Origin of the sequence: Legionella nautarum (genome assembly GCF_001467895.1) — a bacterium.
Lineage (GTDB): Bacteria > Pseudomonadota > Gammaproteobacteria > Legionellales > Legionellaceae > Tatlockia > Tatlockia nautarum.
This window is the reverse complement of record NZ_LNYO01000004.1, coordinates 57672-115342: the sequence shown is the minus strand read 5'-3', so window position 1 is coordinate 115342 and position 57671 is coordinate 57672. Positions and strand designations below refer to the sequence as shown.

Genomic DNA, 57671 nt, shown 5'->3' with positions numbered 1-57671 from the left:
GGCGGAACACCGAAGTATACAATTTAACACCTGGTGGAAGCGAGGCTTTGATGTCTTCTAAAGCTTCTTGAACTTTGGATGTTGTTGCTAAAGTGTCTGCACCGTAGGTTTTAGAAATGGTACCAATCACTGCATGATCCAGATTATAAGCAGCATCTCCTCGTTTGATTTCTCCTCCGAAAGTAACCGTGGCGACATTGTCGATAGTAATAGGAATGCCTTTTCGCGTGGTGATCAGTGTGGTTCTGATGTCGTCTAAATTTCTAACTCGACCGACGGTACCGATAATCAGCTCAGTGCCTGATTTTTGTAAAAAAGCGCCGGGAACATTTCGATTTGAATTTTGTAAAGCTTGAGTGACTTCTTCGACACTAATTCGATAAGCTAGCATGCGGGAGGGATCTAAAAGCACCTGATATTGTTTCACCTCACCACCAAGCGAGACAACCGAGGCTACACCCCCTAGGGCAAGTAGGCGCGGGCGAATAACCCAATCGGAGATGGTGCGTAATTCTTCCGGCGATGCGGTTTTGCTAACCAGAGCATATTTGACCAACCAGCCGACGACAGAGATTACGGGTAACATCACTGGGTTTGAACCGGGTGGTAATTGCCCTAGCACCTGTTGGATACGTTCATTAATTAATTGTCTATCTCGATAGATGTCGGTTTTGTCACCGAAAACCACTGTGATTGTGGAAAGCCCGACTGCAGTTTTTGAGCGAACACGAGTGACACCTGGCGTCCCATTGATGGCGCTTTCTAGAGGATAAGTGATTAAAGCCTCTACTTCTTGTGGAGCTAGTCCGGGAGCCTGCGTTTGGACAATCACCTGCGGGGGAGCAAATTCGGGAAAAACATCGATTGGCATGTGCCGTAGGTTGTAAATACCAAAGAGGCAGATGCCCAGGGTGATGGCTAGGATTAGGATGCGATTTTTTAAAGACCAGCTAATTAGATATTGAAACATCTGAGCTGAGTTCTCCCTGTCAGTACCAATAGTGGTTGTTTTTTTAGGTGAGGCCAAGACCCACTGCCGTTAAGTTAAGGGCCTAAATACTTTCGTCTACGTCTCCGCGGGCAAGCCGCGGGACGTAGAGCTAAGGGGCTATTCCTTAGCTTAATGACCCACCTACAATTCAATCATTCTGCTTGTCCGTTGGTTGAGGTTTACCGCCTGTTAACCAGTAAGTATAAAGTTGACGATTACCCTGGGTCACTATTTCATCGCCAGCAACTAAACCACTTAGAATTTCCGTGTAATCATTATCGCTGATGCCGGTTTTTACTATAACATGTTCGTAGACATTTCCTTGTTTTTTAAAAACAAATTTCTCATTGTTTGCCTCGATAATGGCAGAATTGGGAATAACCAAGGCGGATTTGTTTTCTGCCAAGATGATATTGGCGCGTATGAACATGCCTGGTTTTAATAAATCTTTTGGGTTATCGAGAAGAATTTGAACATTGACCGTGCGAGTGAGCGGATCAAGATTAGGTTCGATAAGTGTGACTTTGCCCGTGAAGGTTTGTTGTGGGTAACTTAGCACATGTATTTCGGCGGTTTGTCCAACTTTGATTTTACCAAGGTCTTCTTCATAAACTTTCGCGACAGCAATCAGTTTTGAACGATCAGAAATATGAAAGAGCACTGTGTTGGGTGCCACAGCTTGACCTAGATTAACGTTCCGTGCGTCAATGATGCCTGCCATAGGCGCATTCATCACTACGCTCGGTGGCGGATCGCCAATGAGCAAGGATTGAACTTTTAACAATGGTTGAGCGGCTTTTATTTTGTCGCCCAAATTGGCATAGAGTTCGGTCACATTTCCCGAGATTCTCACACTGACGTCTGCTTGGGCATTGGGTAGTAATTGTAGTTCGCCGTTTAATCGGAGTGACTGCTCAAGTGGCTTGGTTATCGCCCGAGCTATTTTTAGATCAATGAATTGGGTTTGCTCAGGATCGAGTGTGAAAGTACTTTTGGGTTTTCCTAAAATTTCGAAATGCTCGCCATGGGCAAAAAGAAGCGCGCTAGCCAACATCATCGTTAAAATAGCAGCTAGAGATCTCAGCATAAGCCATCGATTATTTTGTGAAATCATTGAAATTCCTTTTATCAGTCGAATAGGGACATAAGGAAGGATTGCCACTATTACCAAGAGCTGTACAAAATTTAACCAAAGCTTGTAAATATTTTTCTAACATATTGAGATAAGCGACTTGCAAATCATTCTGCTGACGTTGAATTTGTAATACCTCAAGCAGAGATACTTGACCGTTTCTATAGGCGTCTCTTGCCAATTTAACATTACGCAAGGTCAGTTTTACAGTCCGCAAGCGCGATAGTTTTAGTGCTGCTTCTAAGGCTTGTAATTGCGCATAATTGCTGGCCACCTCCGTTTCAATCACTAATTTCAGCGCCTGCATCTTACTCAGAGCTTGTGTACCTAAAGCACTTGCCTCCATGACTTTTCCTTGATTTCCATTTAATAAAGGAACAGGAATATTCACGTTCAAACTTAGGGCGCGATTAGGCTTTTGTGGATCGCCGCCATCGACGAATATTTTACTTTGTTGAAAAGCAACGCCCACAGTCCAGTCCGCCCATCGTTCAGTGCAAGCAAGTTTTTTTGAGGCTTCCGCACGATTTAAATTAAGCTGAAGTATCCGCATGTCAGGGCGTTGTCTAAGTGCTAGCGCTTTGGCATCCGCAAAGCTCATCGTTAATTGCCCTTCTTTTGGCAAGGATTTATCGAGTTCTAGAGCGGAGGTCGCGTCACGGCCAAGTAGTTGGTTCAATAGCGCGGCTTGACTTAAGCGTAGGCTTTCTAAAATTTGTTTTTCTTGGAGTATGCGTTGATATTCTAAACTCGCGGTATTGGTATCCAGTTCAGAGACTTCCGCAGCGTGAAAACGATTTTGGGTGACACGTACCAGTTTTTTATTGATAGCCAAAAGATCTCTGAGTTGTTTTAAACGGTAATCGGTAACCAGTAAGGAGTAATAACTGTCAGCGACGGAGCCTTTCAACTTGCGCTTTGCATCTCTAATTTCTTGGATGGCGATTGCTACATCAACACGAGCCACCGATTTTTGGCGCCCGATTCGCCCTGAGATTGGAAAATTTTGAATAAACCCCGCACTGCGAGTGTATTCGCCTTCATTGGTCATGAGGCGATCATCCGTATTACTCAAATTTAAACTGGGATTGGGCCATAACCCCGCTTGTTTTAACCGAGCTTCGGCGACTGCAATATTATAGCGCGCTGCTTTTAAGTCATTATTATTTTGAATCGCTATTTGAGCTAATTGATTAATGGTCAAAACTGGTGATGCCATAGTAATTGATGTTTTAGCGATAAGGCTAAAAATAAAAACCCAAACCGTAGCGCTAAACTCCAATTTTCTCATAAGTTCGTCCATCGTAAGCGAAGCGCATTCAGAATGACAGAAACAGAACTTAGCGACATCGCTGCTGCTGAAATCATTGGGTTTAAAAGCAGCCCTGTAAAAGGATAAAGTATGCCTGCGGCAATAGGGACGCCTATTAGATTATAAATAAACGCAAAAAAGAGATTTTGCCGTATATTTTTCATGGTCACTTCAGATAGGTGGCGAGCTTTAACGATGCCATGTAAATCGCCATGTAGCAAGGTAATGCCGGCACTTTCTATGGCAACATCAGTTCCCGTACCCATCGCAATTCCGATATCTGCTTTTGCAAGCGCCGGTGCGTCATTGACACCGTCACCGGCCATAGCAACAATGCAGTTTTTCTGTTGCAATTCAGCCACTATACGGCTCTTATCTGTGGGTAAAACTTCCGCAATGACGGTCTTAATACCTAGTTTGCTTGCCACTGCTTCAGCTGTTTTTTTATTATCGCCTGTGAGCATGACGATTTTGATGCCTTTGCTTTGCAGAGTTCTAATTGCTTCGCGCGTCGTTGATTTGATGGGGTCTTCAATGGCTAAAATAGCAGCAATTTGCCGATCAATAGCCATAAACATCACCGAGGCACCCTCGCTTCTGAGTTCATCTGCTTGGGTGGAAATGATTTTGACATCACTTTCTAATTCTTGCATTAATGCTGCCGTACCAATTGCGATAAGCCGATTATTAATAGTGCCACGTACTCCTTTGCCGGTTAGGGCTTCAAAATCTTTTACTGCAGCCAGAGCTAAATTTTTCTCCAGCGCTGCACTGACAATCGCATGGGCGAGCGGATGTTCGCTATGATTTTCTAGACTGGCGGCAAGAGTTAGGATTTCTTCTTCGGTAAATTCTTGCAGTGGAATGAGTCGCGTTAATTTGGGATGACCTTCAGTCAAAGTTCCTGTTTTATCGACGACTAAGGTATCGACTTTTTCTAGCTGTTCCAAGGACTCAGCATTTTTAATCAGTACTCCATTACCGGCACCTTTGCCGATACCCACCATAATGGACATGGGTGTCGCAAGTCCCAAAGCACAAGGGCAGGCAATAATTAGAACAGAAACAGCAGCGATAAGCCCATAACTAACAGAGGGAGGAGGACCAAAAATTAACCACAAAAAGAAGGCCAAAAGAGCAACTAAAATAACAATCGGTACAAACCAACCAGACACCGCGTCGGCAAGACGTTGAATAGGGGCCCGGCTGCGTTGTGCATCACTGACCATTTGCACAATTCGTGAAAGCATCGTATCACTGCCGACATGCTCTGCTTTCATGACAAAGCTCCCGGTTAAATTGATCGTAGCGCCAATTAATTTATCGCCGACTTTTTTGGTGACGGCTAAAGGTTCACCAGTCACCATGGATTCGTCGACATTTGATTGACCTTCTGTCAATTCGCCATCAACGGGGATTTTTTCTCCGGGGCGCACGCGCAGGCGATCACCGGCTAAAACTTGTTCAAGTCCTATTTCGGTTTCTTGATCATTGTCTTGGAGACGATGTGCTGTTTCAGGGGCTAGTTTTAATAAGGCTCGGATTGCTCCTCCTGTTTTCTCTCTCGCTTTTAACTCGAGCATTTGCCCCAGTAAAACTAAAGTCGTGATGACTGCAGCGGCTTCAAAATAAACATCGACCATTCCATCCCTATTACGAAAACTGAGAGGAAATAGATTGGGAAACAGGGTAGCTACGACACTATAGCCCCAAGCGACGACGGTACCCATGGCGATGAGGGTAAACATATTCAAGTGACGGGATTTTAATGATTGCCAACCCCGTTGGAAAAAGGGCCAACCGCACCACAGCACAACGGGCGTTGCTAAAATCAATTGAATCCAAATAGATAAAGGAATCGGAAGCCATTGCGCAAAAACATGTTCGCCCATCGCTAAAATAAATACGGGTAGGCTGAGGATTAACGCAATCCAAAACCGTCGTCGCATGTCCAGGTATTCTGGGTTGCTAGTTTCTTCGGCGCTGATTGCCTCAGGTTCTAATCCCATACCACAGAGAGGGCAAGTACCGGGTTTCTCTTGACGAATTTCTGGATGCATGGGGCAGGTATACACAACCGGTCCGTTGATAGGGGCAGCAGTTTGCGATTTACTCTTCGAATGGCAGCAACTGTGATTCTCAGCCTGATGTTTGTTTTGATTGTGCTCCATAGCCCACCATTACAATTAATTATCCATAGCTACAGTCTAGCAACGACAGAGGGACAACACTATTATATTTTATTAATCAACTATTTCATTGTTGAGATTTGTGTTGTCTTTCATTCTGTTCTAAATTTAGCTATATAGCCGTTTAAAACTAATCTTTTGTTTTTATTCAAATTTATATGAAAGGAATCTACTATGATTTTAAATACCTACGATATTCCCGATGTTAATCATGTTATTACTCCCGATGAAAACTATGAAATCACTTTGGATTCACCTGCTCTGGATATTTTTACAGATTTTAAGAAAACGCCACCTTTGGTGATTGAGCAATGCTTAGATATCGTGACCGCTGAAGATTTAATGAAAAGAACGCATGTAAGACTAAAATTAGTTCTCGATCACGGCGAATTTGTCGGTACTCTTGCCTATGAGGATTTAATTAGTGAAAAGGTAATGTCCCGCGCCAATCACGTCCATCGAGCCGATATTATGGTCTCAGAGGTTATGACACCAAAATCTTGTTTGAAAGCAATTAAATTCACTGATATAAAACGAGCAAGAATTGGCGATATTGTCGAAACACTCAAAAATCAAGGTAAACAACATTTTCTTGTCATTGACGGCGCTGATCATCATATTCGCGGCATTTTTTCCGCCTCAGATATTGCTCGACGCTTACATGTGCCGATCAATATCGATAGATTGTCTACTTTTATTGATATTTATAAGGCGATAACACGGTGATTTGTTGGGCCAAGGCCCAAGCTTATTAATGTTTAAAATGTCTATATCCGGTAAATACCATGATAATGCCGGCGGCATCTGCTGCAGCGATGACTTCCTCATCACGTATTGAGCCGCCAGGTTGAATAATGGCGCTAATGCCTGCTTTGGCTGCTAATTCAATGTTATCTGCAAAAGGGATAAAGGCATCTGAGGCCATCACTGCCCCTTTGGTGGTAAAGTTGACTTGTTCTGCTTGCCATAAGCCTATACGAGTACTCATAACTCGGCTGGTTTGACCTGCGCCAATGCCAATGGTTGCACTATTTTTTGCAAAGACAATAGCGTTGGATTTTACATGTTTGACGGCTGTCCAAGCAAAGAGTAAATCTTGCATTTGCTGTTTGGATGGTTTTTTTGTGGTAACCGTTTTAAATTCTTCACTACTTACCAGAAAATCATCATGTTCTTGGACAAGCAATCCTCCGTCAACATGCCGCATATCCAATTTAAACTCAGAGTTAGTTTGCCATTCTCCCGTACTGAGCACACGGATATTGGGTTTTGTTGCCAGAATTTCCTGGGCTTCTTTGCTGATGGCTGGGGCGATAATCACTTCAGCAAATTGAGTGTCGAGAATCGTTTTAGCTGTTTCTGCTTTGAGCGGCTGATTGAATGCTAAAATGCCACCGAAACTGGACGTGGGGTCAGTTTGGAAAGCGCGCAAATAGGCATTGACTTGACTATTTGCTAGTGCGATCCCGCAAGGGTTGCCATGTTTGACGATCACACAGGTTGGTGTTTCAAGCGGAAAGGATTTGACACAATCAAAAGCAGCATCCGCATCGAGTAGGTTATTGTAAGAAAGTTGTTTACCTTGAATGGATTGTGCCGTAGCCAATGAACCTGCAGGTGGATTTTTATCGGCATAAAAAACGGCTTGTTGATGAGGATTCTCACCATAGCGTAATTCATATTTCTTGTTAAATTGGCAGGTGAGCGTCGAGGGAAACCCAGAAGGGGAACGGTTCTCGTCTAAAGTGCCTAAATAATTGGAAATGGCAGCATCATAGGCTGCGGTATGCGCAAAGGCTTTTTTAGCTAATTCAAATCCCCAATTGGCGGGGACCTTTTTTGCACGTACATATTTAGCTAATAAGCCATAATCATCTGGTGTGACGACCACAAAGACGCGATTATGGTTTTTAGCGGCAGAGCGAACCATGGCTGGTCCACCGATATCAATATTTTCAATCGCCTTTTGGAAATCACAATCATGATGGCTAATGACTTGTTCGAAAGGGTATAAATTGACGATCAACAAATCGATACGCTTAATCTGATGTGCCGCTAAAACTTCGTCATCTTCGGCAAGGTCGCGTGCTAACAACCCAGCATGAATTGCTGGATGAAGGGTTTTAACTCGTCCGCCTAACATTTCAGGATATTGGGTGCATTCGCTTACATCGATAACAGGGAGCTGATGTTGGGTTAAAAGGGCTGCTGTGTTGCCAGTAGCAACCAATTCTATCCCTCCTTCATGCAGCGTTTTCGCTAATTCAACTAAACCGTGTTTATCAGAAACACTTAATAACGCCCTTTTGGGGGTAAAGGGAGAAGAGGCTCGGTTATTCATATTATTTGCTCTTATTAAATGATTAACGACAGGTAAATGTAAGTAGTGACCAACCTTCCAAATTCATTGATGAATGATGTCTAAAATCCGCTTTATAGGCAGAAATTAATGGTAAAGCTTGCTCATCAAGAATGCCTGATACGACTAAAACACCCGTATCTTTAAGTAACTCTCTAAATTTAGAGCCTAAATCCAGTAAGGGAGCTAATAAAATGTTGGCAATAAGAACATCAACTGGCTTTTCTAAGTTTTGAGGAAAGCCAATACTTAATTGCTGTGAATTAACTGCATTATTCAGTGCATTATTTTGCGTTGCTTGCAAAGCTTGTTCATCAATATCGACGGCTTGGACTTTAGCTGCGCCTAATTTTAAGGCTGCTAAAGCAAGGATGCCTGAACCACAGCCATAATCGATGGCCGTTTTATCTGTTAAATCAGCTTGATCAAGCCAACTTAAGCAAAGAGAAGTAGTTGGATGAGTGCCGGTGCCAAAAGCCAATCCAGGATCAAGAATTAAATTCACTGCATTCGGCTCAGGAGGTTCAAGCCAGGATGGACAAATCCATAATCGTTGCCCGAAACGCTGAGGTTTGAAATCATCCATCCAGACACGCTCCCAATCTTGATCAGCTAACTCGTGGATAGAATAGGATAAATGTTGGTATTGACTGCTTAATGAGGATCTTGCCAGCCCTGCATCCTGGCAATTCGCATACAGGGCATTAATAATAATCTCTGGCCAAAGCGGGGTTGTACCCGGTGCGGGTTCAAGAACGGGATCATCGTTTTTATCAGTTAAAGTGATTGATAAAGCACCGAGTTCTTCCAGTTCTTCGCTAATTATATCCACCTCATCGCGAGGACAGTGTTCAATTTGTAACTGATACCACACAGGTTATTCCTTAAGCATTTTTTCCAGATAGTGGATGTTTGTTCCACCTTCTATAAAGGCTTTATCTCTTAGAATACGTTGATGCAATTCGATATTCGTTTTAATCCCGTCAATAATTATCTCGTCCAAGGCATTGCGCATTCTTGCAAAAGCTTCTGCACGGGTTTCCCCGTAACTAATCAATTTGCCTATCATGGAATCATAATTGGGTGGCACAGTATAACTGCTGTAGATATGAGAATCAAAGCGAATACCCGGCCCACCTGGTTGGTGTAGCAGACGTATAGTTCCTGGAGAAGGCATAAACGTTTTCGCATCTTCTGCGTTAATACGACATTCAAGAGCATGACCTTTTATCTGAATATCCTCTTGTTTGAGGCTAAAAGGAATATCGCTGGCTATTTTGATTTGTTCTTTAATCAAGTCGACACCGGTAATCATTTCGGTCACAGGATGTTCAACCTGAATCCGCGTATTCATCTCGATAAAATAAAAACAACCATCTTGATATAAGAATTCGAACGTGCCAGCACCACGGTATTTTAGTTCACGACAAGCATTGACGACCGTTTCACCAATTTTCTGGCGTAATTCCGGCGTAATGCCTGGTGCCGGTGCTTCTTCCAGTACTTTTTGATGCCGCCGCTGCATAGAGCAATCGCGTTCGCCTAAATGAATTGCATTTCCTTTTCCATCACCCAAGACTTGAAATTCTACATGACGAGGATTTTCTAAGAATTTTTCCATGTAAACGATGGGATTATTAAAGGCTGCTTTTGCTTCACTTCGTGTCAATGCAATGGCATTGAGCAAGTTTGCCTCGTTATGGACAACTCGCATACCACGTCCGCCGCCTCCGCCCGCTGCTTTGATAATGACAGGAAAACCAATACGTTGAGCTAATTCGATGTTGTGGTTATCATCATCAAGTAAGGGGCCATCAGAGCCTGGAACGCAAGGTACGCCAGCCTTTTTCATAGCAGCAATAGCAGAGACTTTATCGCCCATTAAACGGATAGTATCGCCTCTTGGGCCGATAAAACGAAAACCGCTTTGCTCGACAATATCAGCAAAATCAGCATTTTCTGCTAAGAATCCGTAGCCGGGATGAATAGCGACTGCGTCAGTGATTTCTGCAGCGGAAATAATGGCTGGAATGTTTAAATAACTTTTTTGCGAGTTTGCAGGACCGATGCAAACGGTTTCGTCGGCAAGTCGGACGTGTAATAAATCTTTATCTACATCCGAATGCACGGCAACGGTTTGAATGCCTAATTCTTTACAAGCGCGCAAGATACGAAGTGCAATTTCGCCACGATTGGCGATAACAATTTTATTGAGCATCAATATACCCTCTATTCTTCGATAATAAATAGGGGTTGATCATATTCAATCGGATCACCATTAGCGACTAATATATCCACCACTTTACCAGCACGATCCGCTTCAATTTCGTTAAACATCTTCATGGCTTCAACAATACACAAGGTATCACCTACTTTGACAGTTTGACCTATGGTGACAAAAGGTGCAGCGTCAGGTGAGGGTGAAGTATACATCGTTCCTACCATCGGTGAGCGTACTTTATGGCCGTTTTTGCTTGTTCCATGTTTAGGTTCTGAACTTTCTACGGGAGTGGCAACCTGAGCAACTGCCGGTTGTGACGCAGGCAGAGGCGGTGGTGCTGCATAACGCATTTGAGCAGGCGCTTCCACCGCGTAACTGTGGCGGCTTAAACGAACTGACTCTTCGCCTTCTTTGATTTCAATTTCAGAAATCCCCGTTTCTTCAAGTAATTCGATCAATTTTTTAATTTTACGAATATCCATCGATAATAGCTCTCTATTAATTAAATTCTTCTATGATTGCTTGTAATGCTAAGGAATAACCCTTAACACCAAGCCCACAAATCACCCCTCGGGCAATATCAGAAAAGTAAGAATGGTGACGAAACGCTTCGCGCGCATAAATATTGCTGATGTGAACCTCAATAAAAGGAAGGGCTACAGCAGTTAAAGCATCACGAATAGCAATGCTAGTATGGGTAAAGGCTGCGGGATTGATAATAAAATAATCTATTTTATTATCAGGGGCTTGGTGAATAAGCTCAATCAGTTCTGCTTCGGAGTTGCTTTGCTTAGCACTCAGCTCAAAACCTGCCTTTTTAGCTTCTTTCCGCAGGGTTGCATTGACTTCTTCGAGGGTGGTTGAGCCATAGACTGAAGGCTCGCGCATTCCAAGACGATTCAAATTTGGTCCATGCAGAACAAGTATTTTTTTCATCATATGCTGGTTTACCCAAAATTCCTCGGATTCTGCCTGAACTTTGCAATAATGTCTAGATGTACGATGATATCGGCATGATCTCGGCATGATAGCCGGAAGTTTCATAGATCGTCTAAATTAATTGTTTAGCAGAAAAAACGCAGAGTATGCTATCTTTTCATAAAGAGCTGGGATTAAGGATTATGACCACTACCTATATAACGGACGTTACCCTGCGCGATGCGCATCAATGTTTGATTGCCACGCGTTTGCGGACAGAAGATATGTTGCCTATCTGCCAAAAGATGGATCAGGTAGGATTCTGGGCGATGGAAGTGTGGGGTGGAGCTACTTTTGATGCCTGTTTACGTTTTTTAAAAGAAGATCCCTGGGAAAGATTACGTAAATTACGATTTGCACTTCCTAATACCCAATTATCCATGCTGCTGCGCGGCCAAAATTTATTAGGCTATCGACATTATGCTGATGATGTCGTTCGTGCTTTTATTGCTTTGGCAGCAAATAATGGCGTTGACGTATTTCGAGTTTTCGATGCTTTAAATGATGTGCGCAATTTACGGACTTCTATCGCAGCGATTAATCGCCATAAAAAGCATGCCCAAGGAGCTATTTGCTACACGACTAGCCCGGTGCATACTCTGGCAAGTTTTGTTGATACTGGAAAAGCGCTGGCTGATCTAGGTTGTGCTAGCCTTGCCATTAAAGATATGGCTGGATTGCTGACACCCAGTGCAACAGTTGAGTTATATAGAGCCTTAGCTAAAGCAACAAAACTACCCATTCATTTGCATAGTCATGCCACTTCCGGGCTTGCGGCCATTTGCCATTATCAAGCAGTTTTGGCGGGTTGTGATCATGTTGATACAGCAATTTCGTCTTTTTCTGGAGGGGCTTCTCATCCGGCAACGGAGCCTTTAGTCGCTGCGCTCATTGGAAGTGAATTCGATACTGGGATTGATTTAAATTTATTATTGGAAATAGGGGATTATTTCCATAAGGTACGCCAAAAATATGCTCAATTTGAAACAGAAGCTCGTGATATTGACCCGAGAGTGCAGCTTTATCAAGTACCGGGTGGAATGATTTCTAACCTCTATTCTCAACTGAAAGAGCAGCAGGCTTTAGATAAACTGGATGCAGTTCATAAAGAAATCCCTAGAGTACGAAAAGACTTAGGCTACCCTCCGCTGGTTACCCCGACGTCGCAATTGGTTGGTAGCCAAGCGGTGATGAATGTCTTGACCGGGGGGCGTTATACAACAATCACCAATGAAGTCAAACTCTATTGTGAAGGAAAATATGGCGCAGCACCTGGCAAGATAAACCCGAGTTTAAGAAAAAAAGCCATTGGTCATACGGAGGTGATTGATGTTAGGCCAGCCGACTTACTTCCTAATGAGTTGCGTCGATTACGCAAAGAAATTGCTGAATTGGCGACCTGCGATGAAGATGTGCTTTCTTATGCGATGTTTCCAGAAGTAGGCAAGCAATTTTTAGAGCAGAGAAAAAATAGAAGCTTGATTCCAGAGCCTTTAATTCCTCCTTCCAAACAGAGCCAGAGCGATTTATCGTCTGAATTTGAGATTGGTTTACATGGAGAAAGTTATCGTATTAAAGTGGCCGGGTACGGCCCGCGTGAGCAGGGTCAACAAGCCTGTTTTCTGTGGGTGGATGGAATGCCCGAAGAAGTTGTTATTCATTATGAAGACAGCAAAGAACAGCCCGTTGCCACTTTAGCTAAACAACCTTCCGGCCCAGGTGATATTACAGTGGCTATGCCGGGGGCCTTAGTCAGTGTCAATGTGGCTGTTGGTGATAAAGTCACTGAAGGGCAAACCTTATTAGTGCTTGAAGCAATGAAAATGGAAACAGAGATTCAAGCGCCTTTTAATGGGACAGTAGCTGAGGTGTTTTGTCAGAAGGGGGATAGAGTGACGCCTGCGCAACTGTTGCTTCGTATAGAGAGGGCTTAGCGATACCCAGCTTTTAAAATCCGCTCCCTAACTCCCAGCCATTGCTCTGCCTCTGGCGGTAACTCAATTGCAATGAGCTTAGCTTTTGACTGATCAGCTTGTCGAAGTTGATAGTAGAGTTCAAATGCGACTTCCTCAGGTGAATCGGGTAGCTGATAATACAGGTTGCTGGCGATCTCTGGCATCTTAGAAAAAGAAATCACATAAACAGGTCCTGTTGTTTGCTGGCAAAATTGTTTTATTGCGGCGCTATCAGAAAAACAATAGAGAGGTTTTTCCGGTTGATAGTGGCTGGCTAAGCGACCAGGTACTCTTAGCTCGCTTGTGTTTTTTAATTGTTTTGCAGACAAAACCGCGTTGATTTGCAACTCATCGATAGAACCCTGGCGTAGAATTTCATACCCCTCGGATTGAATCGCAGCAACAATCGTCGATTCAATGCCTACTTGGCTGCGTCCACCGTCAAGAATTAACAGTTCTTCTTGTTTAAAACTGTGTTGAACATGCTCAGCAGTTGTGGGGCTAATTTTTCCAAAAGGATTAGCTGACGGAGCGACTAAGGGGAAGCCTAGTTTTTGTAAAAGCGTTTGTGCAAGGGGGTGTTTAGGGCAACGCAAAGCAATAGTATCTTGACCTCCAGTGATTAGTGGGCAAAAACTACCCGCCTTAGCTTGCATCACTAAGGTTAGAGGGCCGGGCCAGAAATGTTTCATTAAAATCTGGGCATAATCAGGAATATTGGCTACCCATTGAGATAAGTCCCAACCTTCAGCAATATGCATGATCAAAGGATGATTCAAAGGTCTGTTTTTCATTGCATAAATTTTTCGGATAGCTTGTTCATCTTCAGCATTTCCTGCAAGGCCATAAACGGTTTCGGTGGGTATAGCAACAATGTTGCCTTGTCTTAAATGAGAAATGGCTAATCCAATATCAGTTGTGATTGTACTCATAGTGCCCCAATATCGTGCTTAAAACGAAAAAATATGCATAAAAATTAAATAGTTAAGCCCTTTATTTGCCAAAAAGATTAAACTGCAAGTTCAAATAAAAGAAAAACTATGCTAGTTTGTAAAATACCTGTTAGGATTGTATTGCGAATTTTAGGTAAGGCCAACCTCAGGATAATTGCTTGCCCTGAAATTCGGGAATTCAAGCTCAACGGGTAAGTTCCAATCATGTTGTTACCAGGCTTTACATAACTTTGGATGTAGTGGGCTGGTTGTCAATCCAACAAGAATAGTCCCATTTGTTTGATTTTAATAGTGCAAATACGCGTAGATTATCTCCTAAGGTTAACACGCGGCAATTTTTTGCGCTAAAAATCGACATGGATCTATTGTTGTATTGCTACTGGTTTAGCCAAGCAGGTGTTAACAATAGGCCACGCTCCCGGAAGAGTTTGCCACATGCATATTAAGGAGAAAGTTTAATGCAATCAAATTTCTATTTATCGACTTTAGCGGCTAGTCTAGCCTTCGCTATGGTTACAACTGCGCAGGCAGCTGAACCAGTACCCTTGCAGCAACAATCGTTTAAAGCGATTCAACTGCAATTTCAACTCGTTTTGCCGGGGATGATGCAAACTTCTGTAGTGTCTCCAGATACTTTGCAATTTATCCAACAGCGGACGGATAACAACCATATAACCCATATTCGTATGCAACAGCAGTATTTGGGATTTGAGGTCTTTGGCGGCTATGCCATCATGCATAGCGAAAAAACCGCAAATCATTTGTTGGCTGCGCAAGATAAGGTATGGATGAATGGTACTTTATACCGCGGTTTACAAACTGATTTAGGTCAGCCAACACCTGATTTTGTTAAAAATGCCCCCCTCGCATTGGAACAATTTAAAACACAGTATCAAGGTAAAGACCTAAGCGAAGAGCAAGTGACTCCAATGATTTATATCGATGAGCAGCATCAGGCTCATTGGGCTTATCGAGTGAGTGTTTATATCCGTCATGATCATCAGATACCTGAAAAGCCTACTGCAATCCTTGACGCGAAAACTTACAAACCGTTTACACAGTGGAATGAGATTAAAACAGCGGAGCCCAATCAGCTCAAACCACTGCGTATTCCAGTGAAAGGTATGGGGTATGGAGGAAATAACAAAACTGGACAATATCTTTTTGGTAAGAATTATCCTCTATTAGACGTCACCTATGATCGCTTGTTGAAAAACTGCTACATGGAAAATGAAGCCGTGAAAGTCGTTGATATGGATCATAACTACTTTTCTTTGAATGGGGCTATGAAATTTAAATGCAGAAAATCGGAAGATAATAATCCACTTACCTTTTGGACGGGTTATAACAACGATGGTTATGACAAAGAGAATGGCGCATTTTCTCCTACTAATGACGCCTTATACTCGGGCTATGTCATTAAACATCTGTACCATGATTGGTATGGTGTTGAAGTGTTATCCAAAAAAGGGAAGCCAATGAAGCTAGTGATGCGCGTTCATTATGGCGAAGGCTACGAAAATGCCTATTGGGATGGCAAACAAATGACTTTTGGTGATGGGGATTCCAGTTTGTATCCTTTGGTTTCTTTAGGGATTGGGGCCCATGAGGTGAGCCATGGATTTACAGAGCAACATTCAAATCTTGTCTACAAATCGTATTCCGGTGCTTTGAATGAATCGTTTTCCGATATGGCTGCTCAAGCCGCTGAATTTTACTCGACAGGTAAAAACACTTGGTTAATTGGTCAAGAAATTGTGAAGATTGATGAGCCTTTGCGTTACATGGATCAACCCAGTCGAGATGGGCTCTCGATTGACAGAGCGGATCAGTATAATGACGGATTGGATGTGCATTTTTCCAGCGGTGTTTTTAATCGCTTATTTTTTCTCATGTCAACGACGCCGAATTGGGATACCCGCAAGGCCTTCGATGTTATGGTAAAAGCAAACATGGATTATTGGGTGCCTAATACAACCTTTGATGAAGCAGGTTGCGGAGTATTGCAGGCGACACATGATCTAGGTTTTTCAGTTGATGATGTGAAAAAAGCGCTAGATACGGTGATGGTGGCCTATAGTTCTTGTCAGGAAAATATTAGCTAGGATCTTTGATAAAATTCTTCCAGGCACTGCGCGACAGTGTCTGGATGTTCCATATGAATGTGATGCCCCCCTTCAAGATGATAGATTGCTAGGTTTTTTACTGCTGCTTCGCGCCGTTTTATGCTTTCTTGATTGAAATCAAAACCGGTTTTAGCCCAGATTAAACAGCTTTTTGTGCGGATATTATTTAAACAGGATAACACTTGATTTTCAGTCAGGCGTAATGGAGTTGACTTTAGCAAACGTCGGTCGTGTCGCCAGTAAAAACTATTGTTTTTTCTTTGAAGTCCACGCTGGGCAAGAATGGAGACATAGTTCTCTGCTAAATACCCGCGTTTAGCACGAGCCTGTACGGCTAACTCCATTGAAGGATAAGGTTTGGTTTCTTGCTCAAATGTTCCATAGCTTTGGCGCGCGTATTTAGCCAATTGCTCACAGCATTCTTCTTCAGGATTGGTGAAGGGGCCCAGTGCCTCTATTAAAGCCATGGATAGAATTTGTTCGGGCACAACGCCTGCAATGAGACTTGCCAAGCAGGCCCCCATAGAATGACCCAGTAAATGATACTGCTCGAAACCTAAGGCTTTGGTAATTTGCAGAATATTAAAAATACCGTCGGTAAAATGATAATAACAGCCTGCAGGCAAATGAGATGACAGACCGTGTCCGGGTAAATCAATGGCTACTACATGAAACTGTTTGGCTAAGTGAGGCGCTAACAAACTGAAGGAGTTGGCATTATCAAGCCAACCATGTAGCGCGATAAGAGGCGGTAAATTAGGCTCTCCCCAAGTTCGATAGGCTATGATAAATCCTGGGATAGCGATAGTTGATGCATTCATTATAATTGGCGGAATAGGCTATTATTTATAAATGATAACTCATGTTGATGCGCTTTGTCCTTGGGAGTGGTGCAGGGATGTTAAAAACTAACTTGATATCCTTTACTCTAGAGCTAAATATTCAACAGGACAGGCGTGAATAAAAAATGATATGCTAGGGTAAGTAACTATTAATTAATAACGATATGCAGCAATCGCGACGCAGCCTATCTCTGATCACTTATAATATCCACAAGGGATTCGGCCTTGGCAAGGTTCGCTTTTTATTACCAGAGATGCGAGAGGCTTTATCTAGTCTAAATCCTGATTTTGTTTTTCTCCAAGAAGTGCAAGGAGAGCACCGTCGCCGAGAAAAACGGATCGATGCTTGGCCTGATTTGCCGCAATTTGAATATATTGCAGAAAAAATTTGGCCTCATTTCCTTTATGCGAAAAATGCGATTTATCAATCAGGTCATCATGGAAATGCCATTTTAAGTAAATTTGCTTTTGATCGCTTTGAGAATATTAATTTATCTTCCATGAATCGTGCTTCACGCTCTATTTTGCATGGCCAAATAAAAGTTGAGGAAGCAGCGCCTATCACCGTACATTTATTGTGTGTACATCTTGGTTTATTCAAAGCGGAGCGAATTTCGCAATGTCGCGCCCTAATGCAGCGAATCGCTGAAGCGGTGCCTGAACATGAACCTTTATTAATGGCCGGTGATTTTAATGATTGGCGCCATCATTTGTCGTCAATTTTGGCAGATGAATTAGGTATTAAAGAAGCCTTTTTTAGCTTAAAAGGACGTCATGCTCGTTCATTCCCAGCAATCAAACCAGCGCTTTGCGTGGATCGTATTTATTATCGGGGAATGGAGGTTGCTGATGTTCAGTGTCTACAGGGAAAACCCTGGCGGATGTTGTCAGATCATGTGCCTTTATTGGCCCGGTTTGAGTTTATATGAGTCTTGGCCTAATTCTAATTATATGAGTCTTGGCCTAATTCTAATAATACGAGTCTTGGTCTAATTCTAATATACCGTTCAGGCTGAGGAGGCGCTTGCGCCGTCTCGAAGCCTTTGCTAGTCCTGATGAGGGACTTCGAGACGGCACAAGCGCCTTCTCAACCCGAACGGAGTCAGATAAAATCAGTCTGACAGCTATGGAAACAAGTTTTAAGCTATGCGAACAAGGCTTAAAATTTTACTCCATATTACTCTTATACTCACCAAAACAAGCAGTACTATTTAAACGAGCGCGCTTTAACAGAGCATCTTGTGCGGCTTTAATATTTTCTGCTTTACCTCCCCAAGCTTTTAAGCAATCCTCTTGTAGAGCACGTCCATAAGAGAAACTTAAGTTCCATGGTTGATAGTCAGCGCTATTGATTGCATTGAGGTTAGCTGTCGCTTGTTCTGGAGTTTGGCCGCCAGAAAGGAAATTAATTGTCGGCACCGCTGCAGGTACATTGTTACGAAATACACTAATAGTGTAATCAGCAACGTCTTCGGGCGGACTAAAGGGGGTTGCATTTTTGCCGCTAGTTACCATGCTTGGCTTAAGAATGATGTGTTCTAGTTCAACTTGATGAATAAAGAGAGCGTTGAAAAGCTCATGTAGAACCATTTCGCAAGCTTCAGCACAATGTTCAATTGAGTGGTCGCCATCCATAAGTACTTCGGGCTCAACGATTGGAATAATGCCTTCTGCTTGGCAGGTTGCAGCGTAGCGAGCAAGCATTTCAGCGCCTGCTTTGATAGCAGTTAAACTGGGAGTGCATTCAGAAATAGAGTAAACATTTCTCCATTTTGCGAATTTTGCGCCGAGTTTTTTGAAATGTTGTAAACGCTCGGCTAAACCATCCAAACCTTGGGTAACTTTTTCTTCATGAGTATTCGCTAAATTAACCAATCCTTTATCGACTTTGATACCAGGAACGATCCCTTTTTTAGCAAAAAGCTCAGCAACAGGGGTTCCATGCTCATCTTTATGATCAAAGGTTTCTTCAAATAAAATAACACCATTGATGTATTGTTCTAGATCAGGAGTGGTTGCGAGTAAAACGCGATAGTCACGGCGATTTTCTTCGGTATTTTCAATGCCGATAGAGTCAAATCGTTTACCGATGGTGCCTGCACTTTCATCAGCAGCTAAAATGCCTTTGCCATCTTGCAATAAAAGCTCCATGGTGGCTGATAATTCATCGTAATGCATAATATTAATTCTCCTAGTGACTTACATAATAAACGGTTTAGTATATTTGCTGTTTAGATAGCGGCGCAATTATTTCGTGGGTCCTGAAATATATTTCTCACGGATAATTTGTTGCATGCCAAAACCCTGTTCTTTTAAGTAATTAAACGCTTCGTCAATCATACCTGGATTCCCACATAAATAAATCATGTCTTCTTCTGGGTTAAGAGTCAGCCCAGGAAAAGCACTTTGGACATATCCAGAGTATTCATGCGGCTTTAAATCCTCGTTGGTACGACTCAAATGAGCACGAAAACTAACTTGTGGGTATTCAGTGGCTAAGCGAATAAATTCATCGGCATAAAGGATATCGCTGCGTTTTTGAACACCTTGTAATATGACTACCCGTAATTCAGGGTTGGCCTGTAAACGGCGCTTTAATTCTTCTATCATTGCTCGATAAGGGGTTATGCCAGTACTCGTTGCTACTAAGATATACCGTTTGGGCATCTCTTCTTTGAGAATTAAACGACCAAAAGGACCATTAATATTAATTCGATCTCCGGGTTTTAGGTTAAATAATAATTCAGTACCCGGTCCTCCGTCGACATAACCTGCTGCGAATTCAATACGATTGTTTTGTGCTGGCACATTAGCGATACTGTAGCTACGTTTTAAAACCTTACCCTCGCGCTCAAAGTGAATAGTAATAAATTGACCGGGAGCATAGCTAAAAGCGGGAGATTGTTCCGCTTTAAAAACGAAATGTTTAACATAAGAAGAAAGCATATAAGCTTCTTCTAGAATTATAGGAAAGGTACGGACTTGCATAATTGATTACAACGTATTTAAGAAAACCTACTAATATAGGGGAAAAATTCTGCATTGCAAGAGCAGCGTAACAATTGAGTATATAATTAGACTATGAATAATAGCATTGATCTGGTGGCAATGCTCGGCAATTTGAGCCGATCATTATTTCCCGTGCAACATCTTATTACAGGTCTAGCCTATCTTATCGGCATTGCTTTTTTTATGGTAGCAATAGCAAAATTTAAGAAAATAGGGGAGTCTGCAGGGAGGGGTTCCCAAGAAAAAATGTTTGGGCCTCTTGCTTTTTTATTAGGAGGGGCTGCATTAGTTTTTCTACCATCAGGGGTTAAGTTTTTAGAGAATACGACTTTTGGTGTGGGTAATGTCTTATCTTATACGAATTATAATCCTTATAATATTTACAGCTCCATGGGATTAATCATTCAAACTGCGGGAGTTATCTGGTTTATTCGCGGCTGTGTGTTATTGGTTGGTGCCAGTAGTCCAGGTGTACAGCATGGCCCGAAAGGGTTGGCTTTTCTTTTTGCTGGTATTTTAGCGGTGAATTTTCAGGGTACGGCTGCGTTTCTAAGTACAGTTATGGAGCATTTGGAATCATTGACGATGACGATAAAAAATAGCCAAGGATATTAGGGGGAATATAACTCCGTTCGGGCTTTGAGGTATCCACACAACATTAAATAAACTGTTTAGTTGGTCAATTTGTTCGCACTGAGGAAGCGCGCAGCGCTGTCTCAAAGTGTCGCAAATGGCCCTAATTTATTCTTCCTCTCCACAAATCTTAAGATTATTCGCCTTAGCGAAATCGATAATTGCTTTGTAGACCTGGGGGCTTGATTCTTTCAGTTTAGGATCGAGTAAAACGCATTTATAACCTTCAGTATTAACACTCGGCTGCAAAAGTGGTGAGTAATGAACTCGCCTATTTTTAAAACTTGCCATAGAGCCGCTCATGCGTTCTGCCCAGTCGCTAGGACGAAAAGGTTTACCCTGGGGAGTTATGCCCTCGATAATTATTTTTTTATCTTCAGAATTAGCCATGATCGACGCATTTAAAAATCAGTATGCCTATTATAGCACCATCTTACAGAAACAACGAAACAATGGCGGCTAATTAGCCATTATGTTAGCATGTAGCTGATTTAATTTTGGGTGGGCCTAAGCTGTGAATCAAAAAGAGAGTCATTCTGGGATTTACTTATTACCAAACCTGTTTACTACAGCCAGTTTATTCGCTGCGTTTTACTCTATTGTTGCTTCATTAAAGGCGCAATACGAGGTAGCTGCAGTTGCCATTTTCATTGGTATGATTGCTGATGGTTTGGATGGACGCATCGCGCGCCTAACCAATACTCAAACGGCATTTGGTGGAGAATACGACAGCCTGTCTGATATGGTGACTTTTGGTGTGGCACCTGCTTTATTAATATACAGTTGGAACCTTCATAAACTGGGTAAAATTGGTTGGTTGGTCGCGTTTATGTTCACTGCCGCAGTGGCTTTGCGCTTAGCGCGTTTTAATACACAGCTTGCAGTTGCTGATAAGCGCTATTTCCAGGGACTTTCTTGTCCGCCGGCAGCAGCCATTCTTTCTTCATTTAGCTGGTTTTGTTATCAAAATCAACTTGAGCATTTTTCCATTGCGGTAATAACCGCCATCATTGCCGTCATTGCTGCGGTGCTTATGGTAAGTAATATACGTTATCACAGTTTTAAAGAAGTTGATTTTAAAGGAAAGGTCCCGTTTCTCTATCTTTTGCTGATGATCATTTTGTTTGTCGCCATTGCGGTCTATCCTTCCTTAGTCTTATTTATGAGCTCGCTGGTTTATGCCTTATCAGGCCCATTGCAAACCTTAATTGTTTTGCAGCGCAGGCGCAAACAACGTAAGCAGCTTTCAGAGGAAAAAGAGCATTAATCAGGTCGGGCTTACTCAGGTTCACCAAAACAGTCGTTGATCAATGAAACAACCGCTTTTTCCATTTCGGTCTCATCAGGTCCTTCAATAGACAAAGTCAATTCGCTGCCTTTATTGGCAGCGAGCATCATAACGCCCATGATGCTTTTGCCATTTACAGTTTGAGAATCCTTGGTGACCTCAATATGACTGGAAAATCGTGATGTGGTCGATACGAATTTCGCAGAAGCTCGAGCGTGCAAACCCAATTTATTGATAATTTTAATTTTAGTCTCTATCATGCCCTGCAATTTAGCATGTGCTGTAATTTTCTACAATGGCTAAGGCTTAAATTGTTTATTGTTTGTTCATAAACGAGCTGTTTTTTTTACTTGAAGAAATAGCAAATTACTTTTTTGCAAAGAAGAGTTTTAAAAGCGCGAGACAATAATTGATCGTTAATTAGGCTAACTGATAATATTTTTCCCATTCAAATGTATTTTTTTAAAAATTATTCTCTCGCTTAATACTATTTTAAGGTTTGTCCAAGATAATTTTCAGCGATTAATTCAAAGGAGAAGATATGGGAAAGTATGTAAATATATTGGACGAAAAGATTAAGACAAAGTCAAGCTATTCACGTTACCAATATCAGAGTTATATGACTGGTCCTGAATGGCGTAACGTTGAAATGGCCGAAGAACTTGCTACGTTTTTACGTGAAGGTAACTCTATATTTCAATTCCCTTATTTCCGCCAAGTCGCTGATTTATGGCGTGTGTTTTATAACTCTTATTCAGCGGCAAGAAAATACAATAGTGCTTGGGAAATATGGACCTCTGAATACATGGTAATGGATGTCTTCATTGCTATGTTTACTACGCTGGAAATGATTCCGAAGGGTGTAATTTCCCTCATGCTTTACCCTTTTTTGAAGAAGGATAATAACTCGACAATGCAACAAAAAGTTGCTGATTATTTTGAACGCTATGCAGCGGATTTACAAACAATTCCTTTTTATGATCATCATTATAAAGAAAATCGTGCAGCCTTAGCAGAAGCTTATAATTCTTGTGAAAACAAAACCTGGGTTGATTGGTTTACTTGGAAATCCCTTTCGATTGAGCTCTGGGCAAGACGCTGGATTTCAAAACCTTTGAGTTATTGGTTTCATCAAGAAGGAAATACAGTTGAAGCAACAACCGATATCCTCGTTAAATATCGTGCAGAGGATGTGGATAATAGGGAAGAGGCCCAAGAACAATTTAGGCAGTACTTAGCCGCTGCCAATCATAAATTGCAAAGCACGGTTAGCGGTGATTTAGAAGTTTCAGTGGTTGGTAATGAGGTCGGTGACGATGTATATACCAGAATGAGAATAGATAAGGACTCTATGGAGCAAAAGTTTGTGGTTTATGGTCGTTTAAGAGGGCCGCGCTATGCTCTTTTCCAACCCGTCGTCCGTTCTTTAGCGGAACAGGATATTCATGTGAAAAAAATTGCCGGACAGGATCATGTGCAAGTGAAATGTGTGGTCACAGCGCCTGAGGAGCAATTAGAAGATAAGGTTGCAAGCCTCAACGCTAAGGCCAACATTACACACGCTACCCCACTATACACCTATGGCGACAGGATTCATGATAAAACACGCCGAGTTTGTTTATTCGATGTCCCTGTCAAAGAGTTAGAAGATACTTTATACGGATTTGACGAGGAAGAAGTAGAAGTCAAATTCATTCATAATTTTTAAGGGAGTAGTTTGATGTCGAAATTGAAAAAAATATTTAATTCATTACCTGAGCTTGGCCGTTTAAACTCTTGGCCTGCAGCAATGATTGATAGAGCTTATTTGGCGAATTCAAAAGGGTTTTTCCGTAGGGCTTGGCAGTTTTTTAAAGTAAGAGCGATATTTTTAACTTTATTTATGCCCTTGACGCTGGTTGATTTATTGGTGTCCGGCGCTCTCGGCATTCGTTTTTCTTTTAGTACTTTTTTTGTTGCCGACAATTTACAAGATCAACGTCTCGCTCAGCAAAAAAAATACACGACTATTTTTAGTAAAAACCTCTATGCCTTTTTAGCCTCATTAATAGGAGTTGGTTTAATTAGTCCTCAGCTAGTGGCTTTTTATTTTACTCCAGAAAAAACTTCGCAGAAGGGTGTCACTGCAGGCGGCGGCTACCATCATGATGAGCAAGCAGAATTTAAGCAACCAGAAACAGTGGAAGAGTTGCAAGCGCTAATTACTGAAGCAGCAGAGGCTGGCAAAAAACTAATGCCTGTAGGCGCTGGTCGTAGTCAAGGTAAGCAATTCCTGCCAGAGGGTGGTCAAGGTGCTGTAGTAGTCGATCTCAGTCAATTACGATTTCCAGACACCCCTCCTATTCACATCGATAGGGATGGAGTAGCGACAGTCAGTGCTGCTGTGCGTTGGGCTGATTTGCAAAATGAGGCTAACAAGTTAGGTTTAGCCTTAAAATTCATGCAAGCTTCTAATGTGTTTTCAGTAGGCGGCTCGATAGGAACGGATATTCATGGTTGGAATATTACAGGAACACTTGCCGATTCTATTTTGGAAATAGAGTATGTGGATGCCCATGGCGAGGTACATCAAGTAGGACCTCGTGATGAAATATTCCATCATTTAACCAGTGGATTCGGACTTTATGGCGTTATCACTCGAGTGAAGTTGCAGTTGATTAAAAACGAGAAACTTTATGAGCGTGGTGTAGACGTATCTATTGATCAATATGTTGATATGTTCAATGATGTTAAAGATGATCCTAATGTGGCTATGCACTTATTGCGCTTAGCTTTAAATCCGAAGAACTTACTGGCCACGGGGGTTGCCGTTTCTTATGTCAGAGACCCTAGCCCCTATGAGCCAGCTGAAAAAAAGGCTGTCGAAGATCGCTTGCAACAAGGAAAGCAAAAAGACAAAGCTATTGAAAAAGAAGAGAAACCAGGTCGTCGCTCAAAACAAAAGGAGCGAATTAAAGAAGAAGAGGAGATCTGTATTACTCCTAATCTACAACAAGAAGGCAATCGTGGTTCACGCTTTAATCAGGTGATGATTAATCTTGCCCGACGGGTTCCTTATGTACGCAAATACTACTGGGAAACGGAGCGTAATCGCTTGCTAGCCAATGACTCACCGGCAATGACAACGAATGAAATTATGCAACCACCGATTAATGCAATGTTTAATCCTTCAGTTTCAGAGGCGGAGTGGTTGCAAGAGTACTTTTTGCCAGGAGAGGAGCTTGCAGACTTTTTAAAAGATTTAGGGGCATTGTTGATGGAAAATAATGTTCCTTTACTTAATGCTTCTGTACGCTTTGTTAAACATAATGAAGATACTCACTTATCACCCTTATCCTACGCAAGAGCGGGGGATCGCTTTGCCGTTGTTTTATGTTTTAACCAATCGCTTGAGCCCAACGAAATTATCAAGGCAAAAAAATGGTTGCGACAGGCACAGAATATGGCTGTACAGCGAGGTGGAAGCTATTATTTACCTTATCAACACGTCTCTTCTCCAGAGGATTTTGATGGCGCTTATCCAGGTGCTCGAGAGGAAGTGCAAGAGCTCAAGGAAAAGTTTGACCCAGAAGGGGTATTCACAAGTGGACTTTATCAAAAATACCTAGCTCCTCAGCCAGAAGAAACTAATCATTTTAAAGTGATTATGGCTTCTCAAGAAAACAAGGATAAATTTGCCGGCTTCTTGAGAAATGTCCTCCAACGTGTCGACTCGGATAAATTTTTTGCATTGCTTGAAGACATTATGAGCTATAACGATACTCATGCTGAGATTTATCAAGAATTATGCAATCGTTTGCCAGAAATAATGCCTTCAGCAATCGGTGATTTCCGTCATATCTTAAGTTCACTTTCGACCATTAAAACTGATTTGGCTAGACAAGCTAGGGCTCTATTGCCTCAAGATCTAACTGAAATTAATGGTCTAGTAGAAATCGGTTATCCTGGTCGTTTTGTTGGCGGATTTAAAGGGCATTATCGGGTAACAGGGCCCATTGTGGCGATTCATGAAAATGATCCTTCTTTGACTGACTATATTCAAACAGGGTTTCCCCGACCTAGCGATGACTATAAAAAATTAGATTACAATGATCCCGCTCCCGCACTCGCGGATTTGCCTGAGAACAGTGCAGATGTGATTACTTGCTATGTGGGTCTGCATCATTTCCCTGACGATAAGCTAGACGCCTTTTTAACTCAAGTCAGGCGAGTATTGCGTGAGGGAGGCCATTTCTTACTGGTTGATCACGATGTACAATATGGCAGTACCTCAATGAGCATGGCTCATATGGCTCACACGGTGTTTAATGCAGTCACAGGCGTTTCTTTGCAAGAAGAGATAGCAGAGAGAAGGGATTTCCGTCCTATGTCTGAATGGAGAGCCCTGCTTGAAGAACATGGCTTGGGTTACGCGGTGGATGAGGACCAAGTTGCTGATGTCCCAATGATTCGTACAGGCGATCCTAGTTGCAATCGGATGGTGAGTTTTGTTAAACCAAAACTGGAGCATCAATTACAACAGGAACAGCGTCACTCGGCAAAAAATGATGAGGAGCATGGGCCTGATAATGATTATGATTACAGGGAAGAAGAAAAGACAAGGGTCAGGGTAGAGAGGAGTTTGTCGGCTTCAGATCAAGCAGTTGAAGTTGAAGTTGAAGAGAAGGATGCCTCTCAGGATGACAGGACTCATGAAGGATCTGCTTCTGTAGTGGTAGGTGGATGGAGATCGAATAAATCAAGTACAAACCTTGCAACAGTTGGTTTTTTGGCTAATGAGTTAGATAGGCCAAAAGCAGGATCAATTGATCCTGCAAAAGCAGTGTCAATTGATCCTCATACTCCCTCAACTACGGTTGTCTTTTAGTAAGCTGTGCAAATCTAAGCGCCGCATGAAAACATTCATGCGGCTAATGTAATAGCTTTCTCCCCTACTTATCCTATGCTCTGCACTTATTCGTACCACCTTAAGCAGGCAATTCTTCCGCTGAAATTAACAAATTATAAAATTCTTCCTGATCATCGATCCGCCGACAAGCCTCACGAAAAGAGGGGACACTGAATCGCTTAATAATCTCAGCGAGTATTTTTAAATGCTGATCAACTTGTTCTTGCGGAACCAACAGACCAATAATTAAATCGATGGGCTGTTTATCTTCTGCCCCAAAATCAACCGGATTTAATAATCGAATTACGCAGCCTTGAGCTTCAGTTAATGCGGCTGTGCGAATGTGTGGGATCGCAACTCCCTGACCAATTGCAGTGCTTCCAAGACATTCTCGTTTCCAATAAGCATCAAATAATTCTTGCGGATTAAGCTGAGGATGATTTTGACTCACTAATTGGCTGAGCTTAAGGAGCACAGCCATTTTGCTTTGTGAAATACTGTCAATATAAACAGTGTTTACATTGATTAGTTGACTAAATTGCATAATTACTGACCAAAATAAAAGCTAAATGTATTCTAACGTGTTTTAAACTTTGCTGACAAGCAGAGAAGATTAATCGACTAACAGTACCTATCCTAGCAAAAATGTATTTAAATTCAACCAAAAGGAAGTCCGTAAGGGAGAAGCTTAATAGTCCAGTGTCAAATAAGGGCACAATGTGGATAAACTAGTCTATTAGTGAATAGGTTAAGTCATTTAACATTAGCTTATTGGCGGGATTTAGAGATCTCTGCTTTGGCATTACCGCTATGGATCGGATCCCGCGGACAAGCCGGCATTGTTGCATGGTTTAACTCTCTCCCTACGTCCCGCGACTTGTTAGCGGGATCCAGAGATCTGAGTAAGAAAAAAGATCGCCTACCTATCGCGGACAAGCCGCGGTAGGTAGGGACGAAAGTAGAGTTTACATCAACGCGAACAAGCCGCGAGAGCTAGATCGAAGGGCTTTTATTTTTAGGGTTGCGCCATAAGATTGGCTCAACCCCGCTTTATTAATCGCGATGATGATCGCGGATTTTTTCTTTATGCTTTATCAACTGCCTATCTAATTTATCGATTAAAGTATCAATTGACGCATACATGTCTTCTGATTCGGAGCGTGCGTACAATTCACCTTTTGCAATCATGACAGAGGCTTCGACAATCTGACTTAGTTTTTCAACATCGAATATCACATGGATAGAGGTGATCTTATCGAAATGTTTTTCTAGCTTATTTAATTTATCCTGAGCATAAGATCTTAAAGCTGGGGTGACTTCGATATTATGACCGGTGAAGTTGATCTGCATAACGTTCTCCTTCAAAAAGTAATCTAACTACGAATTGTTTTACGTTCATTGGATGGGGCGATACCCATGGCCTCGCGGTATTTGGCAACGGTTCGGCGTGCGACTTGAATACCTTGCTCACCAATTAGTTGGGCGATTTTACTGTCACTCAACGGTTTTTTCCGATTTTCCGCAGCAATCAATTTCTTAATGACTGCACGAATCGCTGTGGATGAACACTCCCCGCCACTCGCAGTAGTTACATGGCTTGAGAAAAAGTATTTTAACTCAAAGACTCCTCGAGGGGTATGCATAAATTTCTGCGTAGTTACGCGAGAAATAGTTGACTCATGCATATCCAAAGCAAGTGCAACGTCATTCAAGATAAGTGGCTTCATTGCCTCTTCACCATGCTCTAAAAAGTCTTGTTGGTAATCAACAATACAGCGGGCGACTTTGAGTAAGGTTTCTTGCCTGCTTTGAATACTTTTCAAAAACCAACGGGCTTCTTGTAAATTATTTTTCAAGAATTGATTATCAGCACTATTGTCCGCACGTTGAATAAGCGACGCATAGTGATTATTAATACTCAGCCGCGGTAGGGTATTTGGATTTAAAGCTGCTTGCCAGACACCATCAATTTTTTTTACGGTAATATCTGGAATGATGTATTCGGTGACTTCTTGTTGGATTAAGCTACCGGGTTTGGGGTTTAAGCGTTGAATAATTTGTAGCGCCTTATCCAAATGCGCTTCATTAGATTGATGCTTTTTCATTAACTGTCGATAGTTGTGTTGGCCAAGCAATTCAATATCATCGCGAATAATTCGTTTTGCTAAATTCACATCAGCATTAACGATAGGGAGTTGCCCAAGTTGAATTAGCAAGGTTTCCGCTAAATTATAAGAAGCACAGCCAACCGGATCAAAATGTTGCAAACGATGGCGGACCGCTTCTATTTCTTCCATATCCAAGGGATGCGTTTCACTGTCTAAACTGGCATGCAAATCTAATAATGATAGAGTAAGGAAGCCATCATCATCAATTGCATCAATAATGGAGGTAGCGATAACTCGATCAACATCACTCATCGGTGTCAAATCCAATTGCCAACGCAGATGATCTTGTAAATTGGTTGTCGTCGAGTATAGGTTTTCATAGTTAAAATCCAGTTCATCAAAATTAGTTCTTTTACTGGAACTGTTGTAGAGCTGTGACCATTGGAAATCAGCAAATTCATCTGTATTTTGCTTAGTTTCTGGACGAGCTTCTTCTTTTTCCTCATTAGGAGTGATTTCGAGCATGGGATTAGATTCAACGACTTGTTGGATCTCCTGTTGCAAATCTAGTGTAGATAATTGAAGCAGACGAATGGCTTGTTGGAGTTGTGGGGTAAGCGTTAGTTGTTGATTGATGCTCAGTTGCAACGACGGTTTCATGCAAATCCTCTTTGTTATTTTCCCTGCCTTTTCTTAAGTTTAACTGATTCGGGGGGATTATCCAGTAGGAATTTGGCACAATTTATAATCAAAACGCGATAAAATTGTTTTTTAAGCCTATCAGCTTATGATTTTAGGAGATATCAGGTCGGAAGCTCACACACATGCCTTGCTAATGTGTTCAAGCTCTGAGCGAGCCCCTGCTATCACCCTGCTAAGGCAGGGATTGCAATAACGATTGGAGAGCATACAGGGGATCAGTCAGCTTGTTGCTACTTACTTAACTTTTTTCTCTTTAAAAATAACGTACTTACGAATCACAGGATCGTATTTTTTTAGTTCCATTTTTTCCGGATGGTTACGCGGGTTTTTTGTAGTGGTATAGTAATAACCGGTACCAGCGGTTGATTCCATTTTGACTTTAACAGTAACAGCGGCCATGGTATTTCCTCTTTAAATTAAACTTTTTCGCCTTTGGCTCGAAGCATTTCGAGAACGGCTTTAATTCCTAGTTTATCAACAATACGCATACCTTTGGTACTTACTTTCAGGGATACGAATCTTTTTTCTTCTTCAAACCAAAAACGATGCTGTTTGATATTAGGTAAAAAGCGTCGCTTAGTTTTGTTATTAGCGTGAGAGACATTATTGCCTGTTGCTGGTCGCTTACCAGTAACCTGACATACTCTTGACATATTGTTACTCCAAAGTGTTCGTAGATTTAAGTCAGCTTTGTATAAATCGGGACATCGCGCCTTGTGTTATTGCGAATTTCCAACACAAGCCAGACAAATCAGTCGGATGTGAATACAAGAGCGGTTTTATAGCAAAAAAAGCCGAATTATGCAAGATTTTATCCTCATTCCTGTTATTTTGATCGCGAGATAGGATAAAAAAGCAAAGAGAAAAAGAATAAGTCCCAGGCATTTTACAGAAATTTGCATATATTTTTGTCAATTAGCAGTTAAATGATCGCAATATAAATATAAATGAGTATAATCTGCTCAAATTAAAGTGAGTAGTGCTATGCAACGAACCATTAAAAGCTTTGTTTTACGCGGCGGGAGAGTTAGTAATCGGCAACAGCTAGCTTTAGATCATTTTCTTCCTGATTATGAATTAACTTTAGCTGCTACGCCCTGGGATTTATCGGCAGTCTTTAAAAGAGAGGCTAAAACCGTCGTTGAAATCGGTTTTGGTATGGGGGCTTCTTTAGTGGCCATGGCGCAACAACAGCCTGAGCTTAATTTTATCGGCATTGAGGTGCATAGAGCAGGGGTAGGGAGTTTAGTTGCCGATTTGCATGATCAAAAAATGACTAATGTGCGCGTTGTTTCTCATGATGCCGTAGAAGTGTTTAAACATCATTTTATTAGTAATTCTTTGGCAGGGATTCAAATTTTCTTTCCCGATCCTTGGCATAAAAAACGCCATCATAAGCGACGCTTAGTCCAATCTGAATTGATTAAGTTGTTAGTAGACCGACTTCAAGTCGGTGGTTTTATTCATTGTGCTACTGATTGGCAAGATTATGCAGAGCATATGCAAACTGTTTTGTCCCAGGAAGTGCTGTTAATGAATACACAGGCAGATGGTGGATTTTCACCACGACCAGATACTCGGCCATTAACTAAATTCGAACAACGAGGAAATCGCTTGGGTCATGGGGTGTGGGATTTAATTTATACCAAAAAATAATGACTGATTTCCTCCTGTGAATGCTTAAGCCATTGTTGTAAGAAAGAGGACTTAATTATGAAATCTTTTGCAGAGTTAGAGCGAGCTAGCGAGTCGGGTGGAGAAGCATTTGCAGCGTTTATTCGAAAGGAACTCTCTGCGGATAAAAATTTCTTCGATCGTCGTTTTCTTTTTAAAGACACAGAACAAATCACCGTCCTTAACTACCTCATTTATATACATGAAGTAGGATTGGGAAAACCCTGTAGGAAAAACCATATCAGATTCCTTCTTGACATGGGGGCGGATTTTAATTTGGATTGCTCAATTCATTTACTATTGAGATTGAAGAAATTAGATTTATTTCCACTTTTTTTTCCTAACTTGGATGAAGGGCAGGAAGTTCAGCGAAAAATCGAATTCAATTCTCCTGAGCTTATTACGGGCCGAACCTTATTATCTCGAGCGATAAGTACTGGAGATGCCTCAATTTTAAAAACGCTTCTAAGAAGTGGATTCGAAATTGACGTGAATGCGCCCAATCAAATACAAGTCAAGATGGGGCAAACCATTACAATGCAACCCTTACATCAAGCGGTAGCATCTAATTTTCCTGAGGCGACTTATTATTTGCTTCAGAATGGTGCCATCATCGATACCCCCTGTGGTCGATTGAGAGAGACACCGCTACTGCTTGCAGCGAGGTTAGGCACAATAAAGTCATTAGAAGTTTTATTATCCGCAACGGCTGGCCAAAACTGTATAGATTTGCAAGCTGAAAATAAGGAAGCTGAAAGGGCCATTGATCTGCTTTGTAAACGTTTAATGAACCAGGAAAAACCTCAAGAGGCTTTATATGGTATTGCCATGTTGCTTTGTCATGGCGCTAAAGCGCCTCGAGATGAAAGTTTTAGAAGTTTATTAAGAAGCAATCGTTTTGCGTTAATTGATCAGGTCAAAGAATACAAGAAACAATCAGGAAGTTCTGCTGAATTGTTTATCGATGCCTGCCACGATAAAAACAATCCCTTACACGATATTATGTATGCAAACACCTGGCTGCATCTTTTTTGGCGTTATTCCCGTTTACAATGGATCTGGCATTTATTTGGTCTAAATTGTGATGAGGCGTTTCGCATTGAAGCATTAGTCTATGATGGCCCTGAGTCAGATGTACCTGGTTTCGTACAAAATAAATTTTCACCTCTGGAATCAATTGCAACGAGTCGCTCTAATGAAGAGCTGTCTGTCAGCGAGGCCAGTGAACAAAGAGAAAAAATTGATTTAAGCGGGCAAAAATCGAAGCTTGAGGAATGGGAACGGAAACGTCAATTTGCAATGTTTGCTTGGTGTTACGAGAAGAGTTGTGGATTTTTTAGTAACCCAGCGCGTAACATGTATCTCAAATTAACTACAGGCGATATTACAAATATTGAAGAAGTTCGTGATTATGCGGCTAAAGCAGGGAATGAAAAAACGACAACCCGAGCGGTAATGAATGCATTATACGGAGACGGTAACCCAACTCACACTAATCTCTATGCTCCATGATCAAGGGAGGTCTTAAATAATATCTGCAGGTTAGGGTATCTTAGTCATTTACTTGCTTAAACTAAGCTTACCCCATAGAATTCTAGTTTTCTGTGTAAAAGGCGGGGGGAGAGATAATGGGTTGGAATGAGCCAGATAAAGGCAAAGATCCATGGAGTGGAAAAAATCAGCCACCTGATTTAGATGAAGCTTTAAAACGTTTTCAAGAAAAACTAAAGAAAACTTTCTTTGGTCGTTCGAATCAATCTGATGAAACTCCCCCAACAAATAAAAGTGGTGGCTTATTGATTCTGATGGCTGCTTTAATTATTTTCATCTTATGGGCCTTATCGGGAATCTTTATTGTTGACGAAGGGGAGCAGGCTGCAATTCTTCGTTTTGGTAAATATGTCGATACAGTGGGTCCGGGACCGCATTGGATTCCTCGCATTATTTCTTCAAAAATTGTAAAAAATGTAGAGCGAGTTTCGGATTATTCTTATTCAGCCCAAATGTTAACCAAAGATGAAAATCTCGTCTCGGTTTCTTTAGCAGTGCAATATCGAATTGGTGATTTAAAAGCCTATTTATTCAATGTTGCTGATCCACAGGAAAGTTTACAGCAGGCCACTTCAAGTGCATTGCGTCAGGTCGTTGGCACAACAACTTTGGATCAGATTATCACGGAAGGTCGTGAAGCATGGGGATCTAATGTTCAAGATTCGTTGACTAGAATTCTTGAGAAATATAAAACGGGTATTGTGATTGTAAACGTATCACCCCAACCTGCTCGTGCTCCTGAAAATGTGCAGGATGCGTTTGATGATGCGATTAAAGCGCAAGAAGATGAAAAACGATTTAAAGAACAAGCCTTTGCTTATCAAGCACGTGTTGTCCCAATCGCCGAGGGAAATTCCAAACGTATCACTGAAGAAGCTCAAGCCTTTGCCCAACAAGTTGTACTCCGAGCTAAAGGGGAAGTTGCCGAATTTTTGGCTTTGCTACCTCAATATGTCCAATCGCCCATAGTTACTTCACAACGTATGTATTTGGATATGATGCAACAGGTTTTAAGTAACAGCTCTAAGGTTATTGTCGATAATAAGGCCAATAATCTCTTGTATTTACCACTTGATAAATTGGCAAATACGGATAATTTGCTGCCTAAAGCCGCTGCCATGGCTGGTGCCGCAAATAGTAGTCCTAAGCCGACGCTAGGCTCTGAAACAGAGAGCTTAGCAGTCAGTAGCCGTGATATTAGTAGAAGAACATACAGTAGTGGCCCAGGAGGAAATTAGTAAATGAATGCAACAAAAACAATATTAAGTATCCTGGCGTTTATCGTACTGATGATAGTATTAGCAAGCGTGTTTACTATTACTCAGGGACAACATGGTATTTTGCTTCGCTTAGGCCGTTTAGTGAATGATAAAGCTGGCAATACCTTAGTACTGGGGCCGGGTTTGCATATTAAAACTCCATTTATTGAGAACGTGCGTATTTTCGATACTCGCATTCTTACTATGGATATTAAATCATCGCGAATTGTTACTAAAGAAAAGAAAGACGTTATTGTAGATTATTATGTCAAATGGCGAATTGATGATTTAGCTCGTTATTACAAAGCAACTGGAGGTAATGTGCTGAAGGCTGAAATTCTGCTTGAACAGCAATTAAATACCTCTTTACGTGCTGAATTTGGAAAACGTACCATTTCTGAAGTGGTTTCAGGAGGGCGTGATGATGTTATGGAATCTTTGCGTGGCAAAGCAGAACAGCGAGCGGCCGGCTTAGGTATTTCTGTTGTTGATGTGCGTATTAAAGGAATTGAGCTACCTGAAAACACTTCTAATGCAATCTATCAACGCATGCGTGCGGATATGCAGAAGATCGCTAATCGTCATCGGGCAGATGGAAATGCCGCTGCAGAAGCTATCCAAGCTGCAGCTGATGCACAGGTTACTGTAATGCTCGCTAAAGCAAAAAGCGCAGGACAAATGATTCGCGCACGTGGTCAGGCTGAAGCGGCAGCTATTTATTCAGCAGCCTATAACCAAAATAAAGAGTTCTTTAGTTTCTATCGTAGTTTAAAAGCCTATGAAGGTAGTTTTAATAATAAACAAGATTTATTTGTGCTTGATCAAAGTTCTAGCTTTTTTGATTATTTTAAACATGCTCTGACTGGTTCTAATACAAATGTTAAAAGTCAGGTTCACTAATTGAGCGAGAGGAGTTGATTTTCGGATTTACCAGAGAAAATCATCTGTTTTTAACCAAAATAGTAGAAATGTTGCTAGAGCCTAATTATAATTATTGATTTTGTTGAAAATCGGGTTAAGTGCGCTTAACCCTTTTTTATTGAGTAGCTCTTATGATCATTAATTTCCTCTCGGCAGTGGCGTTAGTATTTGTGTTCGAAGGATTAATGCCTTTTAGTGCTCCCAAGCGAGTGAAGAGGATATTACGCAAAATTATTGAACAGGATGAGAAGGTAATGCGTATTAGTGGTTTTTTCAGCATGCTGGCGGGAGTAATTCTACTCACCGTTGTTCATCAATTTGCAGAGTAAAGAGTCGATTATGGGTAAAAATGTTGTTGTAATAGGTACACAGTGGGGTGATGAAGGCAAGGGTAAGATTGTCGATCTCTTGATGCAGGACGCACAGGTAGTTGTCCGCTATCAGGGAGGGCATAATGCGGGTCATACCCTAAAAATAAAAGGTGAGAAAACGGTATTAGGCCTTATTCCTTCAGGAATATTAAGACCTCATGTGCAATGTTACATTGGCAATGGTGTCGTTCTTTCTCCGCAAGCACTTCTTGATGAAATTAAAGAATTAGAAAATAAAGGCGTGAAGGTTCGTAACCGCTTGCATATCAGCCAGGCTTGCCCTTTAATTTTGCCTTATCATGTCGCCTTGGATAAAGCGCGTGAAAATCACAAAGGCAGTGTTGCCATTGGCACGACAGGTCGTGGTATTGGGCCTGCCTATGAAGACAAGGTGGCTAGAAGGGCATTGAAAGTCAATGATCTTCTAAATTTACAACGCTTTAAGACCAAACTGGTCGATTTACTGCAATACCATAATTTTGTACTAAAAAATTACTATAATCAGCCCGAAGTAGAACTTGAGCCTTTATTGAAAGAGGCGGAAGTTTGGGCCGAAGCCTTGCGCGATATGATTTGCGATGTCACCACCTGTTTGCATAATCATAGAGAAAAAGGCGAAGCTATCCTATTTGAAGGGGCACAAGGTGTTTATCTTGATATAGATCATGGCACTTATCCCTTTGTTACCTCATCAAATACTTGCGTCGGAAGCGTGATCAATGGTGCTGGTTTTGGGCCTAAGTACCTTGATTATATTTTAGGTATTACAAAAGCTTACACCACACGCGTTGGTGGCGGGCCGTTTCCAACAGAGCTTAGTGATGATATTGGTCAGGGGTTGGCAGCTCGCGGCAACGAATTCGGTGCTGTAACGGGTCGTCCTCGTCGCTGTGGATGGTTTGATGTGGTTTTATTGCGACGTTCGATTGAACTGAATAGCATCTCTGGTTTATGCATGACCAAGCTTGATGTATTGGATGGTTTAGAAACAATAAAAATTGCTGTGGCTTATCGGGATACCGATGGCCAATTATTGACTCGTCCGCCCCAATCCGCTGAAGATTTCGAGGATTTGGAGCCTGTCTATGAAGAAATGCCTGGCTGGTCCGAGTCTACTGCGGATATAACCGAGTTGAATAAGCTACCTGCTAATGCCTTGGCTTATGTAAAGCGGATAGAGGACTTGTTGGGTGTGCCTATTGATATGCTATCGACAGGACCTGAGCGTGATTCAACGATTATCCTCCGCGATCCATTTAAGGTCTGAACTGTTCGGGACACAGGGGCATATTTTGAGGAGAATCCTGGTTATGAACTGTTATAAGCAACCAGGTAACGCCAGCTAAATTAACCGTTCGCACTGAGGAAAGCGCTCAGTGCTGTCTCTCAAAGTGTCGTAAAAAGCCCCCTTCGAGAGCCTCAGAACAGGCCCTTCGAGACGCACGCCTCAGGCTGAACGGAATAAAATGAATACAAATTTCTTGGATCCTCATTTCGTGGGGATACCTCAGAGCGCGAACGGCGTCAGAGGAATGGATTCCCGTTCTTGCGGGAAAAACAAATAAAACTGTCGCGATCCTTAAGGCCCAACCTTTATCCCCTTAATTAATTACTTTGCAACCAACTAATTAAACAAGTAATATGAACGAATATTTCGTCATTTTGATATAAAAAAATTCACAGTGGAGGTGAGTGATGTATTCTAGTTGGGATAAACTTTTGAATCTATTGCCGTCATCACAGCAAATAACACATTTGCTTCCAATCGATGCGGGTACCATCAAGCACTCCTTGCAATGGATTAGCTCAAGTTCTAATGACATGTTATATCTTAATCCTAACTTTAAAGCCCCTGAAAAAGGAACTTCTGTTCTGAGCGAGAAAGGGTTGGTTGTTTATCTTATTCACGGCACAGCGGATTATCCCGATGGTTTCAATGACTTCATCATTAATATCCTGTTAAAACTTCCAAGCTATGTCTATGGTATTTGTAATGTGACTTTCGACAATCGTTTTGGAGGACTTTCTATTCAAGAACAAGCAATACAGATTATTGAAAAAATAGCAGTGAATGGTCATAGCGATGTTGGTTTTGTAGGTCATTCCCGTGGTGGGCTTAATGCCCAACAAGTAGATGCCCTTGTAGCAGAAAAAAAAGAAAGCGATATTAAAGTGCATTTTGTTATTAATATCTGCACTCCTTATAAAGGTTCTTATTTAGCGCTTCCACCACTCACTTCGGTCTCAACCTCGGTTGGTCAAATGGCTATTAATAGCGATCATTTAAAAAAAGTAGCAAAAGAGGTGATGGAATCGCAAGCTGATTATCATTTTATTTTAGCCAGATACGATAAGGTCGTAGAACCTGATCATTGCTATGTCACTGACTATGTGAAAAAAAATCCAAAATCTCTCATCGTCATTGAGAATGAGGGGCACTTGGGAGTGATGCACAATAGTTATTTAGCTAGCCGATGCGTCACAATTTTCGAAAATCTAGCCCCAACCTTAGAGCGAAAAGCGGGGCTAATTCACGCCCCTAATGAGTCGCCTGTCGAAGAGGAGTTTCCTGCGTCTGAGCTGACGACGCGTAGTTGTTTTCAAACGCCCTAAACTCTTTTTCAAGGATACGTTGCAAGCGTGCTTTCTCATTCTTTTTTGCAAAGAGAAGACAGTCTTGGCTATCCAGTTCTTTGCAAGATTCAATCGCGAGCCCTTGATTGGCGTTGGCCCATAAACTTTGGCCAGGTAAAAAACTATAAGTAATTGCATTGCGACTTATCATTTTTAACTGGGGGTAATCCAGACCATGTTTTAGTACAGCTTCAACATATTGCTGGGTGAGATCGGTGCGCAACAAGCCTTCATCATCGGTCGATAAAACAACAGGTACTTTATGATTGAGGTAGTCATTTAAGGGGTGCTGCGAGCCTGAGATATGGAGTAATTTTTTGTTAGAGATGAGGTTAATTTCCACCGCAGTGCCTTTTTCTGCCATGGTTTGGAGTAATTTTTCAGCGTCATTTTCGAAAGCGATATCAACTCCATGGCCTATTCGCTCTGCCTGACCTACTGAAATCGCATCGTGAATGTGGAAGCGTAAATTTTCAGGAACAACCGCTGTGGGAGCTAGTTCGCCGGCATGCAAGGCAATGTGTACCTTTGGATAGGCTTGATGTAAAAAATTAAAAATCTGCATTTGCTGACGATAATCACGCAGCGAAATAATACCGTCTTCAGCTTGGACTAAATTAACAGCAACAATATCTTTAGAACGCTCTGCTGCTGCAAAACCATTTAGGGCCTGCGCGAATACTTTTTCTAGGTTCTGTTCACGTAAAATATAATATTGAAATTTGACCGTTATTTGGCAAACATCTTTTTGTGGATGACTATTGCAACCTAAATCCTGTCGCGCTTGCTTTAAAATTCGACTGGCTTCATTGCCTGTGTATTCGATGTTTTTAACAAAATCCGCATTTCCAAGTAGTTGCTGTTGCAGCTGATTAAATTGCTCAGGGTTAACCGTTGGCGGTGCAAAATGAGTTGATTTGGCATTGTCTGACAAAATCATGATTTCTAAATAAAGCTCATGTTGACTAGCCGCGCGCTGCATAATTTCTGCAAGTAGCTGCGGTCTATAATCGGCTACCAGTGGCATGAATTTAGAAAAACTCGCAAAAAAATGGTCATGATTTGACTCTTGACCCTCTATAAAATCTTTCAGAGACCAGGCACGGATAGTTTGTGCATAGAGCTCAGGATAATTGCTCAATTCCTTTCCAGTTACCCCCTGACAACGCTCTACCATCTTAGTCATCGTCATCGTTTCTTTATCTAAACAATAATTACCCTGCGCAGCAAGGGCAAGCATGGTTTCAGGGTAAGCACCACCCGCCAAGTGATAATGTAATTCTCCCCCTTTAGGCATGTTTTTTAGAAAGCTGTATAAGGCATTCGGCTGGTTTTTGATAGTATCAAAATGGTTGCTCACAGTGGCACCCGCAAAAGAATGAATGAGCAGTAGGGTGAGGAAAGAGCTTATTCTAAACAGTTTCATAAAAGCACAGGGAGATTGGTTGGGTGGCAATTATCTCATAAATAGCTCATACAACAAACCCCCAAGGCCATTGCTAGCCAAGCTCGGAATGATCTGTCTGGGGGAAGTTATCAAAAAAATGGATTTCAGACATAGGAAAAACACTCTCTATGAAGCTTCATAGAGAGTGTGGTTTGATTAGCGGTGAGCGACTGATAAACCTTTTAGAATTGTCAGTGCGGCATACAATTGATAGTCTTCATGCAAGAGAGCATCATCATCTTTTATTGCATTACCATTGGTTGCTTGCCCTTCGCTTTTATTCAATAAGTGGCCACTCAAATCTGCTTCGCTGAAACCGGCAAAGGCATCTGTTTTAGGAGCAGTTTTTGGTACCTCAAGTTCTTCCACGACGATATCAGGAGTAATACCTTTTGCCTGTATTGAAGTTCCAGAGGGTGTATAGTACAGGGCAGTGGTTAATTTAATTCCTCGTTTATCATCAAGTGGGAGTACAGTTTGTACGGAGCCTTTACCAAAACTTTTTGTTCCAAGGATCACCGCTCGTTTATTATCCTTCAGCGCACCTGCGACAATTTCAGAAGCAGAAGCAGAGCCGTTATTAATCAGTACCACCATCGGTGCATTGTTTAAAATATCCTTAGAATTCGTCGTTAGGGCAGTAAATTTTGAGCCCGGTAGGCGTCCCTGCGTATAAACAATCATTTCTGGTTTACCATCTTTACCAGTCGCGAGGAATGCGTCAGAAACTTGAATTGCAGAATCTAAAAGTCCGCCTGGGTTATTTCTTAAGTCCAGAATCAGTCCTTTTAAATTACCACCTGACTGTTGTTTAAGTTGGGCAATTGCTTTTTCCATGTCTTGGCCAGTCATCGCTTGGAATTGAGTGAGGCGAATATAACCATAACCGTCATCAAGCAATTTACTTTTAACGCTCTTAATCAAGATTTTTTCACGTACTAGAGAAAAAGTAAGCGGTTTATTTTCACCTTTACGTAAGATTGTTAGATCAAGTGTGGTCCCTTCTTTGCCGCGCATTAACTCAACAGCTTCTTTTAAGCTGATTCCTTGCACCGATTTAGAACCAAGTTTGATAATGTAATCCCCTGATTTGATACCTGCTTTGAAAGCGGGAGTATCAACTAAAGGAGTAACTACTTTGACGACGCCATCTTCCATAGTCACTTCAATACCGAGTCCACCAAACTCACCAGAGGTTGAGGTTTGTAATTCTTTAAAAGAATCTTCATCGAGGTAAGTAGAATGAGGGTCAAGTCCACTCAACATGCCGCGGATAGCATTATCGAATAATTCTTTATCATCGACAGGTTTAACATAATATTTTTTAATCTCACCAATCGCATTGGAAAAACGTTGTACGTCTTCCATTGGAATTTGTTTTGTTCCACTTTGATCCTCGGCAGGAAAAGCTTGCGCCGGAAAAATTAGGGCTGTTGTAACGACTGTTACCATGGCACCAAAATAAAACCGTCTCTTGTGCATACTATTCTCCTTGGGTAAGTTTGGCCAACGCTGCTTAGACGGGCCAGCTTTTTCCGGTATCGTGTTTTCTATATTGCAATATAAGTGCCAGGGCAATCTTAAGTTAACCAATCTAGCGGAGGGATTGCTTTACCACGATGTCTCACTTCGAAGTATAGTCCGTTTTGCTTCAGTCCGCCGCTGTGGCCGACTGTAGCGATTTGTTCTCCTTGAAGGACGGTTGCGCCTTTTTGTTTAAATAACGATTGATTATGAGCATATAAGGTCATGAAGCCCTGGCCATGATCAAGAATTATTAATAATCCATAGCCATTTAACCAATCACTAAAGACAACTTTGCCGGGATAAACGGCGGTTACTGATGTTCCTTCGCCGGCAAAAAATGTCACTCCTTGGTTCATTTTTTGTAAGGCTTCAACTCGAACCGGTCTGGGCAGTTTTTTGCGCATTTGAGTAAAAGGTTGTTTAATTTGGGGGGTGATACTCTGTTCTGCCAAGGTTTTAAGGAGTTGCGACAAATTCTTTTTGTTTCGTTCGTATTCCGACAAAGTCAATTGTTTAGTTTGAATCTCATTGTTCAGTGATTGAATGACTGCCTGATGATAATTTTTATTTTGCTCAAGTTCTTGTTGATGTTTGTGGAGTTGCTGTTGTAGTTGCCGTTGATTATTCAATTCATCTTTTAAGGTTTCTTGATTAAGCGTCAGGTTTCGTTTTGTCGTATCAATTTGATCAATAATGTTTTGCCGCGACCGCACTAAATATTGGTGAAAGGTAAGCAGGCGGCTAATAGAATAAGGATCATCTTGGCTAAGTAACCATTTTAATGGTTGGTATTCGCCCATTTTATAGCGAGTGCGAATATGTTCAGCCAGCAATTGCTGCTGCGCTTTCAGTTGATTATTTAAATCATTCACATGCTGCTGGAGATTAGTGATTTTTTGTTGTTTTGAATTCATATCTTGCTGAATATTACGCAGTTGGTGGACTCCCTCACCTATTTGTTTTTCTGTGCTAGCAAGTTCTTTATTTAATAGGCCTCGTCGATCGTTTGCAAAAGTCAAGGTTTGCTTAAGTTTACCAATTTGTTCATCAAGCTGCTTTAGTTTACTCTTGGTTTGAATGACTGAGGAGTTTTCAGACCAAGAAGATACAGGAGCAAACAAAGAAAGCACAAGGGCAACCAGCAGCTCTAGCCAGGGTTTTCTAGCAAAGAATTGCTTAGCGCTTAGTCCTTGTTTAATTTGAGAGATCATTGGTTTCTGCCAGTAATACGCTGCCTGTCATGTCCTCGGGTGGCTGAATGCCTAATAAAGCCAAGACAGTAGGCGCAATATCAATTAAGTTTCCCTTGGATTTAGTAAATTGCCAATCACCGCCTACAAAAACTAAAGGAACCGGCTGACAAGTATGGGCAGTATGGGCTTGATGAGTGGTTTCATCATACATTGATTCCGCATTGCCATGATCAGCAGTAATTAACAAAGCGCCTCCCGTATCTGCTAAAGCTTCCCATACCTGATGCATGCATTGATCTAAGCACTCAATGGCTTTTATTGTTGCATTAAAATCGCCGCTATGGCCAACCATATCTGCGTTTGCATAATTACAAATAATGACATCATAAGCTTCACTGGTGATGGCGTCTACTAGTGCTCGTGTCAGTTCCGGCGCACTCATTTCAGGAAGTAAATCATAAGTAGCGACCTGGGGCGATGGAATAAGAATCCGATCCTCATTGGGAAAAACTTGTTCTGAGCCGCCATTGAAGAAAAAAGTAACATGAGCATATTTTTCTGTTTCCGCAATACGTAATTGGCTTAATCCATTAGCGGCAATCACTTCGCCTAAGGTATTGTGCAGATTCATCGTAGGAAAGGCTGACTCTGTGTCTAAATTTTTTGCATATTGCGTCATGCTGATAAAATGAGCAAGAGTAGGTTGTCTAGATTGAATAAAGCTATTGAAATCTTTGTCAATAAACGCTTTAGTTAACTGACGAGCACGGTCAGCACGAAAATTGAAAAAGAAGAGAGAATCGCCATCCTCAATACATTGGCTTTCACCTATCAGTGTTGGCGGAATGAATTCATCAAATTTCTTTTCTGCGTAAAATGAACGGATAGCTTCTTCTGCCGTATCAAAATGATAGCTGCTTTTAGCTTCGGTTAATAAATGATAAACAGGCGCTATTCTTTCCCAGCGTTGATCACGATCCATTGCAAAATAGCGACCAGTAATTGATTTAACCGAGGCTACCGGATAAAGCGCCAGTTGCTTTTCAAGTCGGGCAAAGCTTTCTAAAGCACTTTGCGGTGGTGTATCGCGGCCATCGAGAAATAAATGCAGGCAAACACGATTGAATGCTTGTTTCGCACAGAGGGCAAGAAAGGCAAATAAATGATTTTCATGACTATGAACGCCGCCAGGAGAGAGTAGGCCCATCACATGAAGGGTTTTGCCGCTTGCTTTCATGTCCTCAATTGTCTGAATTAAAACGGGATTTTGATTAAACCCACCCTCGGAGACGGCTTCATTGATGCGGGTAAGATCTTGATTAATAATACGGCCCGCGCCAATATGCATGTGGCCCACTTCAGAGTTACCCATTTGCTCATCAGGTAAACCGACCTGATGTCCTGAAGCTGAGAGTAAAATATGTGGTCGAGTCGCCCACCATTCATCCCACTGCGGAGTATGGGCCGCAGAAATTGCATTATGCTCATTTTCTTTGCGATAACCCCAGCCGTCAAGAATCATTAAGACGAGTGGTATATTTTTTGGCATACTAATCTCTTGAATAAAAAGGCTTATTATATACCCAATCAAAATGAAGTAGTGAGCTAAATTTTATACTATGGTTTAGGCTAAAAATTCCTTGATCGTAGTAACAATAGTTTGAATAGCCTGTATAGCCCGATTTTCATGGCGATAAATTAAACAAATTTCATCGGTGAAAACCGGTTGATCAGGTAAGCGATGTAAAGACTCGGGGTACATTTCTTGCGCCACACGGGTGGGAATAATGCCTATCCCACAGCCTTTCGAAGTTAAATTGGCGATGACTTCTAAACTATTCATAGTTAAGATGCGCTGAGGGCTAATCCCTTTTTTTTTGAGTTGCTTTAATAAAGTTTGGGTTTGGATAAGATCGGGATCACATAAAATTATAGTTTGATCCGACCAAAGCTCTTGAGTTCTTCTATTTGCATTACTGGACCAAAAAGTCACCTCATCCTCGCAAAGCTTTAAAATCACTAAATCAGGATGCTTGAAGGGATTAACAACGATTCCAATATCAATTGATAAATTGATTACTTCCTCAGTGATCTTGCGCGAAATATCGTGTTTTAAGTGTATTTCTAATTTTGGATGTTTTTCCAATAAATTAGGAAGGAAATCTGAAGCTAAATGCATCGCTATTGTCGAATGACAGCCCAGAGTGAAATAACCCTGCACTTTTTGCTCTGAGGCCAGGGCCTCCGTTTTTGTTTTTTCCCAGTATTGCAGTAATTGCCTTGTGTGCAAAACCAACTGTTTACCAGCCTGAGTTAAAGAAACCCCCTGTTTGTGGCGAATCAGCAACCTAGTTCCTATCGCAGATTCAATGCGTTTTATGGCCAAACTGAGTGAGGGTTGACTTATTCCCAGCCTTTCTGAAGCACGGGATATATTCAGTGTATTTGCCACTTCAAGAAAATAATGGAGCTCGGTCGCAGAAGGAACCATAAATTATAACTATGGTAAAGATAAGAGTTATATATTTTACATATAGCTATGCCTATGACAACATGTTGATCGAATTTTGATCTAATCGGTCTAACTTTTAAAGAGATTTAAAAATGCAGAATATTAACTCCGTGAATCATTCATTCAACAATCAGGCTGAAAATTATAAACACAATTCCCAAATGCAATGGGGATGGGCTAATGAAACGCTAAAGAATTTCTCATTTGAGCCTGAGGATGTTGTCCTTGATATAGGTTGTGGCGATGGCAGAATTACCGCATTGATTGCTGAACAAGCAAGCGAGGTTACTGGCATTGACTATTCAGAGAAAATGATTGCCTACGCTCGTGAGCACTACCCACAGCTTTCTTTTATCCATTGTTCTGCAACAGAAATAAATTATAGAGAAAAGTTCGATAAAGTTGTTTCATTCTCAACCATGCATTGGGTCGCTGATCAACAAAAAGCACTCCAGTTAATTAAAGGGAGTCTAAAGCCAGGAGGACTTTTGTTAATCGTCATGCCGGGTAAAGAAGTTAACAATTTAGGAACAGTTGCAAAAAAAATAGCTAAATCACCGCAATGGAACTCTTATTTTCCTGAGTTCAAACAGGGTGCCTCCTACTTTTCACCTGCTGAATATGCCGTCCTGGTTGAACAAGCGGGGTTACGAGTTATCCAAATTAAAACTGCAAAAACAACGGTTCACTTCAAAACTAAAAAAGAATTGATGGATTCAATCGACCCGGTTTGTAATTTTCTTAATCATTTGGACTCAGAGAAACGTCGCCTATTTATCGAAGAATTAGCAGACAAATGGCTCGAAAATGATCAGTACTGCTCTGAAGAAGTCATAGCTATTCATCATCTCAAAATTGAACTTATCGCTCAACGGACGGATCTATGAATATCGATAAGTTAGTTTATTTCCCCCTAAACCAGAATTATATTCAAGGGGGAAACGAAGAAATTATGCGAGCGTTGACTCATCCCAAAGTTATTTTAAGCAGCATTGATCAAAAAACAAAAGAAGCGGTACTAGAAACCATAACAAATTCACGTAAAATGCAAAAAGAATTAGTCATTAATATTATCTTTGGCGCTTACAAATCACCGCAGGTCCCAAGATCTTTCTTAGCGAATTGGGCAGAGGTCTTCAATGTCCGATTTATGCTGCAGACGCTTGCAAGGATTGCACACCTCTATCCTTATCCGATTGTGCTTGAATATTATTTACAAGACAGTTATCTAGCTCAAATTAACCATATCCCTACAGTAGAAATTGAACACTATATTAGGTCATTCTTGGAAATAGTCGCTTTTTATAACCATTGGCTCCTAAAATCAGACCTTAATATTCGCATTGATGCCAAACGGGAGTCCGAGCTTGTCGATAGAAAAAAATTTGCTGCCCGTATTCAACAAAACTATGAGGAAATCAGCCTAGCCTGGCAGCGTGAACAGGGGCAATTAACTAAGCTTCAAGCCTTAGAAAGAGCAAGCCGAAATTTACGTCTTAACAATCCCTCTCATGAAACCCTTATCCACTCTGCCGCCTTACATACAGCCTATATTCAAACCTCTATTGAACTGGATACTAGGCAAGCAAAAAACAAAATTCTACTTGTTCACCGCAAGATTCGGCCTAGTGGAGAATTAACAATCCCCTTTCGCAGTTGCTCATCTTCTGCTGTTCAATTTTGGATTGGTGAGGGTTGTGTTCTAGCTAATCAACACAAGGTATATCCAACTATCTTAAGCCCTAGTCGTATTGCAGCTTATCGGCATGTTGATACCATAGCGAACAATCAATATCGTTTTAACAATGAGAATTTAAAAACGATTAATCTGATGTGCAATGTCTAATGATAAACCAATAGGTGAAATAATATAAAAAAGAGTTAATAGAACAAAGTTTTGCTGCAAATCCGAATAAAATGCTGTATAATACGTGACAATTTTTTATCCATTTGAATTTTAGAAGAGAGCTATGGCTGATTTAAACCTGTACAGAAACATTGGTATCTTTGCTCACGTTGATGCCGGAAAAACCACCACTACCGAACGTATTCTTAAGCTGACGGGTAGAATTCATAAGATGGGTGAAGTTCACGAAGGTGAATCAACAACCGATTTTATGGAACAAGAAGCGGAGCGCGGTATTACTATCCAGTCAGCAGCAGTCAGTTGTTTCTGGAAAGGTACTCGTTTCAACGTCATCGATACCCCAGGACACGTTGACTTCACAGTAGAAGTATATCGTTCACTGAAAGTACTTGATGGCGGCATCGGGGTATTCTGTGGTTCTGGCGGTGTTGAGCCCCAGTCAGAAACCAACTGGCGCTATGCGAACAATTCAAAAGTATCTCGTTTGATTTTCGTCAACAAACTCGACCGTGTCGGCGCTAACTTTTTGAAAGTCACTGAGCAAATTAAAAAAGTATTGGGTGCAAATCCTTTAATTATGACTTTGCCTATCGGTTTTGAAGATAGTTTCGTAGGGGTGGTTGATTTATTAACCCGTAAAGCCTATGTTTGGGACGAAACTGGCCAGCCAGAAAATTACACCATTACCGACGTACCCGCTGATATGGTTGATGATGTTGAAACCTATCGCGCACAATTAATTGAAACGGCATTGGAAATGGATGATGATTTGCTGATGTCTTATTTGGATGGCGAAGAGCCTTCAATCGAAGACATTAAGCGTTGCATCCGTAAAGGTACCCTTGAGTTAGCCTTCTTCCCCACTTATTGCGGTTCGGCTTTTAAGAATAAAGGGATGCAGCTATTATTGGATGCAGTAGTTGACTATTTACCGGCTCCCCATGAAGTAAATCCACAGCCTTTGACTAATGCTGAAGGTGAACCAAATGGCCAATTCGCTATTGTTTCTCCTGATGAACCATTCCGCGCCTTGGCATTTAAAATCATGGATGACCGTTTTGGTGCGCTTACCTTCATACGTATCTATTCAGGAAGATTAAATAAAGGGGATACAATCCTTAACTCCTTTACTGGTAAAACTGAACGTGTCGGCCGTATGGTTGAAATGCAAGCCAATGAGCGTAATGAATTACAATCTGCTGAGGCAGGCGACATTATCGCTATCGTAGGCATGAAAAACGTGCGTACTGGCCACACACTTTGCGATCCTGAGCACGAGTGTACACTTGAAGCGATGGTTTTCCCGGAGCCAGTGATTTCTATTGCAGTTGCGCCAAAAGATAAAGGCTCTACCGAAAAAATGGGTATTGCTATTGGTAAAATGGTTGCAGAAGATCCAACCTTTAGGGTAGAAACTGATGAAGATTCAGGTGAAACCATTCTTCGTGGTATGGGTGAATTACATCTTGATATTAAAGTGGATATTCTAAAACGTACTTACGATGTTGAATTAATAGTAGGCCAACCACAGGTTGCTTATCGTGAAACCATTACCAAATCGATTCAAGACAGCTATACCCACAAAAAACAATCAGGGGGTGCTGGTCAATACGGTAAGATTGATTACACAATAGAACCAGGTGAGCCAAACTCTGGCTTTACTTTCATGACCTCTGTGGTGGGTGGAAATGTTCCTAAAGAATTCTTTCCAGCAATCGAGAAAGGTTTTCGTTCAATGATGGAAACAGGTACTTTAGCTGGTTTCCCTGTATTGGATGTCGTGATTAACCTCACTGATGGTGCTTACCATGCCGTTGATTCCTCAGCAATTGCGTTTGAAATTGCTGCAAAAGGTGCTTTTCGTCAATCTATGCCAAAAGCTGGCCCACAATTGCTTGAGCCGATTATGAAGGTTGACGTCTATAGTACCGAAGAAGACGTAGGTAATGTGATTGGGGATTTGAACCGTCGTCGCGGCATGATTTCAGGTCAGGAACCCAGTGCAGCAGGTGTTCGCATTAAGGCTGATGTCCCTCTTTCAGAAATGTTTGGTTACATCTCTACTTTGCGTACCCTTACCTCTGGTCGTGGTCAATTCTCAATGGAATTTTCTCACTACGCTCCCTGCCCAACCAGTGTAGCTGAAGCAGTAATTGCCAAAGAAAAAGAGAAGAAAGCCGCAGCCGCAGCTGCTAAGTAAGTGCTTAGTCCTTTTAAAAAGCTCTGTCAGTTTGTTCTGATGGAGCTTTAAAAGCGCAACACACATCTAATTAATAATCAAAAAACCGCTTCCTTACTCTTCCTTTTTTTGTTCCAATTTGTGACCATCGAGATGATGTTCATCACGTTCTTTCTCTTGTTGCTCTGCCAACTTTTCTTTTTTTGTTCTTCCAAATTTAATGCGGTTTTCAGACGCTTTTTTTTCTTTTTCTAAACGAATTTTAGCCTTTCTTTTTTTATTAAGATTAATGATCTTTACCATAAAAATCTCTTTTATATCAGGTTGGTTATACTATAGCGCATAAAACAGGGGTGAATCATTAAGTACGTTTGACAAACCGTTGTTTCTGAGCTTTTTTCGCAATGACGTTTGGTTTCTTTTTTTGCGGAAAAGTTTTTCTAGTTAGAGTAGGCGCTGCACTGCTAGGGAGATTGTGATTGGGTTCAAAATCTTCAATTTCAGTTCTCTCAAGTTTACGCTTAATCAACCGCTCTATTGCATATAATTGCTCTATTTCATCGGCGCTTACTAAAGAAATTGCCTGTCCTGAAGCGCCAGCTCGACCTGTTCGGCCAATGCGGTGTACATAGTCTTCAGCGACTTGCGGAAGATCAAAATTGATAACACAAGGTAGTTGGTCAATATCAATACCCCGGGCAGCAATATCGGTCGCAACTAAAACATGTAACTCGCCAGATTTAAATTCAGCTAGCGCCTTGGTACGCTGTGACTGTGATTTATTGCCATGAATAGCTGCGGCATGAATCTGGTCTTGAGCTAATTGTTTTACTAGTTTGTTTGCTCCATGTTTGGTTCGAGAAAACACTAGTGTTTGTCCCAATTTATTTTTATGGATTAAATGGCTTAGCAAAGCCGATTTACGGCTTTTATCTACTGGATGAACGATCTGTTTTATCGCAGCCGCAGTTGTATTGCGGGGAGCTACGTCAATGACAACTGGTTGTGTTAATATTCCTTTAACAAGAGAGCGAATTTCCTCAGAAAAAGTAGCCGAAAACATGAGATTTTGTCGCTTTGCAGGCAATAACTTAATAATGCGCTTTATGTCGTGAATAAAACCCATATCTAACATGCGATCTGCTTCATCTAATACTAGGGTATCTACTTCATCCAATTGGATAGCTCGTTGCTGCTGTAAATCCAATAATCGTCCAGGTGTTGCTACTAATAGCTCTACACCACCACGTAATTTCATCATTTGTGGGTTGATTTTTACGCCGCCAAAAACAACAGCAGAACGCAGAGACAAATGGCGTCCATATTGGACAATACTTTCATGAACTTGAGCAGCTAGTTCGCGGGTTGGAGTAACTATTAGAACCTTAGTTCGGTTATTTTTAGCACGAGGTTTATCTGTTAATTTTTGTAAAATAGGCAAGACAAAACTAGCCGTTTTACCTGTTCCAGTTTGAGCTGAAGCCAGTACGTCCTTAGCGCTTAAGATGGCAGGGATCGCCTGAGTTTGAATGGGTGAGGGTTGAAGATAGCCTAATTCGCTAATGGCACGAAGTAGGGGTTCTATCAGACCCAATGATGCGAAACTCATGTTGTTTTTCCTTATAAATGTTTAGCAGATTGCCATCAGTGCTTTTCATTCTATGCTTTGTGCGAGATGGCGATTAAGGGAGTTACAAAAAGATTATAGGTAATCATATTACTGTTTAATTTTTAATCAATTATATCATGAATTTAAACTGTTAGGAAATTTAATTGCATTTCATCTTAAAGATGCATAGTTAGCCATAATATATGAGGCTTTTCTGAGCTTAATCCGCTGATAATCTACTCGTGTATCTAAGAATAAAACCTTGATTGCGCTTGGTGCCCCTCAAAAGATTGTTCCGTATCTAGACAATATTAATAATACCTTAAGATAGAAATGATATCTTTAAATATAATTCTTTTGTGGTTGAAATATTATGGCAGATGATCGAGGTCGTTTGAGACCATCAGACCTAAATAGATGCTTGGTAGATGCTCTTTATGAAGAGGTTGAGGTTCGTCTCTATTATCCGAAACCAATTTTTGAAGGTTTTAACTCTGTTTTAGGCGACAAAGATAGAATACTTAATGAAGGTAAGCAAGCTTGGAAAAAGGCTTCAAGAGACTCTGAATGGGCACAAGAATGGCAAGCAATACTTGACTGTTTTGCTAACGAAAGACCTTATACTTTAGATCAACTAGATTTGATTGAGTCCAGGATTAAACAAGGTAATCAAAAAAAATTTTATACAAACTTGCAAAAACAAAAACTGAATGAGGATGATAAAGAGGATCTAGAGATTCTTCAAGAAGACATAAAATCAGCTAGCTTGGGTATTAAGAAATTTTCTAGCCTATTCGATCAAGTAGCTATTATTGCCAATAGTAGTTATCAATTGATAGAAAATCGTTTGATTATTATTCATGCCACGGTTGATACTACTAAGGAGATAACCCCAGAAATATCTGCAGACTTAATAATTGATGAGTTGAAAAGACAAGGAGTGGTTTTAGATGAAGTTGAGATAACCCATCTCATTCCTGAAGTTGGCAAAGGCCGATTGGATGGCCTTTTTGGTGTCAATCACATTAGGCTTAGAATTGCTCAAGGGGATCCCATTGATATGCCCGGAAGTCAATTGATCGATCCTAGAGATCTCTATCAAGGTACCTTTGATACGGTTAATTGTGGGCGTTACGTCGCAACAATGATCGGCCAGGCTGTTGGCCTGTATAAAGAAAATCGGCAGATAACTGTTGAAGCATTGAGAGCTAGCCCGATAGTAAAAAATGCAGCGAAATTTACTTCCGCCGAGGCATTGCAGGCAGCAACCAAATTTGCTTCGGAGTACCCTGTTGATGTCGAATTACAGCAAAACGAAGTAGAAAGAATAATTGAACAGATTAGACAATTAAACTATACCTATCAGCAAAGAGTTACACTGGGCGCCGAATATAATCACTTTTGGGGTTCTTTCTTTGGTGCCTATTCTGCCACCCAAAAACAGAATATTAGTCAAAAGATTCTAGATGGGGCTGATTTAAATGCCGCAGACCAAAAAATTGCTGAGCAAGGAGATTTAGGTAATTTATATCGACAATTGGAAGAAGCACGTAAAAAAGATAATAGTCCTAGTGATGAGGAATCATTAAAATCTAACTTTGGTTGATGGCAAACAAATCTGGATGGAAAAATTTATAAACTAATTTCATTTGACAGACACTTCTAAAAAACGGCAATTGTCAAATCAAGTTTGAACTACTACACCTTATAGTTTTACCCTGAAGTATAAACTATCGTTCGTTTTTGCAAGGGAGTCGTCAATCTTAAGCAAGGCGGCTTGTTTTAAGAATAAAATTGTTAAGGAAATTACAGTGTCATAATTCATTTCCTTAACTGGCAGAAGTAGGGTCGTACTACGGTTATCTCTGGGGATGATAGGTTACAGTCTCGCAGAATGGCAGGGTGTAGAATCATCTTGGTAATAGATAATTCCGCGACCGTCGTCACCAGCATGCCCTATTCGATAAGCTAGCAATGACGTGTCAGTCGAAAATGCCTTATTAAAATCTTCACATTCATTTAAACAATCATAAAATGCTACAAAATCATCAAGTTTGCTATCTCTGTGTAACTTATAATAAGGATACAAATTCGTTACTATTAAGGTAGTTCCTACCACTGCAGCCAATAGTCCTATAGTTATTAATCCAACAGGGTTCATTGCTACTGCTGTGCCAACTGTTAGGGCAAGTATTCCTGCGAGTATTAAAGTGAGGCTAGCTCCCATTATACCTGAAATAAAGGCTGCGGGAATAAATGCTTCTCTTAATAGTTTTGCCTTAAAAAAATGATAATCTATTTCAAGTCTTAGCAACGATAACTTAAATTTTTTAAAATTCTCTGTAGAAGGATCTTGTATAAAATTTGTTGCATGAGATAAAACATCTGCATAAAAATCATCATTTCGTCCGGAAAGTGCCTCGGGAATGCTTTTTAATCTGAAAATATTTTCTACAAATTTTGCTCCTTTTTGAGAGATTTCCTTTGCCCTATCATCAGGTTGAAAAAAAACTGGGCTAGATTTGCTTTGAACATATCGCTTCATTACAACTTTAAAACGAAGTTTCTCTATAACCAATCTCGAATACATACTTATTACCAACTAAGTATAAAATTGACAATTGTATTATATTTCAATCAACATAACCATATTGAAAGTAAATAGACCCCGGGGTGAGTAGGGGCTCTATTTGTTGGTAACTGTTTTAAGAACTGTGATCGGGGGGATTCTTCATTGCTTAATTAGCTGGGACAAAGAGCTCTAGATTCCAGCGTTAAAAAATTTATTCTTTTATTTTAAATTGAATAATTTCTGGTTATAATGAAAAATTATTAATTTAACTTGAAAAAAAATGGCCAATAACAGACTTTTTAATTTTATAGAACAGCAATATCACGCTGGTAAATACAACGAGACATTAGAAAAAATTCAATTAATTGCCAACAAAGAAAAAAGTTACTTTTTAATTGAATTACCCGTTGAAGAACAAGTTTTAAAATCTACTGACGGGGTTTTTACGCTAAGCAGTCATCATATCAGTATTCATAAGAAAATGAATAATTCCACCGCCGTCCTTTCTGAATACCATTATACAGGATTTCTAGAGAGAGCTGGGGTGAAGTATCGATTGCATGTCTATTTTGATACCAGTGATAGAATGTGGGAGCCGCAATTTTCTATTGAATCTAAGGATACGGAAACAGGTTGGGCAAATTTTCCTATGCCTGAATTAAACCAACAATTCAAACAGCTGGCCAGAACACATGCCTTCCCTTTTATCAAACAAGTAAAGGAAGAGCTCAAAGAGCGAGTCGATCAATTGCGAGCTGAACATGCGCAAAGAGATAAACTGGCAAGCGATTTATCTGCTCAATCCTTAGTCAGTGAAGAGTATAAAGAGGCCCTAGCTGCGATAGAAGAAACTTTAGTGCTCCTTCTTCCCTTGGATAAACAAAAGCGCATCAATGAACTTAGACTTATTTCAAAAATGAAATCAGTCATCGAAGAACGGTTAACTAAGAAAGTAGCAGCACAAGCAGAATCTCCTCCCTTGCCAGAAGAGACTAAAACGGAGACTGATGCAGATGAAGAGATTCCCGTTACTGTTGCCCCTGTTAGAAAGCGAAGAGCACGAGTAAAATGTTCCCGAGAAGAGAAAAGATTTAATCAAAAAATTGATGACTTTAAAATCCAAGCCGATTTTTTAATCAGTCTAAAGCTAGACATCGAGGTGGAAGATTTATTAAAACTTTATGGCTCAATCCAGGCTCATATTGTCCGTCTCGAAGATAAGACGGAGGGGCAAGGAAAAAGGCCCAAATTAAAAAATATCAGCATAGCTAAGTTAGCACAACTAAGAGCAATCGAACAAAATGTAAGAAATTGTGGGGAAGCCCTCTTGCATCAATTACTTTTGCAAAAACGATTTGAAGAAGCGGAAAAACTTAAACCTTTTCATTTTAGTTTTTCTAAGGAAAAGCTACTTAACGATCCAAGCTATGAAAAAGATACCCAATTATTGCAATTTTTAATGACCCATTGCGGCTTAGCTTTAAATCATCCTATCACTATTGCAGGCCAAAATTATGATTCCTTATTTGTGTATCTTATCCCTGCTCAATCTGAATCAATCGATTCCATTGAAGCAGCAATCGAGTCTTTGTTCTCCTTGACTATCGGCCGTGTATTTAACAGTGATTTCTCTGAATGGGGAGAACGAACAGCAGAAGTTCGTGAGGCAGTGCAAACTGCTCCTTCTGAATTGAAAGACTGTTTTAATATTGGATCAGATATAGGCTACAAGTTTATTTTATCCCAATACCCCCCTGGTTTGCTTGAAGAATGGGCAGCGAGCAAACCTAGCGATTTTAAAAATAGAGAAGGTTATGAGGCCGCACAAAAACTTGTTGCTGCTGCTAAACGGTTAGGCATGCTGGAAACTTCTGACTCATCCAATTCCAATAGAAATCGTCAACCTCAAAGACCAACGCGAGGGCAAGGCACTAATCCCTATGGATTCCATAATTCTCATCAGCCTAAACCTGGTGAATCATTCGATAAAGCTGATCAGGCCTGTTTATTGATGTGAATTAAAGATGGACTATTCTTCGGACAAGCTCAGATCCCCATGCACAGGGGGATCTGAGCTGTTACAAACGGTCGGTTTTGAGCTAATCACAATTGTCGGAAAAAGAATGGCAAGAAGGGGTTTCGGCCGGCAAATTCCCATTTTAGCCGTTCTTGTCATTTTCAGAAGCATGTTTAATACTCAGAGGTTCTGTTTAATATGAATAAAATTAATTTCTTAAGAACATTGGCTTTATATTGAAAGTTTCTTCAAGCAGTATTTGAATCTTTAATGCAGCCCTATCGAGAACAAGTCGGAAAATTACAAAGAAAGCCTGCAAATAGATCGTCGCGAGACAGAAATGTTCAGGGTGAAATAGAAATGGCCAAGAAGATGATCTTTCAAAACACAGAATCTTTAAATTCTGACAGAAAAAATGGCAGAGTATAAAAAATAGTATAGGCATTTATAAAGACCAATTGCAAAGTCTAAATAAAGATTTGGACGTTGATAATACAAGTAGGCCTAGGGTGTAAGTCGCAACTGTTTTCGGACAACATTTCAGGATTTAATTAAAACTTATCACACACAAAATAGCCGTTATGAAAAAAATAACTCTTTTTATTTCAATTCAAACTTGCTTTTATCATCATTTGAAGTTTTTTTGTTCTAATTTAGTGCAACTACCTTAACAGTGCCAACTATTTCATTGAAAAAGGGAACTAATGTTGTCCGAAAACAGTTGCGACGTACACACCAGGCCGAACAGAAGCAGAAACCCATAAAAGCAAAAATTGGAAAAGTTACTCAAGAAGGGGTAGTGACTGGATAACTGCGATAACCGGCAACTTTACACAAGTAGCTCTTTCATAATATTACTCCAAAGCAAAAACTGGCTCTAGTGGCCTAATCCTCTACTTTTAGCTTCAGTTATAAATGGGGGGATTGCCCCTGTACATTAACAATTTCTATTAAGAGATTAGGAATAGCAATCATCTGGTACTTAATATTTTGCTCCAAAGCGGTTAGACTAGTGACCTTTTATATATTTGTTGGATGAATGGGTTGAATGATATCTTACCCCAACATATTGCCATAGTAATGGATGGTAATGGTCGTTGGGCACAAAGCCGAGGTCTATTGCGCGTTGAAGGTCATCGTGCTGGTGTTGAATCGGTCAAATCAGTAATTCGTTGTTGTTTGCAAAGCCAAATACCGGTTCTCAGTTTATTTGCTTTTAGTAGTGAAAACTGGTCAAGGCCTGAAAATGAAGTTGAGTTTCTTATGCAACTTTTTATAGAAGCCTTAGGCCATGAGGTACAAGAATTACATCAACATGGTGTGCGTTTGTGTTTTACAGGTGATCGAGCTGCTTTATCATCAGCCCTTCGTGAACAAATGTCCGCTGCCGAAAAATTGACCGAAGTTAATAACCGATTGACTTTGAACATTGTTGTGAACTATGGGGGCAAATGGGATTTAGTACAAGCGACAAAAAACCTTGCACAAAAAGTAAAGGCCGGTGAGCTGACTATTGATGAGATTGATGAAGCGCTTTTTGCACAGTCCCTAAGTACTTCGGGTTTAACAGACCCCGATTTATTCATCCGCACGAGCGGGGAACAGCGAATTTCTAATTTTTTTCTATGGCAATTGGCCTATACTGAGCTGTATTTTTCTAACGTACATTGGCCTGATTTCGATGTTAATGAATTTCAAAAAGCCTTAGCTAGTTTTAGTCGAAGAGAAAGACGCTATGGAAAAACCTCGCAGCAACTAAAAGAGGTTGACCATGTTTAAACAAAGGTTATTAACCAGCTTAGTGCTTGTACCGCTTGTTTTATTCATCATTTATTATGCAAAAAGCTGGATTTTTATTGATTTGGTTCTGCTATTGCTCGTTGCTTGTGGTTTAGAGTGGTTAGTTTTAATTCCTATTAAGCAGCCATGGTTGAAAATTGTCTTTGTTATTTTTTTATTGGCTCTTACCTGGTTAAGTCATCTAGGTTTTTATTATTGGTTATTCGCTGGGCTATTCGGTTGGGTAGCGATTTTAATTGCTGTACTCAATTTTCCTAAATCTCAACGTATTTGGGGGCATACATGGATTGTATTTTTTGCCGGACTCCTTCTGCTTCCTTTATTTGCACAAAGCATGTTGAGGCTCTATCATGGCTACGAAGGTAAAAACTTAGTGGTTTATTTACTGTGTCTAATTTGGGCTGCTGATATCGGTGCGTATTTAGCGGGTAAGCAATGGGGAAAGCATAAATTAATTCCCCTAGTGAGCCCAGGTAAAACAATAGAGGGTTTGCTGGGTGGTTTTTTACTCTCGATGTTAATTGCATTGGCTGGTTATTTTTATTTTCAGCCTAAAGGAATAGTCAATTGGTTTTTAATCGCAGTAGTTACTACATTAATTTCCATATTAGGGGATTTATTTATTTCTATGTTGAAAAGGCGGACTAATATTAAAGATACTGGGCATATATTGCCAGGGCATGGTGGAATACTCGATCGTTTAGATAGTTTGATTGCCGCCTTACCTTTATTTTACTGTGGGTTGGTTTTTTTAAACACGGGAATATAACTATGGTTGCAACCCTGCTTTATTTTTTCCTGGCATTATTACTCTTAATCACAGTACATGAGTACGGTCATTTTTTGGTTGCT

Annotated in this window: 51 protein-coding genes (2 of these 51 cut by a window edge); 23 read left to right on the top strand and 28 right to left on the bottom strand. The window is 40.9% G+C overall.

All coding sequences use genetic code 11. From position 1 onward, the window contains the following. The 4 genes from Lnau_RS02120 to Lnau_RS02105 form a co-directional block, all read right to left on the bottom strand. Positions 1-970: the 5' end (the start) of an efflux RND transporter permease subunit gene (locus Lnau_RS02120; protein WP_058503501.1), read on the bottom strand. The gene continues 2228 nt to the left of window position 1, outside the view; the window shows 970 of its 3198 coding nt (coding positions 1-970); it begins with the start codon at positions 968-970; the stop codon falls past the left edge of the window. A 169-nt stretch (positions 971-1139) separates the two neighbouring features. After that, on the bottom strand, positions 1140-2078 hold the full coding sequence (locus Lnau_RS02115; RefSeq protein ID WP_420795471.1) for an efflux RND transporter periplasmic adaptor subunit: 939 nt from the start codon (positions 2076-2078) through the stop codon (positions 1140-1142). Between the two features lie 10 nt (positions 2079-2088). Continuing rightward, the gene (locus Lnau_RS02110) at positions 2089-3414 is read right to left on the bottom strand and encodes a TolC family protein (protein ID WP_058503499.1); all 1326 of its coding nucleotides are present in this window, start codon (positions 3412-3414) and stop codon (positions 2089-2091) included. Next, on the bottom strand, positions 3411-5606 hold the full coding sequence (locus tag Lnau_RS02105) for a copper-transporting P-type ATPase (protein ID WP_058503498.1): 2196 nt from the start codon (positions 5604-5606) through the stop codon (positions 3411-3413). Before Lnau_RS02105 ends, Lnau_RS02110 begins: the two co-directional genes overlap by 4 nt. A 192-nt stretch (positions 5607-5798) precedes the next feature. Here Lnau_RS02105 and Lnau_RS02100 point away from each other — a divergent pair, with 192 nt between their 5' ends. Continuing rightward, positions 5799-6350, top strand: a complete 552-nt coding sequence (locus Lnau_RS02100) for a CBS domain-containing protein (RefSeq protein ID WP_058503497.1) — start codon at positions 5799-5801, stop codon at positions 6348-6350. 25 nt (positions 6351-6375) lie between these two features. Here Lnau_RS02100 and purH read toward each other — a convergent pair whose 3' ends face one another. The 5 genes from purH to aroQ are packed head-to-tail and all read right to left on the bottom strand — an operon-like array spanning position 6376 to position 11140. Then, positions 6376-7965, bottom strand: coding sequence for a bifunctional phosphoribosylaminoimidazolecarboxamide formyltransferase/IMP cyclohydrolase (purH, locus tag Lnau_RS02095; protein WP_058503496.1), 1590 nt, complete (start codon positions 7963-7965; stop codon positions 6376-6378). Between the two features lie 22 nt (positions 7966-7987). After that, entirely contained in the window at positions 7988-8857 is an 870-nt protein-coding gene (prmA, locus tag Lnau_RS02090) for a 50S ribosomal protein L11 methyltransferase (protein WP_058503495.1), read from the bottom strand. Positions 8858-8860: 3 nt separating this feature from the next. After that, positions 8861-10201: an acetyl-CoA carboxylase biotin carboxylase subunit gene (gene accC / locus Lnau_RS02085; RefSeq protein WP_058503494.1), complete on the bottom strand. Its 1341-nt coding sequence runs from the start codon at positions 10199-10201 to the stop codon at positions 8861-8863. Positions 10202-10212: 11 nt separating this feature from the next. Next, complete coding sequence (gene accB, locus Lnau_RS02080; protein ID WP_058503493.1) at positions 10213-10686, bottom strand: acetyl-CoA carboxylase biotin carboxyl carrier protein; 474 nt, start codon at positions 10684-10686, stop codon at positions 10213-10215. A gap of 16 nt (positions 10687-10702) precedes the next feature. Beyond that, positions 10703-11140, bottom strand: a complete 438-nt coding sequence (gene aroQ / locus Lnau_RS02075; RefSeq protein ID WP_058503492.1) for a type II 3-dehydroquinate dehydratase — start codon at positions 11138-11140, stop codon at positions 10703-10705. Positions 11141-11325: 185 nt separating this feature from the next. On the opposite strand from aroQ, the gene oadA reads away from it, so the two are divergent. Next, entirely contained in the window at positions 11326-13116 is a 1791-nt protein-coding gene (gene oadA / locus Lnau_RS02070; protein ID WP_058503491.1) for a sodium-extruding oxaloacetate decarboxylase subunit alpha, read from the top strand. Here oadA and Lnau_RS02065 read toward each other — a convergent pair. Further along, positions 13113-14069, bottom strand: coding sequence for an L-threonylcarbamoyladenylate synthase (locus Lnau_RS02065; RefSeq protein ID WP_058503490.1), 957 nt, complete (start codon positions 14067-14069; stop codon positions 13113-13115). The two genes, oadA and Lnau_RS02065, sit on opposite strands and share 4 nt — an antisense overlap. 479 nt (positions 14070-14548) lie before the next feature. Between Lnau_RS02065 and proA the strand changes: the two genes are divergently transcribed. Continuing rightward, positions 14549-16195: a zinc metalloprotease ProA gene (gene proA, locus Lnau_RS02060; RefSeq protein WP_058503489.1), complete on the top strand. Its 1647-nt coding sequence runs from the start codon at positions 14549-14551 to the stop codon at positions 16193-16195. On the opposite strand, the gene Lnau_RS02055 is transcribed toward proA, so the two are convergent. Continuing rightward, complete coding sequence (locus tag Lnau_RS02055; RefSeq protein ID WP_058503488.1) at positions 16192-17037, bottom strand: alpha/beta fold hydrolase; 846 nt, start codon at positions 17035-17037, stop codon at positions 16192-16194. The genes proA and Lnau_RS02055 overlap by 4 nt on opposite strands. Positions 17038-17222: 185 nt before the next feature. On the opposite strand from Lnau_RS02055, the gene Lnau_RS02050 reads away from it, so the two are divergent. Next, entirely contained in the window at positions 17223-17987 is a 765-nt protein-coding gene (locus tag Lnau_RS02050) for an endonuclease/exonuclease/phosphatase family protein (protein WP_058503487.1), read from the top strand. Positions 17988-18225: 238 nt separating this feature from the next. On the opposite strand, the gene Lnau_RS02045 is transcribed toward Lnau_RS02050, so the two are convergent. Further along, positions 18226-19236 carry a class I fructose-bisphosphate aldolase gene (locus tag Lnau_RS02045; protein WP_058503486.1) on the bottom strand — a complete coding sequence of 337 codons (1011 nt, stop codon included), beginning with the start codon at positions 19234-19236 and terminating at the stop codon, positions 18226-18228. A gap of 69 nt (positions 19237-19305) precedes the next feature. Beyond that, a complete protein-coding gene (locus Lnau_RS02040) occupies positions 19306-20046 on the bottom strand; it encodes a ferredoxin--NADP reductase (protein ID WP_058503485.1) in 741 nt (246 codons plus the stop codon). Positions 20047-20139: 93 nt separating this feature from the next. Here Lnau_RS02040 and Lnau_RS02035 point away from each other — a divergent pair, with 93 nt between their 5' ends. Beyond that, the gene (locus Lnau_RS02035; protein ID WP_058503484.1) at positions 20140-20682 is read left to right on the top strand and encodes a hypothetical protein; all 543 of its coding nucleotides are present in this window, start codon (positions 20140-20142) and stop codon (positions 20680-20682) included. A 126-nt stretch (positions 20683-20808) separates the two neighbouring features. On the opposite strand, the gene Lnau_RS02030 is transcribed toward Lnau_RS02035, so the two are convergent. After that, the gene (locus Lnau_RS02030; RefSeq protein ID WP_058503483.1) at positions 20809-21090 is read right to left on the bottom strand and encodes a DUF3579 domain-containing protein; all 282 of its coding nucleotides are present in this window, start codon (positions 21088-21090) and stop codon (positions 20809-20811) included. A 124-nt stretch (positions 21091-21214) separates the two neighbouring features. Between Lnau_RS02030 and pssA the strand changes: the two genes are divergently transcribed. Next, a complete protein-coding gene (gene pssA / locus Lnau_RS02025; RefSeq protein ID WP_058503482.1) occupies positions 21215-21967 on the top strand; it encodes a CDP-diacylglycerol--serine O-phosphatidyltransferase in 753 nt (250 codons plus the stop codon). 11 nt (positions 21968-21978) lie between these two features. On the opposite strand, the gene Lnau_RS02020 is transcribed toward pssA, so the two are convergent. After that, positions 21979-22248: an HPr family phosphocarrier protein gene (locus Lnau_RS02020; RefSeq protein ID WP_058503481.1), complete on the bottom strand. Its 270-nt coding sequence runs from the start codon at positions 22246-22248 to the stop codon at positions 21979-21981. A 281-nt stretch (positions 22249-22529) separates the two neighbouring features. Between Lnau_RS02020 and Lnau_RS02015 the strand changes: the two genes are divergently transcribed. Both Lnau_RS02015 and Lnau_RS02010 read left to right on the top strand, forming a co-directional pair. After that, complete coding sequence (locus Lnau_RS02015) at positions 22530-23696, top strand: hypothetical protein (protein WP_058503480.1); 1167 nt, start codon at positions 22530-22532, stop codon at positions 23694-23696. Between the two features lie 12 nt (positions 23697-23708). Continuing rightward, positions 23709-26855: an FAD-binding protein gene (locus Lnau_RS02010; RefSeq protein ID WP_058503479.1), complete on the top strand. Its 3147-nt coding sequence runs from the start codon at positions 23709-23711 to the stop codon at positions 26853-26855. A gap of 100 nt (positions 26856-26955) precedes the next feature. Here Lnau_RS02010 and Lnau_RS02005 read toward each other — a convergent pair whose 3' ends face one another. The 5 genes from Lnau_RS02005 to rpmB form a co-directional block, all read right to left on the bottom strand. Continuing rightward, the gene (locus Lnau_RS02005) at positions 26956-27420 is read right to left on the bottom strand and encodes a PTS sugar transporter subunit IIA (RefSeq protein ID WP_058503478.1); all 465 of its coding nucleotides are present in this window, start codon (positions 27418-27420) and stop codon (positions 26956-26958) included. A 509-nt stretch (positions 27421-27929) separates the two neighbouring features. Then, a complete protein-coding gene (gene hpf / locus Lnau_RS02000; protein ID WP_058503477.1) occupies positions 27930-28226 on the bottom strand; it encodes a ribosome hibernation-promoting factor, HPF/YfiA family in 297 nt (98 codons plus the stop codon). Positions 28227-28249: 23 nt separating this feature from the next. Next, the gene (locus tag Lnau_RS01995; protein WP_058503476.1) at positions 28250-29644 is read right to left on the bottom strand and encodes an RNA polymerase factor sigma-54; all 1395 of its coding nucleotides are present in this window, start codon (positions 29642-29644) and stop codon (positions 28250-28252) included. A gap of 276 nt (positions 29645-29920) precedes the next feature. Then, positions 29921-30085: a 50S ribosomal protein L33 gene (rpmG, locus tag Lnau_RS01990; protein ID WP_058496705.1), complete on the bottom strand. Its 165-nt coding sequence runs from the start codon at positions 30083-30085 to the stop codon at positions 29921-29923. A 17-nt stretch (positions 30086-30102) separates the two neighbouring features. Beyond that, positions 30103-30339 carry a 50S ribosomal protein L28 gene (gene rpmB, locus Lnau_RS01985; protein ID WP_058503475.1) on the bottom strand — a complete coding sequence of 79 codons (237 nt, stop codon included), beginning with the start codon at positions 30337-30339 and terminating at the stop codon, positions 30103-30105. A gap of 331 nt (positions 30340-30670) precedes the next feature. On the opposite strand from rpmB, the gene trmB reads away from it, so the two are divergent. From trmB to Lnau_RS01950, 7 genes are all read left to right on the top strand, one after another. Beyond that, positions 30671-31342 (top strand): tRNA (guanosine(46)-N7)-methyltransferase TrmB, encoded by a 672-nt coding sequence (gene trmB / locus Lnau_RS01980; protein ID WP_058503474.1) that lies wholly within the window; start codon positions 30671-30673, stop codon positions 31340-31342. A 57-nt stretch (positions 31343-31399) separates the two neighbouring features. Further along, complete coding sequence (locus Lnau_RS01975) at positions 31400-32872, top strand: ankyrin repeat domain-containing protein (RefSeq protein WP_058503473.1); 1473 nt, start codon at positions 31400-31402, stop codon at positions 32870-32872. A gap of 116 nt (positions 32873-32988) precedes the next feature. Continuing rightward, positions 32989-34149 carry an FtsH protease activity modulator HflK gene (gene hflK, locus Lnau_RS01970; protein ID WP_058503472.1) on the top strand — a complete coding sequence of 387 codons (1161 nt, stop codon included), beginning with the start codon at positions 32989-32991 and terminating at the stop codon, positions 34147-34149. 3 nt (positions 34150-34152) lie between these two features. Continuing rightward, positions 34153-35070 (top strand): protease modulator HflC, encoded by a 918-nt coding sequence (gene hflC / locus Lnau_RS01965; protein ID WP_058503471.1) that lies wholly within the window; start codon positions 34153-34155, stop codon positions 35068-35070. A gap of 152 nt (positions 35071-35222) precedes the next feature. Beyond that, entirely contained in the window at positions 35223-35420 is a 198-nt protein-coding gene (locus Lnau_RS01960) for a DUF2065 domain-containing protein (RefSeq protein ID WP_058503470.1), read from the top strand. Between the two features lie 10 nt (positions 35421-35430). Beyond that, the gene (locus tag Lnau_RS01955; RefSeq protein WP_058503469.1) at positions 35431-36729 is read left to right on the top strand and encodes an adenylosuccinate synthase; all 1299 of its coding nucleotides are present in this window, start codon (positions 35431-35433) and stop codon (positions 36727-36729) included. A gap of 428 nt (positions 36730-37157) precedes the next feature. Further along, complete coding sequence (locus Lnau_RS01950; RefSeq protein WP_058503468.1) at positions 37158-38075, top strand: lipase family protein; 918 nt, start codon at positions 37158-37160, stop codon at positions 38073-38075. On the opposite strand, the gene Lnau_RS01945 is transcribed toward Lnau_RS01950, so the two are convergent. The 5 genes from Lnau_RS01945 to Lnau_RS01925 all read right to left on the bottom strand — a co-directional run bounded on the left by Lnau_RS01945 (position 38002) and on the right by Lnau_RS01925 (position 44754). Then, positions 38002-39522 carry an adenosine deaminase family protein gene (locus tag Lnau_RS01945; RefSeq protein ID WP_058503467.1) on the bottom strand — a complete coding sequence of 507 codons (1521 nt, stop codon included), beginning with the start codon at positions 39520-39522 and terminating at the stop codon, positions 38002-38004. The genes Lnau_RS01950 and Lnau_RS01945 overlap by 74 nt on opposite strands. A gap of 177 nt (positions 39523-39699) precedes the next feature. Continuing rightward, positions 39700-40995 (bottom strand): S41 family peptidase, encoded by a 1296-nt coding sequence (locus Lnau_RS01940; RefSeq protein WP_420795470.1) that lies wholly within the window; start codon positions 40993-40995, stop codon positions 39700-39702. Between the two features lie 128 nt (positions 40996-41123). Further along, positions 41124-42281: a murein hydrolase activator EnvC family protein gene (locus tag Lnau_RS01935; protein ID WP_058503465.1), complete on the bottom strand. Its 1158-nt coding sequence runs from the start codon at positions 42279-42281 to the stop codon at positions 41124-41126. Continuing rightward, complete coding sequence (gpmI, locus tag Lnau_RS01930) at positions 42265-43812, bottom strand: 2,3-bisphosphoglycerate-independent phosphoglycerate mutase (protein WP_058503464.1); 1548 nt, start codon at positions 43810-43812, stop codon at positions 42265-42267. The genes Lnau_RS01935 and gpmI overlap by 17 nt, the downstream gene beginning before the upstream one ends. A 75-nt stretch (positions 43813-43887) precedes the next feature. Then, a complete protein-coding gene (locus Lnau_RS01925) occupies positions 43888-44754 on the bottom strand; it encodes a LysR family transcriptional regulator (RefSeq protein ID WP_058503463.1) in 867 nt (288 codons plus the stop codon). A 113-nt stretch (positions 44755-44867) separates the two neighbouring features. On the opposite strand from Lnau_RS01925, the gene Lnau_RS01920 reads away from it, so the two are divergent. The 3 genes from Lnau_RS01920 to fusA all read left to right on the top strand — a co-directional run bounded on the left by Lnau_RS01920 (position 44868) and on the right by fusA (position 48842). Continuing rightward, complete coding sequence (locus Lnau_RS01920; RefSeq protein ID WP_058503462.1) at positions 44868-45662, top strand: class I SAM-dependent methyltransferase; 795 nt, start codon at positions 44868-44870, stop codon at positions 45660-45662. Further along, on the top strand, positions 45659-46621 hold the full coding sequence (locus tag Lnau_RS01915; protein ID WP_058503461.1) for a hypothetical protein: 963 nt from the start codon (positions 45659-45661) through the stop codon (positions 46619-46621). Before Lnau_RS01920 ends, Lnau_RS01915 begins: the two co-directional genes overlap by 4 nt. Before the next feature lie 124 nt (positions 46622-46745). Then, positions 46746-48842 (top strand): elongation factor G, encoded by a 2097-nt coding sequence (fusA, locus tag Lnau_RS01910; RefSeq protein ID WP_058503460.1) that lies wholly within the window; start codon positions 46746-46748, stop codon positions 48840-48842. Positions 48843-48935: 93 nt separating this feature from the next. Here fusA and Lnau_RS01905 read toward each other — a convergent pair whose 3' ends face one another. Further along, entirely contained in the window at positions 48936-49124 is a 189-nt protein-coding gene (locus Lnau_RS01905; protein ID WP_058503459.1) for a DUF4169 family protein, read from the bottom strand. A 58-nt stretch (positions 49125-49182) separates the two neighbouring features. Then, entirely contained in the window at positions 49183-50430 is a 1248-nt protein-coding gene (locus tag Lnau_RS01900) for a DEAD/DEAH box helicase (RefSeq protein ID WP_058503458.1), read from the bottom strand. Between the two features lie 373 nt (positions 50431-50803). On the opposite strand from Lnau_RS01900, the gene Lnau_RS01895 reads away from it, so the two are divergent. Beyond that, the gene (locus tag Lnau_RS01895; RefSeq protein WP_058503457.1) at positions 50804-52036 is read left to right on the top strand and encodes a hypothetical protein; all 1233 of its coding nucleotides are present in this window, start codon (positions 50804-50806) and stop codon (positions 52034-52036) included. Positions 52037-52309: 273 nt separating this feature from the next. On the opposite strand, the gene Lnau_RS01890 is transcribed toward Lnau_RS01895, so the two are convergent. After that, a complete protein-coding gene (locus tag Lnau_RS01890; RefSeq protein ID WP_058503456.1) occupies positions 52310-53020 on the bottom strand; it encodes a hypothetical protein in 711 nt (236 codons plus the stop codon). 262 nt (positions 53021-53282) lie between these two features. Here Lnau_RS01890 and Lnau_RS01885 point away from each other — a divergent pair, with 262 nt between their 5' ends. The 4 genes from Lnau_RS01885 to rseP form a co-directional block, all read left to right on the top strand. Further along, a complete protein-coding gene (locus Lnau_RS01885; protein WP_058503455.1) occupies positions 53283-55019 on the top strand; it encodes a hypothetical protein in 1737 nt (578 codons plus the stop codon). A gap of 1044 nt (positions 55020-56063) precedes the next feature. Then, positions 56064-56798: a polyprenyl diphosphate synthase gene (gene uppS / locus Lnau_RS01880; protein ID WP_133134875.1), complete on the top strand. Its 735-nt coding sequence runs from the start codon at positions 56064-56066 to the stop codon at positions 56796-56798. Further along, positions 56791-57588: a phosphatidate cytidylyltransferase gene (locus tag Lnau_RS01875; protein ID WP_058503453.1), complete on the top strand. Its 798-nt coding sequence runs from the start codon at positions 56791-56793 to the stop codon at positions 57586-57588. Before uppS ends, Lnau_RS01875 begins: the two co-directional genes overlap by 8 nt. Before the next feature lie 2 nt (positions 57589-57590). Beyond that, positions 57591-57671, top strand: the 5' end (the start) of a protein-coding gene (gene rseP, locus Lnau_RS01870) for an RIP metalloprotease RseP (protein ID WP_058503452.1). Its footprint extends 1272 nt past the window's final position; only the first 81 of its 1353 coding nucleotides appear in the window; its start codon is at positions 57591-57593; the stop codon falls past the right edge of the window.

What these genes read in the sequence shown, in the direction of transcription:
- Lnau_RS01920 (WP_058503462.1), top strand. Translation starts at nt 44,868, where the DNA reads ATGCAGAATATTAACTCCGTGAATCATTCATTCAACAATCAGGCTGAA.
- Lnau_RS01895 (WP_058503457.1), top strand. Translation starts at nt 50,804, where the DNA reads ATGGCAGATGATCGAGGTCGTTTGAGACCATCAGACCTAAATAGATGC.
- Lnau_RS02035 (WP_058503484.1), top strand. Translation starts at nt 20,140, where the DNA reads ATGAATAATAGCATTGATCTGGTGGCAATGCTCGGCAATTTGAGCCGA.
- Lnau_RS02010 (WP_058503479.1), top strand. Translation starts at nt 23,709, where the DNA reads ATGTCGAAATTGAAAAAAATATTTAATTCATTACCTGAGCTTGGCCGT.
- accB (WP_058503493.1), bottom strand. Translation starts at nt 10,686, where the DNA reads ATGGATATTCGTAAAATTAAAAAATTGATCGAATTACTTGAAGAAACG.
- Lnau_RS02055 (WP_058503488.1), bottom strand. Translation starts at nt 17,037, where the DNA reads ATGAATGCATCAACTATCGCTATCCCAGGATTTATCATAGCCTATCGA.
- Lnau_RS01915 (WP_058503461.1), top strand. Translation starts at nt 45,659, where the DNA reads ATGAATATCGATAAGTTAGTTTATTTCCCCCTAAACCAGAATTATATT.
- Lnau_RS02050 (WP_058503487.1), top strand. Translation starts at nt 17,223, where the DNA reads ATGCAGCAATCGCGACGCAGCCTATCTCTGATCACTTATAATATCCAC.
- Lnau_RS01885 (WP_058503455.1), top strand. Translation starts at nt 53,283, where the DNA reads ATGGCCAATAACAGACTTTTTAATTTTATAGAACAGCAATATCACGCT.
- Lnau_RS01905 (WP_058503459.1), bottom strand. Translation starts at nt 49,124, where the DNA reads ATGGTAAAGATCATTAATCTTAATAAAAAAAGAAAGGCTAAAATTCGT.
- fusA (WP_058503460.1), top strand. Translation starts at nt 46,746, where the DNA reads ATGGCTGATTTAAACCTGTACAGAAACATTGGTATCTTTGCTCACGTT.
- Lnau_RS01995 (WP_058503476.1), bottom strand. Translation starts at nt 29,644, where the DNA reads ATGAAACCGTCGTTGCAACTGAGCATCAATCAACAACTAACGCTTACC.
- trmB (WP_058503474.1), top strand. Translation starts at nt 30,671, where the DNA reads ATGCAACGAACCATTAAAAGCTTTGTTTTACGCGGCGGGAGAGTTAGT.
- Lnau_RS01955 (WP_058503469.1), top strand. Translation starts at nt 35,431, where the DNA reads ATGGGTAAAAATGTTGTTGTAATAGGTACACAGTGGGGTGATGAAGGC.
- Lnau_RS02110 (WP_058503499.1), bottom strand. Translation starts at nt 3,414, where the DNA reads ATGAGAAAATTGGAGTTTAGCGCTACGGTTTGGGTTTTTATTTTTAGC.
- Lnau_RS02105 (WP_058503498.1), bottom strand. Translation starts at nt 5,606, where the DNA reads ATGGAGCACAATCAAAACAAACATCAGGCTGAGAATCACAGTTGCTGC.
- Lnau_RS02040 (WP_058503485.1), bottom strand. Translation starts at nt 20,046, where the DNA reads ATGCAAGTCCGTACCTTTCCTATAATTCTAGAAGAAGCTTATATGCTT.
- Lnau_RS02065 (WP_058503490.1), bottom strand. Translation starts at nt 14,069, where the DNA reads ATGAGTACAATCACAACTGATATTGGATTAGCCATTTCTCATTTAAGA.
- Lnau_RS02020 (WP_058503481.1), bottom strand. Translation starts at nt 22,248, where the DNA reads ATGATAGAGACTAAAATTAAAATTATCAATAAATTGGGTTTGCACGCT.
- Lnau_RS01945 (WP_058503467.1), bottom strand. Translation starts at nt 39,522, where the DNA reads ATGAAACTGTTTAGAATAAGCTCTTTCCTCACCCTACTGCTCATTCAT.
- oadA (WP_058503491.1), top strand. Translation starts at nt 11,326, where the DNA reads ATGACCACTACCTATATAACGGACGTTACCCTGCGCGATGCGCATCAA.
- hflC (WP_058503471.1), top strand. Translation starts at nt 34,153, where the DNA reads ATGAATGCAACAAAAACAATATTAAGTATCCTGGCGTTTATCGTACTG.
- Lnau_RS01875 (WP_058503453.1), top strand. Translation starts at nt 56,791, where the DNA reads ATGTTTAAACAAAGGTTATTAACCAGCTTAGTGCTTGTACCGCTTGTT.
- rpmG (WP_058496705.1), bottom strand. Translation starts at nt 30,085, where the DNA reads ATGGCCGCTGTTACTGTTAAAGTCAAAATGGAATCAACCGCTGGTACC.
- purH (WP_058503496.1), bottom strand. Translation starts at nt 7,965, where the DNA reads ATGAATAACCGAGCCTCTTCTCCCTTTACCCCCAAAAGGGCGTTATTA.
- accC (WP_058503494.1), bottom strand. Translation starts at nt 10,201, where the DNA reads ATGCTCAATAAAATTGTTATCGCCAATCGTGGCGAAATTGCACTTCGT.
- proA (WP_058503489.1), top strand. Translation starts at nt 14,549, where the DNA reads ATGCAATCAAATTTCTATTTATCGACTTTAGCGGCTAGTCTAGCCTTC.
- Lnau_RS01925 (WP_058503463.1), bottom strand. Translation starts at nt 44,754, where the DNA reads ATGGTTCCTTCTGCGACCGAGCTCCATTATTTTCTTGAAGTGGCAAAT.
- aroQ (WP_058503492.1), bottom strand. Translation starts at nt 11,140, where the DNA reads ATGAAAAAAATACTTGTTCTGCATGGACCAAATTTGAATCGTCTTGGA.
- Lnau_RS01935 (WP_058503465.1), bottom strand. Translation starts at nt 42,281, where the DNA reads ATGATCTCTCAAATTAAACAAGGACTAAGCGCTAAGCAATTCTTTGCT.
- Lnau_RS01960 (WP_058503470.1), top strand. Translation starts at nt 35,223, where the DNA reads ATGATCATTAATTTCCTCTCGGCAGTGGCGTTAGTATTTGTGTTCGAA.
- Lnau_RS01950 (WP_058503468.1), top strand. Translation starts at nt 37,158, where the DNA reads ATGTATTCTAGTTGGGATAAACTTTTGAATCTATTGCCGTCATCACAG.
- Lnau_RS02100 (WP_058503497.1), top strand. Translation starts at nt 5,799, where the DNA reads ATGATTTTAAATACCTACGATATTCCCGATGTTAATCATGTTATTACT.
- Lnau_RS02115 (WP_420795471.1), bottom strand. Translation starts at nt 2,078, where the DNA reads ATGCTGAGATCTCTAGCTGCTATTTTAACGATGATGTTGGCTAGCGCG.
- gpmI (WP_058503464.1), bottom strand. Translation starts at nt 43,812, where the DNA reads ATGCCAAAAAATATACCACTCGTCTTAATGATTCTTGACGGCTGGGGT.
- Lnau_RS01975 (WP_058503473.1), top strand. Translation starts at nt 31,400, where the DNA reads ATGAAATCTTTTGCAGAGTTAGAGCGAGCTAGCGAGTCGGGTGGAGAA.
- Lnau_RS02030 (WP_058503483.1), bottom strand. Translation starts at nt 21,090, where the DNA reads ATGGCTAATTCTGAAGATAAAAAAATAATTATCGAGGGCATAACTCCC.
- Lnau_RS01900 (WP_058503458.1), bottom strand. Translation starts at nt 50,430, where the DNA reads ATGAGTTTCGCATCATTGGGTCTGATAGAACCCCTACTTCGTGCCATT.
- Lnau_RS02045 (WP_058503486.1), bottom strand. Translation starts at nt 19,236, where the DNA reads ATGCATTACGATGAATTATCAGCCACCATGGAGCTTTTATTGCAAGAT.
- rpmB (WP_058503475.1), bottom strand. Translation starts at nt 30,339, where the DNA reads ATGTCAAGAGTATGTCAGGTTACTGGTAAGCGACCAGCAACAGGCAAT.
- hflK (WP_058503472.1), top strand. Translation starts at nt 32,989, where the DNA reads ATGGGTTGGAATGAGCCAGATAAAGGCAAAGATCCATGGAGTGGAAAA.
- Lnau_RS02015 (WP_058503480.1), top strand. Translation starts at nt 22,530, where the DNA reads ATGGGAAAGTATGTAAATATATTGGACGAAAAGATTAAGACAAAGTCA.
- Lnau_RS01890 (WP_058503456.1), bottom strand. Translation starts at nt 53,020, where the DNA reads ATGTATTCGAGATTGGTTATAGAGAAACTTCGTTTTAAAGTTGTAATG.
- hpf (WP_058503477.1), bottom strand. Translation starts at nt 28,226, where the DNA reads ATGCAGATCAACTTCACCGGTCATAATATCGAAGTCACCCCAGCTTTA.
- Lnau_RS01940 (WP_420795470.1), bottom strand. Translation starts at nt 40,995, where the DNA reads ATGGTAACAGTCGTTACAACAGCCCTAATTTTTCCGGCGCAAGCTTTT.
- Lnau_RS02005 (WP_058503478.1), bottom strand. Translation starts at nt 27,420, where the DNA reads ATGCAATTTAGTCAACTAATCAATGTAAACACTGTTTATATTGACAGT.